Source organism: Actinomadura geliboluensis, from assembly GCF_043197915.1.
GTDB classification, from domain to species: Bacteria; Actinomycetota; Actinomycetes; order Streptosporangiales; family Streptosporangiaceae; genus Spirillospora; species Spirillospora geliboluensis.
Map to the genome: position 1 here is coordinate 436,913 of NZ_JBICUA010000007.1, position 56,205 is coordinate 493,117.

A 56,205-nucleotide genomic window follows, 5' to 3' on the forward strand; every position below is an offset into this window, starting at 1 on the left:
TCCGACCGCGCCTCGGCTATCCTTGCCACCCTCCGCCGCCCCGCCCGCTTCTTTTATTTGTGGTTTCTTCTCCTTTCGGGCGGGGGGGGGGGCCCCCCCCCCCCGCCCGGCCCCCCCGCCCCCCCCCCCCCCCCCCCCCCCCCCCCCCCACGACGGGCAGCACGATGACATGGGGCTCGTGGGCACCGACGTCGTCCTGCTCGACCCCGCGCACCCCACGGATGTCGCCGCACTCGCCACCGACGCCCTGGCCGTCGGCGCCCACCTCCTCGGCGTCGCCGGAGGGGACGGCACGCAGGCACTCGTCGCCGCCGTCGCCGCCCGGCACGATGTGCCGTTCATGGTCGTCCTAGCCGGAACCCGCAACCACTTCGCCCTACACCTCGGCCGCATCGCGGACCGCGCCTTCGTGAACAACGCCTCCTTCGGCGCCTACGCGGCGATCGTGCAGAGCCCGGCGTACCGCGACGGCAAGGTCCGCACCAGCCTCCAACTACTCCCCGAACTGCTGACCCACCACCAGGGTCCCCGCCTGAGCGTCCGCGCCGACAACGTGCTCATCGAGGCTCCGCAGGCCGTCCTCGTCAGCAACAACCCCTACCAGGGCGGCGACCCTACGGGATTCGGACGACGCGAGCGGCTGGACGCGGGCGTCCTCGGCGTCCTGGCCGTCACCGTGGACAGCGCGGCACAGGCCGCCGGCCTACTCCGCGGCCGACGCGGCCGCGGCCTTTCCATGCTGACGGCGAGCGAAGTCGTCATCGACTCCGAGATCGGCGAGATACCGGTCGGTGTCGACGGCGAAGCGCTCACCCTGCCGACACCCGTCATCTGTGGCATCCAACCGGGCGGGCTCCGCGTCCGGGTGCCGCGCGACCACCGCGGCACGCCACCCCCAGACGCCCACTGGACTGGCGGAGCCTCACCCGCCTGGCCTTCACCCGCACAACACGGACCGCCTCCAGCGCCTGACCGACGGCAGTCCGCAGTGCGGAGACAACGACCTTCCCGCCCGACGGCTATTTAAATTTACTCACCCTCGGCGGCGGGATAGAGTCGAAAGTCGATGACGACACAACTCGTTTGCCCGTCTTCGGTGCAGCCAATCCAGACAGGGTAGTATCCGTCGCCCCAGCCGGCGCGGAAGGCGATAAGGTTCGGCTCGGACTCCGGGCCGGTCAACTCCACCGTGAAACGGCTGTCGAGGAGGACGATCAGGTCGTCCTCGAGCTTCTCTCTGCTTACCGTCCGAGTCGCATCGAGGAAGGCGGCTGTGCCGGTATCCACACCGACCCCGTAAAACTGACCCTCGCCGAGCAGTCCCAGGTCCTCTTCGGGCCGGATGGCCATTTCCCACTCGCTGGGCGGGGTGTCCAGAAGGGTCACTTTGGCCGCGGCGACACGCACCTCGTTCGTCGTGCGCATCAGCGACACCGTGACCGGGAACTCGCCCGGTGGCACAGTGATGCGCCGCGACGTTTCGTCGATCAAGCCAGGGTCCGAGACGATCAGCTGCCCGGACGGGACCCGCAGCAGTCCAGCATCGGTGAGCTCGACAACGGCCGGACCATCCGGAGTGTCGCGTGTGCCCGGAGTGAACAGCTGCTCGATTCCGGTCGCGCGCAGCGGTCCCTGCTCATCCTCCATCGAGACCTCGTTCAGGGCCACCGTCGTGGCGGGCTCGTGGCCCTGCTGGGTGAGGAGCCGGACGAAGACCTGCCAGTCGCCGAACTCCGGTGCGGGGAAGAGGAAGTCTTGGATGGGAGCCGAGAATCGGCGCACCGCGACGTTTTCCGGCTCGGCGACCGAGGCCTGTTCCGACCTGCTGAACTCGGACCTGATCTCAACCTCGCCGTTGGCCGATACGGTCGTGGTTTCCTGGACATCCCACTCACCGGACAAGTACTGCCGCTCGCTGGAGAATTGCCAGCGAGTGTTCCGGTGGGCCCACAACACATTCTTGCCGCGGTCGCACTTGAGGTCGATCATCTGCGTGCGATAGGACCTGTCGTCGAACAGATACACACGCCACATTCGGTTCGGCCAGTATTCGAGCAGCGCCAGCGGTCGCTCCCGCGCGGCCAGCAAGACCGCATAGTCCTCCTCAGCAGCATGTCTACGCGCAGCAACCGCACGCGACATCGGATCAGGGTGACTCATGGCATGCCCGGAACCCCACATCTCGCCATACGACACATCAAGACTGTCCAGAATCACAGACCCACATCTCCCTCATCGCAGCAACTGCCCCGAACCGCACTGTGCGCCCACCGATGGTGATGCGGTCTGTCGGGTTGGGGCGGACCGGGGTGCCGGTTCCGCGCCCCCCCGGGGCATCCGCGCCACGCTCACTCGCGCCAAGCAAGAAAACCTGGCGGAACACTAGCGCCCCTGGCCGACATCCCGGCTCGAATGGATTCGGCGCCCAGGCCGTCGGCCAGCGCGTCCCCTGCCAGCACACTTCCAGGCTTGAGCTGCTCAGACGGAGATCCACACACTTCCAGGATCGGACGAGTCCGGGGCGGGGGCGGCGGCGATGTCGGGGCCGACGCGCCGGCCCTGGCCGGTCAGCACGCGGCGCATTCGGCCATCTCCAACTTTGGGTGCTCACTGCCGGAGGAGCAGCGGGGCTAGTCCGTCGGATCAACGCATCGACGCAAGGTCAGTCTCAAGCCCACTCACACCGCCACCGGTGGCCCGACCAAAGGCCGCCGACCGCGCTAATCCCCCACCGGCTTCGCTAACTGGTCACGTTGATCCACGCCGCCGCCCGGCCTAGGGCGGCCCCGACGGATGTCGGGGAGGTGGCCTCACCTGCCGGTGGCGGAGGCAGTTTCGCCGGGCTCGGCGGGTCGGTCGTAGGTGAGGAACGCGGCGCCGCTGCCGAGCACGGTGTGGTCGGTCAGTTCCCAGTTGCGCGGATCGAAGGCGGCCGTGCGCGAGAAGAGCGGGATGCCAGTGCCGATGGTCAGCGGGCCCACCTTGAGAATGAGCCGGTCGATCTCGCCGTATAGGGCGCCGGCGAGTTCGCCACCGCCGACCAGCCAGATGTCCTTGCCGTCCTGACGCTTGAGCTCCCGGACCTTCTCTGCGGGGTCGGTGGCGACGATCTCGACGGCGGGGTCGGGGCTCTCGGCGAGGGTCCGGGAGAAGACCAGGTGCCGCAGGTGCGGATACGCGTCGGCGATCCCGGCCTTCAACCCGATCTCGTAGCTGCGGCGTCCTTCCAGGATGGTGTCGAAGCAGGTGCCCTCGGCGGTGACCGAGAGCGCCGCCCGCGCCGGTCCAGGGAGAGTCTCGGGGTAGTTTGCCACGAGGTGCTCGATGTAGTCGGCGGGGATGGGCCAGAAACCGTCCGGACCGGTGGGGTCGGCGCCGTCCGGTCCGGCGATGAAGCCGTCGAGGGTGGTGGCGATGTAGTAGACGAGCTTTCGCATGGAGACGCCCTTCCGATCACTGCAGTCGTAGTACTGTGCTTGAAGTGCTTTGAACCTTAGTACTGCACTTGCAGTGGTGTCAATCGTCCTTCGTGGAGGCCTCCATGCGGCAGAACCCGACCCGGCGCACCGCGCTCCTCGACGCCGCCATCGACGTCCTGGCCCGGGAAGGCTCCCGCGGTCTGACGCTGCGCGCGATCGACAAGCAGGCGGGCGTGCCCACCGGCACCGCCTCCAACTACTTCGCCAACCGGGACGAGCTGCTCGCCCAGGTGATGCGCCGCACCCGCGAGCGCCTCACCCCCGATCCCGAGGCGCTCGCCGAAACCATGAAGCAAGCGCCGTCGCATGAGTTGGTCGCCGAGCTGATGCGCCAGTTGCTGACCCGAATGCGCGACGACCGCGCCGGCAACCTCGCCATGCTGGAACTGCGCCTGGAGGCCACCCGCCGCGCCGGCCTGAACGCCGAGCTCAGCGGGTTCCTCACTGAAGAGCACCGGGAGGTCATCGACTACCACGTGAACGCGGGCCTGCCGGGCGACCGCACCGGCGTCGCCCTGCTCTACTTCGCCATGTCCGGACTGATCGCGGACGACCTGACCGCCCCCGCCCTCCTGGAGCCCTACTCGACCGACGACCTCATCGAGCAAATGGTGAACCGCCTCCTCCCCTGACCACCGTCCGCTGGCGGACGTCCTCCCGGGCGGCTGGCACACGGCACTTTACGTTTGGGCCGACGCCATGATCGCAGGCGGAGAACCCGATCGCGGCCAAGCCGAAGCAGGCCAGGCCATCGACCGGCTCGGCACCGCTGAGGAGATCACCCAGGCCGTACTGTGGCTGTGCAGCCCCTGCGCCGGCTACGTCACCGGCGTCGCGCTCCCCCTCGACGGCGGATGAAGCGCGGGCCTGGCGGCCGTCCAGACCGGCGGACGGGGCGACGTCACCCAGGGACGCCGAGCGGCGGATGCTCGAGCACGCGGGGCTTGTACTCGACCAGCTGGATGCGGCCGTCGAAGGTGCGGTGCTCGATCATCTCCAGGGCGAGGTCCGGATAGCCGTCGTAGATGCGTTCTTCGCCCGTGGCCCCGGTGATCACCGGGAACATCACGACCCGGAAGCGGTCGACGAGTCCGGCTCGTAGCAGGGACCGGCACAGGCTGAGGCTGCCGATCGTGCTGAGGAGCCCCGAGCCGCTCGACTTCATGGCGCGGACCGCCTCGACGGCGTCGTCGCGGACGAGCGTGGAGTTGGCCCACGTCAGCGGTTCCTCGAGCGAGGAGGAGAACACCACCTTGGAAGCTTGCGTGAGCTCGTCGACGGACGCCTCTTCCTCGGGCCTGAACTCGTCTTGGCCGCTGGGGACCTCACCTTCGGCGAAGCCCGACATCAGGCGGTAGGTGTTCGCTCCCATCAGGTAGGTGGCCTCGGGCTGCTCACCGAGCCATGCGAGGTACTCCGGGCCCTCGAGGCCCCAGAACCCGGGCCATCCCTCTCCCGACGCGTAGCCGTCGAGGGAGGTGATGAAGTCGACGAGAAGCTCCGACATGGCGGTGTCCTTTCCTAGGTGTCACGAGCTTGGACCGGCCGGGAGCCACAAACTCATCGGCCGCGATGTGGAGTAACGAGAAAACCCATGCCGCTGCCGCCGATCAGGTCGGCGGAGCAGCACCGCTTCGGACGGCCCGGACCGCCACCGAAGTAGCGGAAGGCCCCCACGCGCGCGAAGGTCCACGCGTGCTGAACCATGCGCACCACGGGCCGGACGAACCTATGCCGCGAGTCGGGCAGCACCATCACGAACGCCCAGATCCGGTGCCGTTTGCTAGCCGTGGGGTGGAACCACTGCCTCGGGAAGCCGTAGTCGCTCTCGGCCCCCGAGCCCGGCTCGACGTCGTCGCTCAGCACCGTGAGCTTGGACCGGGCAGCCTCGGCGGGCAGGTTGCTCATGCACCCACCGGCGAAACGTCGAGATCAACACCCGGAACTTGCCCTCATCCCGCAGGCATCGGTGGACCGTGGTGAGGGGCCGGGTCGAGAGGGACCCGTGCCCTCATCACCGCGATCAGCGCGCCCATCTCACTCACCATGCTGCGCGGCCGCCGCAGCGGCATCCCGGGCGGCGATACGCCACCGCAGGCGTCACCACGGACGAGCCATGGCAATCGGCGTGGGCGCCGCTGCGATGGCCCAACTCGTGATCGCGTGGGGTTTTGTCGTTGAGGACGATGTCGACCTGCTCGACGTCGCACGCCGGCTGCCGGCACCCACCGCGCCCGGCCAATCGGTGCGCGATGCCCGGGTGGCCGTTGCCTGCTTCGCAGGACTGCGACACCGATGCCCGTTCGGGGTTGTGGCGGCGGTCGGTGGGCGGGAGGATCCTGCCCTGTGACCGCGAGAAGAAGGGCGGCGGTGGGAGACATCGGGTGGTTTGGCCGGACGGTCCTGATCGGGGCGGGCACCCTGGCCGCAGCCGGGGCCATGACGGCACTGTTGCTGGTTTCAACTGATTCGTCCGGGCCGACGGAGGCAGTGGCCGAACGCCGGGCGGGCGCGCTGGTGTTGCCCGGCAACAGCCCTGCACAGCTCGCCCTGGTCCGCGCCTGCATGGTCGGCGATCCTCTCGTCATGGCGCCGGTCGAGGGCGATCCGGTGAACCCTCAGCGGCTGACCGGGCCGGGGACGGCCGTGTCCGACTTCCGGGTCCTGGCCGAGTCCGTTCGCGACGCCCGTGGGCGGACGATCTTGCTCGGCAGTGGGACGGCGTACCGGCTGTGCATGCTCGATCGGTCCGGCAAGCCGACGTCGAATGACCGGGCTCCCAATCAGGCCGCCCGTGTCTGGGGCGTTCCTTTGACGATCGTCCCTGACCACGTGATCTACGACGACACAGGCAGCGGTGATCTGCGCTTCGACGACCCCGCCTCCAGAAAGGGCTGGGAACTGCATGTGGCCGGACGGGTCAGGCCGGGTGGCACGCGCATCACCTTCACGGGCCCGGACGGCAACACAGTGCAGGCCCCAGTGACCGATCGCTTCTTCGTCCTCAGGAGAAGCGGCGGTGGTGCGAACGGTCCCACGCCCGGTGGGGAAATGGTTTCTGTGACCGTCAAGCTCTACAACGGCGACCAGGTTCTGAAGGAGTACTCCACGCAGATCGACGCGGCCATCATGAGGTAGCCGGGCCAGCGCGGAACGTCGGCAGTGGGTAGCGGGGGCACGCCGACCGCGCGCCCGCAATGGCGAATCGGTCCGTCCTCCCCTGGACCCGGGGTGCATGCGTTGGAGATCATTCAGGCGTGCGGGCGGGATGGGAGCGGGGATGCAAGGGCGGACCTTGGCAGGGCGCTATCGCTTGGAGACGCCGCTGGGCCGTGGCGGTATGGGCGAGGTCTGGAGAGCAGCCGATCTGCGCCTGAAACGCACCGTGGCGGTCAAGATCTTGTCGCTGGACGGGATGCCCGGCCAGGCCGTGGCGCGTTTCCGCCGCGAGGCCGAGATCGCCGGCGGCCTGCAGCATCCCGGTATAGCCGTGGTGTTCGACACCGGCATCGACAGCGATGTGCTGTATCTGGTGATGGAACTGCTGGACGGCACCGACCTGGCCGAGGTGATCCGGCGCCATTCCCACGGTCTGCCGGCCGTGCGGGCGGTCACGCTGCTGGCGCAGATCGCCGACGCGCTGGCCGAGGCCCACGCCAAGGGCATCGTCCATCGCGACATCAAACCCGCCAACGTGATGCTGCTCAAGGACGACCGCGTCAAGCTCCTGGACTTCGGCATCGCCCGTTACACCGAGCAGACCACCGACCTGACCGGCAGCGCCCTGATCGGCACCCCCGCGTTCATGGCGCCCGAGCAGTTCGACCGCAACGAGGGCGTCGACCACCGCACCGACCTGTACGCACTGGGCGCCCTGGCCTACGAACTCCTCACCGGTAAACGGCCGTTCACCGCCGACACCGTCCGTCGGCTCCTTCATGACGTCCTGTTCACTCCGGCCCCGGCGGTCCGCGACACGCACCCGCACGTCCCCCCGGCCTTGAACGATCTGATCGCCGAACTGCTGGCCAAAGACCCGGACGACCGGCCCGAAAGCGCCCAGTGCGTCGCCGCACGGCTTCGCGCCGTCGACCGTCGCCCGGCGCCCGCACCCGTGGCCGCCGGGCGGCAATCCGGCGCACCCCCGGCCGGGCCGGTTGTGAAGCCCACGGTGCGGCTCCCCACCTCCGATTCACGGAGCAGGCGCTCGGGCCCGCTGCGGTGGCTCGCCGCGACGCTCCTCTTGGTGCTGGCGTTAGCTCTTGGCGCGTTCTGCCTCAACCCAGGCGGCCCTCTGCAGGACGGCGGCGACTTCCGCGCAGAGCCCGCCTGCGGCGAGTTGCGCCCCGCCGTCTTCTCCAACGCGGCCACTCAGGATGAGGGCGGCATCGACTGCCATTGGTACAAGGAGCAGAAGAAAACGGGCGTCGTGGACGACGGAAGTCACAAGGAATACGAGTACAAGCTCATCTGGGACCTCAGAGTCAGCATGTCCCTGCACTCCCCCAAGCCGTGGCAGTGGCTCTCCGGGCCGGACGTAGCCGCAACCTACCTACAGAAACAGAACATTCACGGCGATGCCATCGGTGAGCCGCGCCTGGGGCCTGGCGCCTATTATTCCCTGGACCACAGTCCGTACGCGGACGACGGGGACTCAACTACAGACTACGAAATAACGGGCAGTCATACATTCGCATTCCGTATCAACAATCTCGTCACGGTGGTCTCCTACGTGGAGGATCGCAGTGACCTCGGAGACATGGACGAGAACAAGGTACGGACCACAGCACGAGAATTGGCCGTCGAGATAGCGGCGAAAATCAAGAAGGAGACGGTCGGCCTCGGACTCACCCGGACCAACGCCACCTGACCCGCGGACCGGGAACGACCGCCCGGACCGCCCGACCCACGCCCGGACCGCCCGCGCACGACTTCTCAGCGGTCTTCCAGGGCTAGGACTGCTGAACTCGGATATCGGCAACTGGACTGAACCGGTCGGCCTGGCACCCCTCGCCGTGGAGGGTGCCCTGCTCCTCCTCGCGTTGGCCGTGCTCGCCGCACACTTCCACGGCCAACGCCACTCTCCCCCGGCGTGACCGGTTTCCCAACATCTGACTGATCGTTGAGGGAGCGCTGGAGGGCCTTGGGGGAGGTAGCTTCCGTGAGTTCTCCGATGTTCACAACGGACTCGGCTGCGGGCGATCTGCGGAACCCGAGCGATACCGTGGAAGATCACCGCCACGACGCAGCACGTCCGGGGCGGGACGCGGTGAGCGGGGTGTGGGCTGTTCCGCCCGGATGACCATCGCGGCCGCGGAGCCGTGCCGGTGCGGCACCGCCCGGCTCGAATGCCGCGCGGCCCTCGTGGCATCGATGGCAGCGGTGTTCGATGAATCTGCCGGCGATCGCGGCCGCCCTGGCCGCAGCGGTGTTCTTCGCGCTCGCAGCGACGCTCCAGCATCACGCCGCGTACCACGAGGTCGTCCACCGGTTGCTGGACGTGCGGTTACTGTGGCGGCTGTTGCATCATCGCCTCTGGGTCGGCGGCCAGTTCATCGACTTGATCGGGCTGGGCCTGCACATCACGGCCCTGCACATCGGCACCCTTGTCCTGGTCCAGCCCGTCATGATCAGCGGGCTCCTGCTGTCGGTGCCGATGGAGGCAGCGCTCGACCGCCGACGTCCCCGCAGGCGGGACCTGACCGGAGTCGCGCTCGCGACCGCGGGGCTGGCCGCCTTCCTGGTGGCCGCCGACCCGAGCGCCGGTACCAGCCGCCCTACCGGCACCGCTTGGTTCGTCAGCGGCGGCGTGGTCGGCCTGGCCGTGGCAGGCTTGCTCGTCCTGTCCCACCGCACACGAAGGGGACCACTATCGGGGGCCTGCGTGGGGTTGGCCACCGGGGCCCTGTACGGCTTCAGTGCGGCACTGCTCAAGACCTGTGCCGACCTGTTGACCACCCACCCCCTCAGTCTTCCGCTGCATTGGCAGATGTACGCGCTGCTCGCCACCAGCGCCATCGGGATGCAACTCAACCAGAGCGCGTTCCAGCACAGTTCCCTGGCCTCACCGCTCACGGCCATGACGCTCGGCGAGCCGCTGGTCTCGGTCATCATTGGCCTCAGCGCCTTCCACGAACTGATCAGGACCTCCCCGCCCCGCCTTGCCGTCATCGTCGGCGGAGCGATCGTCATGTCCTACGGAATCTGGAGGACCAGCACCACGCAACGCCCGCCAGCGGGCGCGTGAACACCTGCCGGATCGGCCGACGGCGCGCCTCCCTGCCCCCTGATGCACGCAGTGGCACCGCCGCGAAAGCCTTCGGAAGCGGCCTGGGTGTCACCGCCATGCGAGCCACGCCGGTTCGCCCGTACCTATCACCGTCTCGGCACCCACCCAGGGTAATCAACGGCTGTAGCCGGTGCCGGTACACCTCTCCTGTGGCCGCCGGGGAGCACTGCCCGCACAGATCGGCGATCGCCTCGATGGGCAGTCCGCTATCCCACCACGCCTCCTCCCCCTTGAGGGACCGGAGTTCCCCGCCGGTGGAGTCATACGGGGAGGGCAGGGCAAGTAACGGAACGTGACCGAGTGGGAGCATGTGTGCGTCGAAGCCGCCGGCCTCGCCGGTGACGGCTCGGGCGGTCCGGACGCATGACGGCCCTCCGGAGGGACGGCTACGTCCGGCTGCGCGACTACGCGGTGATCGGGGACGGGCGGAGCGCCGCGCTGGTCGCCGCCGACGGGTCGGTGGACTGGCTGGGAACGCCGGATCTGGACTCCCCATCGGTGTTCGCCGCCATCCTGGACCCCGCCCGAGGCGGCCGCTTCCTGCTGGAGCCGGCGGAGCCCTTCACGGTCGCGCGCCGGTACCTGCCGGGCACGAACGTGCTGGAGACCACCTTCACCACTGGACGCGGCAGTGTGCGGGTCACCGACTCGCTGACCCTGGAGGGCTGCGGGACGCTGGGGCCGATGCGGGAGCTGCAGCGGCGCCTCGACGGGGTCGCCGGTACCGTGCCGCTGCGCTGGAGCGTGCAGCCGCGTTTCGGTTACGGCGCCCGCCGTCCACGGGTCAGGTGGCGCGCCGGTGTGCCGGTGGTGGCGTCCGGCGCGGACGCGCTGGCGGTCTGCAGCTGGGACGCGGGCGAGCCGGAGTGCGCCGGCGGGGCGATCAGCGGGCGTCTCGAACTCGGGCACGGACGGCGGGCCCTGCTGGCCCTGGCGTTCGCGCACCAGGAACCGCTCGTCCTGCCGACCCGTTCCGAATGCGACGCGCGCATGGAGCACACCGTCGCGGCCTGGCAGGGCTGGTCGCGGGAACGCGCGTACGAGGGCAGGTGGCGGGACGCCGTGCTGCGCAGCGCACTGGCGCTCAAATTGCTGATCTTCGCGCCCTCCGGGGCGATCGCCGCCGCGGCGACGACGTCGCTGCCGGAACATGTCGGGGGCGAACGCAACTGGGACTACCGCTTCTCCTGGGTCCGCGACTCGGTGTTCACCCTCCACGCGCTGCTGCGGCTGGGTTGCTCCGCCGAGGCGCACGCCTACTTCTGGTGGCTCATGCACGCCACCCAGCTCACGCATCCGCGGCTGCGGGTCCTCTACCGGCTGGACGGCGGTGGCCGCGCCCCGGAACGCACCCTGCCCCTGCGCGGGTACCGCGATTCCAGGCCGGCGCGGGTCGGCAACGCGGCGGGCGCCCAGGTCCAGCTGGACACCTACGGTGAGCTGCTGCAGAGCGGCTGGGTCTACGCCGGTGCCGCCGGACGGCTGGACGCCGACCTCGCACGCCGGCTGGCCGAGCTGGCCGACTTCGTCTGCGACGCCTGGCGGTGGACGGATTCGGGCATCTGGGAGGTCCGCAGCGCCCCCCTGCACTTCACGCATTCGAAGATGATGTGCTGGGTGGCGCTCGACCGCGCCATCGACCTGTCCGAGCGCGGGCTGATCCCGGGCCGCGGTTCGGATCGCTGGCGGCGCGGCCGCGCCCGGATACGCGACTTCGTCGAGGCGCGCTGCTTCTCTCCCGACCGCGGCAGCTACACGCGTTCCGCCGGAAGTTCGGAGCTGGACGCCGCCGTCCTGCTCGGCCTTCTGCAGGGCTACGCGCGGCCCGATGATCCCCGCATGCGCGCCACGGTGGACGCCGTGCAGCGGGAGTTGCGGCACGGCCCGTTCGTCGACCGGTACTCCGGCGAGGACGGGCTGGCCGGCACCGAAGGCGCGTTCCTGGCGTGCTCCTTCTGGTTGGCCGAGTGCCTCGCCCGGACCGGGCGCCTCGACCAGGCCGTCGCGTTGATGGACGACCTGGTCGGGCTGGCCAACGATGTCGGCCTGTACGCCGAGGAGATCGACCCGGAAACCGGCGCCTTCCTGGGCAACCTGCCCCAGGGACTGAGCCACCTGGCGTTGATCAATGCCGCGTGCGCCATCGGCTCGGCCGCCGGGGAGGCGGGAGCGTGAACGCCTGGGGGACCGCCGCCGGCGGCTTCGCCGGGACGCTGGTCCTGACCACCGCGCTGCGGGCCGCCGGCGAGTTCAAGCTGACCCGAATGGACCTGCCGTTCCTGCTCGGCACCGCCGTGACCGCGAACCGGGCCCGCGCCAAGGCGATCGGCTACCTCATGCACTTCGCCAACGGCGAGGTGTTCGCGTTCGTCTACTACGCCGTCTTCCTCGCCATCGGCCACGCCGGCTGGTGGCTCGGGGCGCTCTTCGGTCTGGTGCACGGCACGTTCGCCGGCACGGCGCTGGTGAACATCCTGCTGCCGCTGGTCCACCCGCGGATGGGCAGCCCGCTGACCAGCGCTCCCAAGGTCGCCCTGCTGGAACCTCCGGGCTTCCTCATGTTCAACTACGGCCCGAGCACGCCGCTGGTCACCGTCCTCGCCCATGTGGGCTTCGGTGCCATCGTCGGAGGCTTCACCTCGCTCGGGCCCCCAGGCTGACCCGGCTCTTCGCCTCGCCGGAGATCCCCTGGCGGGGCGCTGGCCATCTTCGCCGTCGTCTCCCAGCCTGCTGCCCGAGGCTGCTGGCGCCTGGCAGGATCGCAGCCTGATCGCGGACGGAGTGGACGGTGCCGAACGTCAAGAAAACCCTGGTGTGACGGTTCGTCTCACAACGTCCCGTCCCCATCAAAGGCCTCGCTGCGGTCAGATCTTGAATGCCGCCTCGACCAGGAGCACGGCGGTCAGGGCAAGCGCCGCACCTGCGGCGGTGAACGGCAGCGCCCGGAGGCGCTCCCCCATGGAGCGGCCGAGGATCAGCGGCAGTGCCACCCCGACCGCGATGTAGGACCAACCGGCGATCTCTCCTGGTCCGCTGTTGGAGTTGGCATCGGCCGCCAGCCACAGCGTCCACGCCCCCTCGAAGAGCCAGATCGAGCCGGTGATGCCGACCACCGCCGTCCGCACGAGCCCGCGCGCCGAGCGCAGCAGCGCTCCCGCCGCGCCATGGGCGGGTCCGGCGGCCAGACCCGCCGTGATCCAGATGACCACCGCGTTCATGCCCGCGGCGAACCCGCGCAGTTCAGAGGTGGCGTAGTAACCGACCACCAGCCCGACCTCCGTCACCAGGCCCGCGAGCGCGGCCGATCTCCACCGACCGGGCACCCACAGGCCGATGAGGAAAGCCACCAGGACCCAGGTCGACGCCGAGTTGACCAGGATGTGCCAACCGCCCTCCAGGATCCCCTGCCCGAACGAGGTGAGCGCTCCGCCGAGCAGCCCGATGACCAGAGCGCAGGGATACAGGAGCAATCTCCGTGGACCAGCGGATTCTGGTGTCCGCGCCGGGAGGCGGTGGCCGGTGGTCGACACGCCTGGTCTCCTCCTGAGTCAGAGCCTCGCTCGCGCCCATGTGGGTCGTGATTCCGCGCCCAGCCTTCCCCACCCGTCCTCGCAGGTCATCAGCATCAAGGGGGATGTCGGGTACAACTCCGGGCGGATGGATCCACCTGCAACGCCCGCAGGCCGGCCACCCGATTCCGGCCCCGCTCACACGTCAAAAGAGCTGCCGCTCAGTCCACTTCGACGGCCGCCCCATCTACCGGAGACCTCACTGCGTCCGGCTCACAACACCGCGCACCCATCAGGACTTCGGCCATGGACGGAGGTGGAGGCGATCCGCGCGATGCGAGCGGGACGCCGGGTGCCCGCGACCGCGGCGTCGCCGTCTTCACCGCACTGCGTACCGGTGCGCCGATGCCGTAGGGGTAGAGGCCGTAACCGCGGTGAGGCTCCAGGCCATGGCCCGTATGGCGGCGGAGGCGGAATAGGGTCTGGTTCGTGAAGAGGCCGCGGTGGAGGTCTGCTGTCGCCGAAGTCGCTCACCCGGCGCGGCCGGGCCGGCTCGACCTGCTCCCGGCGGCGGCCGTCGTCGTCGCGCAGTCGCTGGTGTGGGCAGTCCCCGACGTGTCCTCGGCGCTCGTACGCATCCTTGACCCCGGCTCTTCGGGCATCGCCGACGGGGCCGTGGATTCCGTGGTCGCGGCACTCGGCTTGTGCTTCGCCGCCGGAGCGGTCGCCGCACGCCGGATCGCGCCCGTCCGGGCCCTCGGCGGCGCGCTGACCGCGGCATTGCTGGCCGTCAGCACCGGCGCGGCCGCCGTAGCGTGGGCGTTCGCGCTGGTGATCGTGCTGCACTCACTGGCCGTACACCGCACGGCCGGGCTTGCCGCGGCCGGGGCGGCCGCGACCTCGGTGACGGCCGCCGTGGCCGCCGCCGTCGCGGGTGCGTCGCCCAGGACCGCGGTGGGAACGGGGGTGCTGGCGGCGGGCGGCGCAGCGATGCTCTGGGCCCTGGGGAGATCGCGGCGGCGCCGGCGGGCGGACGGCTCGGCGCTCGCGGTCTACCGTGCCGGCGCCTCCGCGGTGCCGCGGTTCGCCGCCGAGGCCGAGCGCGAGCGGCTGACGGCCGAGCTGCACGACGTGGTGGCGCACCGGCTCACCGGCATCGTGGTGTCGGCCGGCACCGCAACTCGTCTCGCCGATCCGGAGCTGGCCGCGGAGGCGACCCGCCACGCCGCGAGCGCGGCACGGCAGGCCGTAGCGGAGCTCGACCGCCTCATCGAAGCCGCCGGGACCGTGGCCTTCGACGACATCGATGCGCTGGTCGCCGAGCACACGGCCGTCGAGTACCTGCGCACGGCCGACGCCGCGCCGCCGGACGTCGTCGCGGCGGCCCATCGGGTGGTGCGCGAGGCGCTGACGAACGCCCTCAGGTACGCCTCGGGCGCTCGCCGCGTCACCGTCGAGGGAACCGCTGCCATGCTCACCGTCACGGTCACCGACGGGGGCGGCCCCGCCTCGGTGCCCGGCCTGGGAACGGGGCACGGCTTGGCCGGACTGCGATCGGCCGCGCAGGCCCTCGGCGGTTCGTTCTCCGCGGGCCCCGACGGCACCGGATGGAAGGTGCGCGCCGAGTTCCCTCTCAGCGCCGCGCCCGCACCCGGGACTGTCCGGCAGCACCGCAACGACCGTCGCCACGACGGGCTCGCGGTTTCCCAGCGGTGGCCCGGACGGTCGCGTGCTGCCGCGCTCGCAGCCTTCCTGACCGGCCCGGGCGGCTGGCGGGGCCCGGCCGCGCTCGATGCGGTGCTGGTCGTGCTGGCAGTCGCGCTGTCCCTGGGGGCGGGGCTGCCACCGGGAGATGATCCCGATCCTTTCGGCTCGCCGTTTGTCGGCACCGCACTGGCAGTGCTGTTCACCGCGCACGCGTTTGCGCTCTGGTGGCGCAGGCGGGCGCCCCGCGGCGCGCTGACCATCGCTCTCGCGGCGCTCCTGGTGTGGCTGGGGCTCGACCTGGCAGGCTGGCCGGGCCCGCCCCTCAGCGACGGGTTCCTGTGGTACTGGTGGGTCGAGCTGGCACTGATCTACGCGGTCGCCGCCTTCCCGCCGGGCGGACGGACCTGGCCGGCGCCTCTGGCCGTCGGGGCCGTGGGCGGCGCAGTCCTCGCCAGCGGGGACGGCATCACCGGGAACCGTGCGTCCGCCTGGGCGGCCCTCACCGCGGCGCTCGCGATCCCATGCCTGGCGGCCTGGGCACTCGGTGTGCACACCGACACGCGCCGGAGACGGCGGAACGCGATCGCCGCTGACGAGCGCGCCCGGCTCGACCGGGAGGTCTCCGCGGCCGTCGCGGCCGAGCGCCGGCGGATCGCCGACGGGCTGCGCCGCACCGCACGCCGACACACCCAGAACGTGGCCGTCGAGGCCGCCGCCGGCCGCCTCGACCGGGTTCTCGTCGAGGCCAAAGCGGGGCTGGCCGCGCTCCGGGAACTGCTCCGGCAGTTGCGGACGCAGGACGACGGAGGCGACCCGCCCCCCACCGTCGACGGCATCGCCGCCCTGGCAGCCCGACGCGGTACCGCCGTCCGGTTCGTCGGCGAGCGCAGGCCGCTGCCGCCGGCCCTGGAGGTCACGACGTACCAGGTGGCGCGGGAGCTGTTCTCCGGCGGAGACGCGATCACGGTCGCGTTCACCGGCCGGGGCGTCCTGGTGTCCGGGCGGGCACCCGGAGGCGCCGCGGCGGAGCGGCGCCTGCGCACGCTGACGGACGCGGGCGGCGGTACGCTGACGATCGCCGGCGACGGCACGGCGCGAGGATGGTTGCCGGAGGTGTTCCGCTCTTGATCGAGACGACCGGTGCGAACTGCCCGGCCGTGGTCGTTGCGATGGCCTCATGATCCGCGTGGTGATCGCCGACGACCAGGCCGTGGTGCGCGCGGGAATCGCCGCCATGGTCGGCGCGGAACCCGACATGAGCGTGGTCGGCCAAGCCGGCGACAGTGACACGGCCGTGGCCCTCGCCGCCTCGCTCCGCCCCGACGTCGTGCTCATGGACGTCCGCATGCCCGGCGCCGGCGGGCTCGCCGCCACCGCGAGGATCACCGCAGACGTCCCCTCGACCCGCGTGGTCGTCCTGACGACGTTCGATCTCGATGAGTATGTGTTCGCCGCGCTGCGCGCGGGCGCGGCGGGCTTCCTGCTGAAGGACGCCGACCCCGAGCGCGTGATCGACGCGGTGCGGTTGGCCGCGCGCGGCGACGCGCTGCTCGATCCGGCGGTGACCGGGCGGCTGATCGGCCGCTTCGCCGACGGCCCCGGCCCGGCCGAGGCCGAACGGCTCGCGGCGCTGACCCCCCGTGAGACGGAGGTGCTCCGCCAGGTGGCGCGCGGCCTGTCCAACGCGGAGGTGGCCGCCGAACTCGGCATCGGCCCGGCGACGGTGAAGGACCACGTCGCGGCGGTGCTGGGGAAACTCGCCGTCCGCGACCGGGTCCAGGCGACGATCTTCGCCTACGAGAGCGGCCTCATCCGTCCCGGCATCCGCTGACGCATGCCGGCGCCGTCGTCCGACCGCCATCTCAAGGCCGCCCTCCCGCCGTACGGCGGGGTGCCGCCCCGCCGTACGGCGGGATGTAGCTTCCTGGAACTGGGTCTGAGGTACCGGGATCGGGGCGTTCGGCGCTTCTAGCGTGACCTGTATGTCACGTACCCTCCTGCGCCGGCTATCCGGCGGACTCCTGCTCTCCGCCACCGTTGTGGCGGCCCCACTGGCGGGTGCCGCCGTTTTCCTCGGCCTCGCCGCCCTCACCGCCGACATCGCGGTGCTCGCGGCCGCCGGACTGCTGGCCGTGGCCGCTGCCGGTGCCCTGCTCGGCCTCCCGGCGTTCGCCCTGCTCAGGGTGCGCCGCAGGCGACGAGCCGCGCTGCTCGTGGGCACCGGTCTCGCGGTCGCCGTGGCCGTGGCCGCCTCGATCACCGTCTTCCGGCCCCTGACCGTCCCCCCGACCGCCGCGCCTCCCGCCGACGTCCGGTTCTGGACCCTGCCGACCGGTTCCCGGATCGCCTACGTCCACACGCCGGCCACCGGCCGGCCCAGGCCGACGCCGGTGGTGTTCCTCCACGGAGGCCCCGGCACTCCCGGTGAGGGGGTACCGCTGGCAGGCGACGCGCTCGCCGCGGACGGCTTCGACGTGTACGCCTACGACCAGGTCGGCGCCGGCCGTTCCACGCGGCTGTCGGACGTCACCGGGTACACGGTGGCGCGCCACGTCGCCGACCTGGACGCGATCCGCGGCGCCATCGGCGCAGACAAGATCATCATCGTCGGGCAGTCCTGGGGCGGCTCCCTTGCCGCCCAGTACCTCGCGGCTCATCCCGATCACGTCGCCAAAGTGGTCTTCACCTCACCGGGTGCTCTGTGGCCGCCCGCCCTGCCCGACGGCGACGCCGACCCCTGGACCCGGCTCACCCCGTCGCAGAAGAGACGCTACGACGAATTGACATCGTCCCCGCGGCTGCTTGCCGCGGCCCTCCTGCTGAGCGTCAACCCCAACGCCGCCCACGCCCTGCTCGGCGATCGCGAGGCCGACGAGCGCTTTCACGAACTGGGCCTCGTGGTGAAGGACGCCTCCTCCTGCCCCGACGCGCCGCACAGGACACCCCATGGGAACCGGCAGGGCTTCTACGTCAACCAGATCACCAGCCAGGACTTCCGCCAGGTGCCGGATCCCCGCCCCGCATTGCGGCGCCTCCGGATCCCGGCACTGATCATGCGCGGCGAGTGCGACTACGTGAAATGGGCGGCGACCTACGACTACCGCCGGACGCTTCCCGCCTCGACACTCGTCATGGTCAAAGGCGCCGGGCACGCCATCGCCGGCGACCGGCCGGCCACGTACACCGATCTCCTCCGCGCCTTCCTTCTCGACCGCCGTCTCCCACTGCCCGCCTACACCTCGGCGAGCCCACCTCACTAGGCAGCGTGAGGGCGGTTGGACTAACCGTTCGTTGGTGTGGGCGTATGCCGGGGCACGGCCCGACTACTCCTGGCAGGCAGGCTCCAGCCCGATCTCCGAGGGTGCGGTGGCCCGTCCTCAGCCGATCGTCAGTCGGTACGAGCCCCGTGCGCAGCCGGTGACCCGCCAGCCGCCGTCGGTCCGCCGCACTTCGATGCGGTCGATGCCGGTGCCCCGGGGAGCGGGACGGGCCTCCCCCGGTACCCAGACGTCCAGGGTGCAGCCGCTCGCGGACGCCTTCCCGGTGAGCGTGAACTCCCGCGGCCCCGCGGCCTTCTCCCCCGGGACGCCGCCGGGAATCGACCGCAGCGAAGTGATGACACCGGGGGCCGCGCGCGGGTAGGCGCGGGAGAGTTCCTGGACGGCCACCGCGTCGCGGGGCAGGTGGCGTCCCGTCGCGCAGTCGACGTTGTTGAGGCCGTTCCCGGTCGCCGCGATGCCGTTCTGCGGGTCGCCGCACGCCTGCTTCCACACCCAGAACGCACCGCCGATCGCATTGGCGTCCTCCTGGCGGGCGTAGCGGCGCAGCCTCTCGGCCACCGAGCCCTCCTCGCCCCAGAATCCCCACTCACCGCTCCAGACCGGCAGGTCGCGGGCGGCCCGCCGGGCGAGCACGAAGCCGTGCTCGACGGACGTCATCACGGGGAGGCCGAGCGAGGCGTCCATGGTGATCGACTCGCCGTACAGGTGGGGCGCGAAGACGACGTCGGGGTCGGTCCGATGGGAGCCGCGAGGGATCGCGTCGAACCCAGTGCCGGACCAGAAGATGCTCGGCTCGACGAACAGGATGTGCGGGCGGGCCTCCGCGGCGCGAACCTCCCGCAGGACGCGGTCGTAGAAGCGGCCGAGCAGCAGCGTCGAGGTCAGCGGCGCCTGCTCGCCGAAGCCCGGCTCGTTGAGCGGGTCGAACCCGGCGACCGCGGGGTCTGTGCCGAAGCGCCCGGCGAGCATGCCCCACACCTTCACCAGGCGGTCCTGGACGCCGTCGCGGTCGTAGTAGAAGTTGGTGAACGCGCGGTCCCCTTCGGGGGAGATGTCGCGTCCGGTGAACTGGCAGCGGGGTGCTCCGTCGCCCTTCGTGGCCCATGCGGGCGCGCCGTCGTAGCCGTCCATCGGTGACGTGCCGAGTGGGCAGGACGCGCCGTCCGGGGTGGGCGCGTTGCTCCAGCCGTCCTGGTGGACGTCGAGCACCGTGTACAGCCCATGTCGTTTCGCCCAGGCCACGGCCTGGTCGATCTGCCGCAGGTAGCCCTCGTCGTACCGGCCGGGGCCCGGTTCGATCCGTGACCAGGACACCCCCAGCCGCACCACGTTCAGGCCGAGCTCCGCCATCTGCGCGAAGTCGTCCTCGGTGAGCGGCACCGTGGCCGGCACGTGGGGGCGCGGCGCGTAGAAGTCCACCAGTTGGTTGACGTTCACCCCTCGCAGGAGAACCTGCCGTCCTTCTGCGTCGACGATGCGGGGCCGTGCCCCCCGGACGACCCGCAGCGGCGACAGTTCCGTTCCCCGGTCGGCAGCGACGGGCTCGGCGGCCGCGGGTACGCGGGCGGCCGGCGCGGACTCCGGCCCGGCGAAGGCCGCGGCCACCGCCACCACGGCCACGACGATCACGGTGAGCAGCGCCGTCGAGGGGACGGCCCGCCGCACCGGCCGGCCGAGCGTGCCGCGGGTGGCGAGAAGGGCGAGCAGCCCGGGCACCCAGCCGACGGCGATGCCGAGGGACGCCCCCTCGCCGAGCCTGACCCACAGCGCGGCGGGCGTCTGAAGGGGAGCCCCCGGACCGTCCATGATCACGAGCCCGGCGGCCTGGACGGCACCGAGGACGATGCCCGCCCACATCGCGGCCAGCCAGCCGCCGAGGAAGGCCCCGGCGGCCGTGCGGGACCTGCGCGCGAAGGTGCGCTGGGTACGGGCGAGCGCGAGGAAGAGCACCGCCAGCCCGGCGAGGAGGCCGGCCGCTCCTCCCCGCGGGGACACGGACGGCAGCCCGTCCGGCAGGTCCTGCGACCAGTGCGACGCCGCCCACGGCGCAGTAGCCGCGACCAGCAGGACGGCGATGGCGGCGATCGGCCAGTGCGCGCGGTGGGCGGGGTCGCCGTCCGCACGCTCCCCCGTCCGCACGGGGAGGGTGACCGCAGCGGGGACCAGGGCGTACAGGGCCGCCTTCGGGACGGTGAAGCTCGTCGCCCACAGCAGGTCGGCGACATTCAGCTCGGGGGCGGTCGCCGCCAGCGACATGACGGCCTTCGCGAATACGGCGGCCAGCACGAACCCCGCCCACACCGTCGCGAACCGCGCCCGCCGCCGCAGATGGCCGAAGCACACCGCGACCCACGCGGTGCCCAGCAGGAGGAGGGGAACGTAGATCACCAGGGGAACGGCCTGCCACCGCGTGGCGGGCATCACCCGTCCAGGCATCCCGAGCAGAGCGAAGAACCCGACCGGGTCTATCAGCGCCCCGGCGAGGAGCAACGCCACGACAGCCCCGATGACCGCCGGTACAAACCACCGTGCACCCATGCAGCCTCCTTAGAGTGAGAGGCAAAATACATGAAATGCCTTCACGTTCACCAGCCGACCGACATCACCTATGTGCGTACCTGGGAAACGGGCCGCTGGCGCGGCTTCATCGGTCTGCTGTTCTTCATGCCGCTGCTCGGACGGCGCTGTCGAACGAGCGAGAGCAGCTCGGCGCGAAGCGATCAAGGCGGCTCCCACCCCGCAGCCGACCCGACCCGACCCGACGCACGGTCCGGCCGCGCCACGCGGCGAAGGCGGTTGGCGATGCTCAACGATCGCGGCGTCCCTCCCGCCGCTCGCTGTAGAGCCGGCCGACCACGGATCCGAGGTGGACGACGACCCCGGCGGCGACCAGCCACGACATGATGACCATGACGACGCCGATCGATCCGTAGGTCTGCTCGTTGGCGATGATCTCGTCGGAGAAGAAGAGGGACGAGAACACTCCCAGACCGACCCAGCAGACCCCGGTGGCCAGCGCGGAAGGGAACAGAGACCGCCGGTCGGCGGCGCCTCCGAGCAAAGTCCTCATCGTCCACCACCAGAACAGCGCCGCCAGCGCCAGCCCGGTCAGCCCTTGGAGGACCGGGCCCCCGAGCGCGCCGGAGACCCGTCCGAGCATGCTCTGGACGACCGCATAACCGAGCAGCCCGGCGAGCCAGAGGAGTTGCGCCAGCGCATCCCGCGCGCCGCGGCTCCGCACGTCGAACACCCGCTGGTACCAGCCCTGCAACGTCCCGGCGACCGCCATCGCGCCGAGTACCAGCAGGCATGCGCCGACCGCGGTGAACGAACCTGCGGCCGGGGCGGCTTCGAAGAGGTTCTCGACGGCGCGCGCCGCATGCTCGTTCAGCCCCAGCCAGCGGACGATCACGGTCGCGGTGTCCTGGCCGACCGCCGTGGTGATCACGATGAGGAACGGGAAGAAGCACAGCATCGCCAGGGCGGCGAGCTGGAAGGAGTGGCCGAAGAAGTCGACCGCTGTCAACCGGGACCACAGCGGACTCTTCCTGATCTCCGCCAGGCGCTGGATGCCGTCCGTATGCCCCAGGCGCACGAGGGCGTTCCGTACGTGCCCCGTACGGCGATCGCCGGGACCGTTGGGAGCTGTCCCGTTCGACTCTCTGTGACACAAAAGGCGGTCCGTGAAATCGGCCTGTCGTCCGACCGGCGGCGGCTCACCGGGCTTCCCGCCGGGCGGATCGGCTTCGGCGGAGCGGCACTCTGCCCGTGGAGGCGGATTTGCCCTGGTAGACGGCACCTCCGGTACTCCAGCTTACGCACCGGCGTGCGCGGCACCGAAATCTCATCCGCAGAAGGATGGATCGCGCGCTTTCTGGCGAGGCGAGCCTTTTCGCGCAGGGCCAACGGTCGGCGGGCAGGATCGGGGACGGCCCACTCCAAGTGCCGGGTGCGCGGCAGGAGCGGGACCTCGATCAGCGACCCGAGGACGGCCGAGTCCCCACCGACTCAATGTGTCGCCATCGGCCACGCCTTGCCGAGGTGGGAGAGCGACCACAGGTGTGCGCTCAGCGCGGATAGGCAAGCCGGAGCACTCATACTCGTGGGCCAGCACTTGACCGTCGGCGAAGACCCCGTGGCATGGGACGAGACGGGACGGGCACGGGTCCTCGATGCGCTACCTGCGGGATCGGTCGACATGACGTCTGAGCGGGATGGCTGGTTGGCGGATCGTCCCAGCTCGGCCATATCCCACCATCACCGCCTATTACCGGCGGATCGTCGCTACAACTGGTGCCTCAACCAGCAACGGGGAGGCGCACATGAAGAAGGTCCTCGCGACGGCGGCGGCCGCGGTCACCGCACTCGGGGTCATGGCGGCGCCGGCGGAGGCGGCGTCGGCGGTGCAGATCTACCGGGTGTACTTCGACTCGCCGGGCAAGGACACCCGGTCGAACACGTCGCTGAACGCCGAATGGGTGCAGCTGTTCAACACCTCCAAGACGTCCCGGCAGCTGAAGGGCATGAAGCTCCGGGACCGGACCGGCTACACCTACACCTTCGGGTCGTTCACGCTGAAGGGCCGCAAGTCGGTGTACGTCCACACCGGGAAGGGCTCGAACACGGCCACGCACCGGTACTGGGGCCGCAAGTCGTACGTGTGGAACAACACCGGTGACACCGCCTACCTGCTGTACTCCAACGGCAAGCGGGCCGACTCGTGCTCCTGGACCAGCAAGGGGTCCTCGAAGTACTGCTGACCGGCAAGGGGATGAGGGGCCCGTGGCATATCGCGGGCCCCTCGGCATTCACTGCAACAGTGCCGCCAGGTCGAGCCCCCTGGCGGCGACGAGGCCACCCGCCGCGCCAGCTGTCGGGAGGCCGGCACCGCGACATCGTCCGCAAGACACGCAAGAGCATCCGTCTCGGCGCTACGCATGCTCTGGCCCGCGGCGCAGGCGGCTCACATGCCCAACGGCGCGTTGCGTCCCGTCCCCCGAACGGCCAGTCCGTCAGCGCCCGGCGCTCCCGCGGCTCGCTGACCTTGGGAGTGACCACCCCCACCACTGGCTAGGGGGACGCGGACCAGGCCGTGGGCACCTGCTGCGCGCCGGCCACCTGCTAGGCCGGCGTCGGGGGCGGGCGGCGCGGGCTGGGGCGGTTCAGCGGAGGGCGCCAGTGATGATCCATAGATGGCCGAAGGGGTCGCGGATGCGGCCTGAGCGCTTCCCGTAGGGCCTGTTCTCGATGGGCACGACCACTTCGGCGCCGTGGGCGACCATGCGTTCGCCGATCGCGTCCGGATCGTCGACCTCGATCTCGAGCAGGACTGCGGAGCCGCCGAGATCTTCCGGCGAAAGCCATCCCCATGCGGACACCGCCGGGGAGAGCTGGAAGGACGAGTCACCGATGCGGTGATCGATCATGGTGGGCCGGCCGTCGTCACCGAGCGGGGCGCGGAAGAGCTGTTCGGCGCCGAGAGCGTCCTGGTAAAACGCCGAAGCGCGGTCTGGGTCGGGCACGATGAGACGCGGAGAGAAGGCGATTTTTGATGCCATGTGTGCATGGTGGGGCGGGATGGCCTGCGGAGTCTTGGACGTTTGGGAGATGGAAGACGTCGGCTACCGCCCGAACGGGCTGCCCGCCGCCTGCCGCGCACCTGAGGGGCCCCACCCCGGTCGCGCGGCGTCGACGGCACTCTGCCGCTGCGCGTTGGGCGTGGCGGACCTGGTGACGCGCTGCAGGCGTACGCGCTGATCCGGCAGATAGGGAATGTTGACGCACGCTGTGCCGCCTTGCCGGACGGTGTCCTGGGCGCGCGGCCCGGATAATCGGGCCATCCGGCGACCGCGTTCAAGGGCACGGCTGACACCACCTGGCCCACCGTCGGCTCGATCGCCGCCTCCAGCCGCCGGGCCGTGATCGGCCGCGTCCGCGCCAACCGCTCCCCTGCCCGCAGCAGCGTCGGCCGCAGGACGGGCACCTTAACGTCCCAGCTCGCGCTGCCGGCCGGTATAAATGATCATTTACCCGGCCGACTGATGGAGTTCCGTTGCTGACCGACTTCTTGCGGGACCAGTGCTTCACGACCGCCTGGTTCGGCCTGATGGCCTTCGCGTGGTTCGGGTGGTCGCAGGAGAACCCGCCTCGCCCCTGGCGGATCTGGCTGGGCGCTGGAGCGGTGCTGGGCATTGGGCTCGCCGTGGTGTTCGGGATGCTGACGGCCGCGAACTGGGACGAGCAGACCGCACTGGAGGGTCGGTACCCCTGGTTCGGTGCCCTGGTCGCCACCGAGGTCGTCGCGGCGGGCACCGGCTGCCTGCGTCTGGCCAGGCGTGCACCGCGGTGGATGGCGTGGTGGGTGGCGGTCGTCGTCGCGGCGCACTTCCTGCCACTGGCGCTGCTGCTGGAAGACGCCGGAGTGGCGGTCGTCGGCGTCGTCCAACTCATCGCCCTCGGATCGGTGGCGCCGCACCTGCACCGCACCACCGCGCCGACCAGCCGATCGGCCGGCCCCATCATGGGCGGAAGCCTGCTGCTGAGCGCCGCGATCAGCGCGGCCCTCTCAGCCGCGAACTGATAACAAGTCCTCTGATGTCGCCTGGACGGCGGGCCATAAGGCGGCGGGCCCCTGACTGTCGGCCTACGCGTATACCGGATATTTCATAGGTACACCAACGACTGCGGGTGCGCTCGCCGAAATCGCCACTGTGGAACGCTGCACCCGCAGACCAAGGACTACCTGACCCGCCGCACTCACGAAGGCAAGACCCGCCGCGAAGCGATCCGCTGCCTCAAGCGTTACCTCGCCCGCAAGATCTACCGCGCTCTCGAGAGCGGCCCCCACCCGCCACTCACACCGCTTGACAAACATGGAAGCATCACACGATCGCCGTCTCGCGTCACGATGCCACGCCCTCTGACCAGGTCAAACTCATACACCACCTCCGCGAAGGCCAGGACATGGCCGCAGGTGCCATGCCCCCTACGATGATCCGATGAGCCAGGCCGCCCTGAAGCCGTACTGGAATACCAACGTCGCGCGTCACCCCGGCATCCTGCGTGCCGTCCCAGAGGGGTGCAGCGATGCGCTGGACGTTGGTTGTGGGGACGGTCTGCTCGCGCGCAAGCTGACCGGGCGGGCAAAACGCGTCACCGGCATCGACAGTTCGCCAAGGATGATCGCCCGCGCTCGCGAACTCGCCGCTGGCGACCCGGATCTCACGTTCATCGAGGGCGACTTCCTCACCGTCGATCTCCCGGTCGAGGGCTACGACTTCATCTGCTCGGTGTCCACGATCCATCACATGGACTTTGAGGCGGCCCTGACCCGCATGCGCGAGTTGCTGCGTCCCGGTGGCACGCTGGTGGTGGTCGGCCTGGCCCGTGAGAGGACTCCGGCGGAATGGGCAGCGATGATCGCGGCCGCCCCGGTCGTACGGATCACCAAGGTGCTGCGCCGTGCGCACGGCCCGGAGGGGATGCCGGTCACCGACCCACAGATGAGCTACGGGCAGGTGCGAGCCGCAGCGCGGCGGCTGCTGCCCGGCGTGCGCTATCGCCGTCACGTGCTCCGCCGATACTCGCTGACCTGGGAAACACCCGACCGCTACACCAGGGTTGTTTAGCCATGGCGATCAGGTGAGTGGACGGGCCCGCTGGTGTGGGCGTATGCCGGTGGCATGGCCGTAGGTCTGCACCATCGCTGCGGGCCATGCCGTTGCACGAAATCCACGGCTCGGGCGACGGCGTCGCGGAAATCCTCCAGGTGGCCGCCGGTGATTCGCATGGACAGTTGAGGCCATCCGGCTCATCCGAGTTTGCCTCCGTGTCCGCTCGGTGTTCGCTCGTCGGTCGCGCCCCGCCCCCAGGCATGCCCCATCTCTCGCTCTCCGGCGGATTGTGTCGGGTCGCCCCGCCACCTGAATCGCTGTCTCGATCCGTGGCGTGAGGAGTTGGGTGAACGGGTTGAGGACGTCGGTAAACCCTTCGACACCAGACGCGGTGATCGGGGATGCTTCGCGTGATGGCCAGAATCGATGACACACCGTCCGCGTGGGACGAGCGCACCCAGCTCACCACGTTTCTCGACTACGCACGTGACACCGCACGCGCCAAATGCGAGGGCGTCTCCGCGGAGAACGCGCGTAAGTCGCTCCTTCCGGGCTCACCGCTGATGACCATGAGCGGGGTGATCAACCACCTCCGCTGGGTCGAGTACTACTGGTTCCAGGTGGTCTTCCTCGGCGAGGAAGACCAGGGTCCCTGGACCGACGAGGACCCCGACCGCGAGATGCGCATCGCCGTGGACTTCCCGCTCACGCAGTTGCTCGACGAATACGCCCGGCAGAGCGCCCGCCACCGCGAACTGGTCGCCGGGACCAGCCTGGACGAGCGCGCACGACGAGCCGTCCGCAACGGCCTCTACGTCGACTTGCGCTGGATCCTCCTCCACCTCACCGAGGAGACGGCCCGCCACAACGGCCATCTGGACATCATGCGCGAGATGCTCGACGGCACGACCGGCGACTAGTGTTCCGAATTGTCAGCGCCGCTGGGGGACCATGCGCACCGCACGCTCATGAAGCTCAAGAGGCTAGGGGACGGACGTGCCATGATTCGATCCTCTCCAGGAAATCGGGCTCCATCTGCCCCGGCGCGGTTCACCCAGGGGATCTACTGGGTGCGTTGGGGTTTGGCGGTCAAAATGCGGGCCGCTTTATGGCGGGAGGCTGGGTCTTGGTGAGAAGCTGAGCGCGATGCCCGGTATGGACGAGGAACTGGCTCGCGACGACAACGGCGACACGTTGACCGCATTCGCCCGGACCGCTGAACAAGCCCGCCCCGCCGACGCCCCGCTCACGGCCGCGTTCGTAGTGCTGTGGCACGACGAGCGGCTGCTGCTGGTGTTCAACCGCCACCGGCAGTGCTGGGAACTGCCCGGCGGGATGATCGACCCGGGCGAGACGCCGCGCCGGGCGGCCGTCCGGGAACTGCATGAGGAGAGCGGCATCCTCCTCGAAGCCCTGGCCTTCGCCGGATGGGCCCGCTTCAGGCTCGGCCCCGAGCAGCGCACCGAATACGCCGCGCTCTACACCGGCGCGGCCGCACCCGGCGACGACGACCACTTCACGCCCAACGACGAGATCGGCGCGATCCGCTGGTGGGACGGGACCAGCCCGCTCCCCGGCCGCCTCAACCCGATCGACGCCCACCTAGGCCGCCTCGCCCGGCGCCTCAGATCACCGCAGCCGGACATCAGCTGAGCCGGCCGGTCTCGAACGCATCACGCAGGGAGCCGGGGCCATGAACACGGTCTTCGACCGGAGCCGGTCGGTGTAGGTCTGGGAGCGGTGGCTCCCCGTTCGGCTCCCGGAAGAGCCTGAAGATCGGAAAAAGTCCCGGAATGATCTCCGAGACCTAGCCTGACCTGCTGAAACGGGGTGGGCGATACCGGGTTCGCACCAGTGGCCTCTTGGGTGTGAACACGACCGATACTGCACCGGCCCGGGCGCTTCCGGCATCAGCGCAGGTCAGGAAGGCAACTTGAGCGCGCCCGAGAGCAGCACCTCAAGGAAGATCAAGTCCGGGCGATCTCCCACGATCGACACCCGTTCCTCTTGGTCGCCGCGCGCTCATTTCGATCCCTTTCGCTTGTTGCGCAGCGCCGAGCCCTTGTGCACGGCCTTCTTGCCGCTCTTCTCGCTGCGCACGGCGTACTGCGGCTCCTCGGGCGAAGCCGCCACGGTGCGGCCGGCCTCCTCCCGGCGGTCGGTGATCTTCTTCTCCACCCGTCCCTCCGCCGTGGAGCCGTGGCTGCGCCACGTGACCTCGTCACCGACGTCGGGATCGTCGTCACGCTTCCTGTTCATGCGGCTGGCCGTACCCGCCCTCTTGACGAGCAGTCCCGATCGCGGCGATGCGTCGCCCCAGGCCACGGCAAAATTCGGTCACCGTGCGCTTGTACGCGCCGGAGGTCGGGTAGGCAGCGTCCGACCGAGGGGCGAGGTGGTGCATCGCCCGTTCGACGCGGCGGCTACGTGATCACCCCTGGGCCGGACGGGTGGAGATCGTCGAGGTCGACGGAACCTACGGACGGCAATGGAGGAGACTGTGCGCCGCGAACCGTTCTCGAGCGCCGCTCGGCCAGAGCGCGGCGGCTCGCCGCGGTCGCGTTGATGGCGGTGACCGGCCCGGTCGTCGTGGTGGGCGCGGGCCTGTCCGGCCTGTCCGCGGCGATCCATCTGGCGGCACGGGGACGTGAGGTGGTGGTGGTCGAGGCCCGGGACGGGCCGGGCGGCTGCTGCGGCTCGGCGAGCCTCGGGCCCTACCGGTTCGACACCGGCCCTTCCGTGCTGACCATGCCGGACGTCCTCGCCGACACGCTCGGCGCCGCCGGTGAGGACATCGAGGACTCGCTGCCGCTCCGCCGTCTGGACCCGTTCTACCGGATGACCTTCCACGACGGCTCGCACCTGGACGTAGTGGCCGGTGAGCAGGAGATGGCCGACAACGTACGGGCCCTGTGCGGACCGCATGAGGCCGCTCGATACGTGCGGTTCCGGCGGCGGCTCGGCGCGATGTTCGACGCGGAGTGGTCGTCGTTCATCGACGCGGACATGACCCGGCTGCGCGCCATGGCCCGTCCCGCCGCGCTGCTGAAGCTGGCGGCGGCAGGGGGATTCCGCCGCATGGACAGGTTCGTGTCCGCGCAGCTGACCGACGAGCGGCTCGTCAGGGCGCACACCTTCCAGGCGCTGTACGTCGGGTTGGCCCCGGACAAGGCACTGGCCATCTACTCCGCCGTTTCCCATATGGACACCGTCGGCGGCGTCTACTTCCCGGTCGAAGGCGGTATGCGCGCCATCCCGGAAGCCCTGGCCTGTGCGGCGGGGAAGGCCGGCGCCCATCTCAGGTTCGGTGCACGCGCGGAGCGCGTCGAGACCGGTCCGTCCGGGGTGTCGGCGGTCCGCCTCGACACCGGGGAGCGCATCACCACCGGCCACGCCGTGATCGCCTGCGATCTCGTGCGCGCCCATACCGGCCTGCTCCCGGAGGCGGCGGGCGACTGGCGGCTGCGGCGGCCGCGCTACTCACCGTCCTGCCTGGTCATGCACTTCGGTCTCGACCACCGGCCGCCGGGTCGGGCCCACCACACGCTGCATTTCGGCCGGGAGTGGGAGGCGACGTTCACCGCGCTGGCGTCCGGACGTCCGCAGGCCGACCCGAGCCTGCTGGTCACCTGCCCCAGCGGCGACGCCACCGCAGCACCTGACGGGCATGCGACGCTGAGCGTGCTGGAGCCCGCTCCCAACCTGGCCTCCGGAGCGGATTGGGAGCATCTCACGCCGAGGCTGGAGCGGCGGATGCTGAGCCGCCTCGCCGATCTGGGCTACGGCGACCTGTCCGCGGCACCGAGGGTCACCTTCGATCCACCGGCCTGGGCACGCCTCGGCCACTCGGCCGGCACTCCGTTCGCCCTGGACCACCGCTTCCGGCAGACGGCGTGGCTGCGGCCCTCGGGCCGCAGCCGCCGCGTTCCCGGCCTGCATTTCGCCGGGATGTACACCGCTCCAGGGGTGGGCATTCCACCTGCCCTGATCTCCGGAAGGCTGGCCGCCGCGCGGATACTGGAGGGCTGCCGGTGACGGAGCCGCGCCCGGGACGTCCCGCACGGGAGAGCAGCCGGACGACGGACTCAACAGCGGCCCCGGTCGCGCAGCGGGTCGCGTCCGTCCCAGGTGCCCTGGCTGCCGTAGGGCGCGAAGCGTGCGAACAGTTCTTCGCCGTACCAGTCCTCGGCGCGGACTCGCGCGATGACGTGACGGTGCGCGCCTTCCCCGTAGGCGAAGCGGGCGATGGCCGCCTCGTCCTCCCACAGCGAGAACGTCGCCTGACGCGCCAGCGGCCACTCCCCCACCCCGATCGAGGCGAAGCAGCCGTCCGCGCGCCGCAGCGCCCGGTCCACGTCGGCGATCGACCGGTAGAACGCCACCAGCCGGGCCGGACGGATCGAGGCCCTGGTCAGGACGGCGACCGGGCCGGGCCCGCGCGGGGCGGCGCCCCGCGGTCGGACCGCCGGCGCCCCGAACGGGTCGCGGCCGCCCCAGCGGCCGCGCGAGGCCAGGGGCGCCAAGCGCACGTGCCACGTCTCCTCGGCCTCCGCGCGCCAGCGCGCGGCGATCGCCGAGCGCTCCAGGAATCCGTCCAGTGCCGGCGCGCCGTCCCAGACCGCGAACAGGGCCCAGCGGCGCAGATCGGCCCCCAGACTCATGGACCGGCCTCGGCCGGTGCCCAGCAACCGCCAGAACCGCAGGCCGCGTGCGGCGCGCAGTTCCGGCCGGTCGAACGCGATGTGCCTCATGGCGTCCACACCCGCGTACCTGATGAGGTGAAACGAGGCGATGACACCGCTTCCCGAGGCGTCCCCGCACGGGACGCCCCCCACTCTGAGATCTCTGCTCGTGCCCGTCATCGGCGGCTACCTGCTCGGCTCGGTGCCGGTCGCGGTCCTCGTCGGGCGCGCGCACGGGTTCGACCCGCGCTCGGTCGGCGACCGCAACCCCGGCTTCTGGAACGTGATGCAACGTGTGGGCGGGCAGTCGGCCGCGCCCGTGTTCGTCGGCGACCTGCTGAAGGGCACGGCGGCCGGCCTGCTGGGGCGCGCGGCCGGCGGAGGCCGGGCGGGCCGCCTCGGGACCGTCACCGGGCCCGGGGTCCTGCCGGTGTACGCGGCGGTGGGCGCCGCGATGGCGGGCCACGCCTGGCCGCTGTTCGCCGGGCGGAAGGGCGGGCGCTGCGTCCTGACCTTCGCCGGCGGTTTCGCGGTCATCTGCCCGCCCGCCTTCGGGCTCGGTCTCGGGCTGCTCGCCGCCACGGGCGTCGGCGGGCGCTCGTTCGCCCTCGGTGCCCGCGTCGCGGTGTTCTCGCTCCCCGCGCTGCAACTGCTGTTCGCTCCGGCGAAGCAGGTGGCCGGCACCGGGGCGCTGATGTCCCTCATCGGACTGCGCTTCGGCCAGGCCGCGCTCGCAGGCCGCGCGGCCCGGCGGGGCCCGGGTCGCCGGGGCGGGCGGCGGGCCCGGCGGGACTGACCGCGTCGCGTCCGTAGGTCCGCCCGCGCCAGGCGCGCCGGGGGCGCGCTGCGGACAGCGCCAGCCGCAGCGCGGCGACCGGGTCCAGCAGCGGTGAGAGCGCCAGGCCGATGCCCGGTTCCCGGTAGCTGCCGCGAAGGGCGGCGGTCAGCAGGAGCCGCTGCCCGAGCAGAGCCAGGTCGAGCCGTGTCGGACGTCCCCCGGCCAGCCGCAGGACCGGCAGCGCCGCCGTCAGCCACACCACCGCCAGGTCACCGGCGAGGCGGACGGGCGCGGTGACGTCCCGCAACGCGATCGAGCGCCCCCACTCCCGCCACACGCCGGCGGCGGAGCCGTGCATGTCGACCTCCAGGAGCGCACCCGCATCGACGAACGCGACGCTCCAGCCGTCCCGGGCGAGCGACCGGCCCAGCGCGGCATCGTCGGTGAGGTGCCGGCGGACGCGGGCGAACGCGTCCGCCCTCACCATCGGCGCCTTGCGGAAGGCCATGCACTGGCCGTTGACCAGGAGGCGGTGCGGCGACTTCGCCTCCGGGCCGAGCGGACCGAACCGGTACACCAGCGTGCTCAGCAACGCGGCGTGCAGCGCCTGCTCGACGGCGCCGCCGGTGATGAACCGGGGACCGGCACTGACCAGATCCCAGGTGTCCAGCAGCTCGGCGAGCCTCGCGCACAACCCGGCCTTGGGACGAGTGTCGGCGTCCAGCAGCACCACCACGGGCCCCGCCGCCGCCTGCACACCCTGGTGCAGCGCCCACTGCTTGCCCACCCACCCGGCCGGCGGCGGAGCGCCCCGGACGACGGTCGCGCCCGCCCGGGCGGCCCGCCGAGCGGTGCCATCAGTGGACCCGTCGTCCACCACGATGACTTCCCGAACCGCCGGATCCGCCAGCAGCGGCGCGAGGCACCCCCCGATCCGCTCCTCCTCGTCCCGGGCGGGGATCACCACCGAGATCGGTTCCGCCGGGACGCCGCCGGAGGGGGTCAGCGGCGGCGGGCGGCGCCGGCCCCGCGCCAGCCGGGCCGCCACCACCAGCGCCGCCACCGACTGGACGGCGGTCAGCGCCCTCACCGCCGGACTCCCGCACGACCGGCCCCCGCCGCGCCGGGGGCGGCGAAGTCACGCTCCAGCAGGGACGCGACGATGCGGCCTCCCATCGCGACCATCGGCAGCCCGCCGCCCGGGTGCGTCGACCCGCCCACCAGGTACAGGCCGCGCCGGGGCCCGCGGTTGCCCGGCCTGCGCAGCGGCGCGGTCCGGCCCCCGTACGCGGTGCCGTAGATCGCACCGCCCGGCGCGCCGTACCGGTCGCGCAGATCCGCGGGGGTGAAGAACTCCACGAACCGCAGCCGCCCCGCCAGGTCGTGCCCGCGCCGCGCCAGCCGCTCCAGCACCAGCTCCCCGTAGGACTCCGGCGCCATCGGCCATCGCCCGGGATCACCGGCCGGGACGTTGACCAGCATCACCTGGTTCTCCGCCCCGGGCGGCGCCTGGGACGGGTCGTCCACCGCCGAGCAGCCGATGTAGACGGTCGGGTCCCGCGGCGGCTCGCGGCGGCGGAAGATGTCGTCGAACTCGCGGCGGTAGTCGGCCGAGAACAACACCGAATGGTGCGGCAGCCCGTCAGTCCGTCCCTCGACGGCAGCCAGGATCAGAAGCGCCGACGAGGACGGCCCCAGCCGGGCCATTCGGCGCATCCTCCCCCGGTCGGGGAGCAGCCGGCCGTACAGCGCGGCGGCGTCGGCGTTGACCACGACCGCGTCCGCCTCCCCCCGCTCACCGGACGCCAGGACCACGCCCTTGACCGACTCGCCGTCCGCCAGGATCCGGGTGACCTCACTGCCGGTGCGGACGTCCGCCCCTGCCGCTGCCAGCAGCTCCGCCAGATCGCCGGCGAGCCGGGCGAGGCCGCCCGGCACGTACCATCCGCCGTCCCCGTGCTCGATCGCCGGGACGCAGCCCAGCGCGGCCGGGGCCCGGTACGGGTTAGACCCGGCGTAGGTGGCGTAGCGCCCGACGTACTGCTGCAACCTCCGGTCGGTGAAGAAGCGCCGCGCCAGGCCGTGCAGTGTTCTTCCAGGGGCGACCGCCAGCAGGTCTCCGAGCCGGGCCCCGTCCGGGGGACGTCCCACTGGGCCGGCGAAGAACGTGCGCTCGGACGCCGCAAGGCAGCCCTTGGCCCAGCCGTGGAAGGCTCGCCAGGCGGCGCCCTGACCGGTGGCGAGCCGGTCCACCTCGTCGGCCATCCGGGCGGGGTCGCGGAAGGCGCGCAGGCATGCGCCATCGGCGAAGCGGTACCGGCAGAGTTCGTCCAGCCGGACGAACTCGCGGTCGACGCCCAGTTCCCTGAACAGGCCCGGCAGGGTGAGCAGCGACGGGCCGAGCGAGAACGTGAAGCCGTCCCGCCGGCGCTCGGCGAGCTTGCCGCCCAGCCGCCCCAGCTTCTCGTGCAGCCGGACCTGATGGCCGCCGCGCGCCAGCAGCAGGGCGGCGACCATCCCGCCGACCCCGCCGCCGACCACGATCACCTCCGCCATCCGCGCCTCCAGGCCGCCCTTCCCGCGCACCGCGGGCTCCGCACCGGCCGGCGCCGGAACGCCGCCACCGCGGCCGGAACCGCGAACATCCCCATCGCCGACCCGCCGGCGAGCGCGACGAGCCGGTCGGGCGGATCGAACACCGCCGCGAACCCCAAGGTCTCCATGCCCGCCATCACCCCGTACAGCGCCACCAGCCATCCGGGGGCGTCGCGCTCCCACCCCGCGATGGGCTCCAGCACGCCCATCAGCAGCGCCGACACGGCGAGCCACCCGGCGTAGTTGCTGACCGGCACGCCCCGGTACGCCCCGCCGTCCGCCCATCTCCACAGGTCCTGGCGCAGCATCTGCGGATCCAGGAACAGATCCCAGGCCGTCAGCGCGGCGGCTCCCACCGCGATGCGCGTGCACGTCCGCTCAGCCGGGACGAGCGTGGCCGCGACCGCGTGCGACGCCGCGCCCATGCCCGCCCACGCCACCGCGACCGCCACCGGGACACCGCCCACCTGCGGACGCAGTACCGGCGTATAGGTGTACCTCCCGAACGGGACGCCCGTTCGCACACCGGCCCACTCCGCCGCGTAACCGATCGCCGCCGCCGCGCCCGCGGCCCCGGCGGCACGCCGAGGCCCCCGCTGCGACGCCACGAAGCACGCGGCTCCCGCGGCCATCAGGCCGACCACCGGACCGGTCAGCCGCACGGGGTCCACGCTCAGCCCCGACGCCACCTGTGCCGCGACCATCCCCGCCAGGCAGCCGACGCCCGCGATCACCGGACCGGTCGAGCCTCGTCCGCCCCGCACGGGCCTCGCGGCCGGAACACCACGCATGGATCCCCACTTCTCCGTCGGGACTCGCCCGACGGTCGGCGCGCTCATGACGACCTCGCCGTCCTCACGCCGCGGCCGCTCACCGGCGGCGCTCCGGCGGCGAGGTCGGACGCCACCACGCACGCCCGCGCGATCGCGGCGGCGCGCGAAGAGCCGTGCGCGACGACGACCGTCCCGTTCAGCCCGAGCAGCGCCGCGCCGCCGTGAGTGTCGGCGGTGTACAGCCGCGCGACCTCGGCCAGCCGCTCCGGCGGCGCGATGCCGGCGCGTGCGACCAGTTCGAAGGTGGTGCGGACGCAGCCCTCGATGTTCTTCAGCACGACGTTGCCGGTGAAACCGTCCGTCACGACGACGTCGACGAACCCGGCGAGCACGTCGTGGCCCTCGACGTTGCCGTGGAACCGGACGGGCAGCTCCGCCAGCAGGCCGGCGGCCTCGCGGACGAGCCGGTTGCCCTTGCCCGGCTCGGTGCCGATGGACAGCAACCCGGCCGACGGGTCGGCCACACCGAGGACGGCTCGCGCGTACGACGCGCCCAGCAGCGCGAACCGCGCCAACATCTCCGGCGTCGGGTCGGTGGTCCCCCCGGCGTCGATCAGCACTGTCGAACCGGTGAGCGTCGGCAACGCCACCGCCAGCGCCGGACGCACCACGCCCTCCCCTCTGCCGAACGCGCGGACCGCGCACGTCACCACCGCACCGCTTGATCCGGCCGAGACGAACGGGCCGCCCGTTCGACGCGCCAGCTCGCATCCGGCCATCAGGCTGGACGTTCGCTGGGCGACCGCTCCCGCACCGCGCTCGGCCATGGGCACGACGCCGTCCGCGTGCACCACGCCGACCTCGCCCAGGCCGCCGTGCCGCCGGAGTTCGCGGTGCAGCTCTTCGGCCCGGCCCACGAGGGTCACCGGCACTCCGTGCTCGCGGCACGCCGACAGTGCTCCGGGCACCGTCTCGGCGGGCCCGTGGTCGCCGCCCATCGCGTCCAGCACCACGGGGGGCGCCCCGCCCGCTCGTTCCCCGGCCATGTCAGGCCGCTCCGGACGGTACGCGGCGCTCGGCGCGGCCGGCGGCGGACGCGGCCAGCAGGTGCCGTGCGAAGATCATCGCTCGCCGGCGGCGCGGTACCCGCGCACGCGCCGCCAGCACGTCATGGCCCGCCTCGGCGATCTGCCGCAGGATGCCGCCGTACAGCTCGCACGCCGCCCGGATGCACGGGCGGGACGACGGCACGAGCAACTCCACACCGTCGAGGGCACGGCGGTAGTGGGCGCGAGCGCGGACCGCCTCGAAGGCCACCAGGTCGCGCAGGGCACGGCCGCTCGAAGCGGCCACGAGGTCCGCCTCGGTGACCCCGAACTCGGCGAGGTCCTCCTTCGGCAGGTAGATCCGGCCGCGGGCCAGGTCCTCGGCGACGTCCCGGAGGAAGTTCGTCAGCTGGAAGGCCCGCCCAAGTTCGCGGGCGGGCTCCCGGGCGGCCCGCTCGGCGCCCGGCACCGTCTCCAGGACGGGAAGCATCATCAGGCCGATGGCGGCCGCCGAGCCCTCCATGTACGTCAGCAGGTCCTGATAGGTGCCGTACCGGGTGACGGTCAGGTCGGTGCGCATCGACCGCAGGAACGCGTCTATATCGGCCCGCTCGACGGCGAACGAGCGCACGGTGTGCGCGAAGGCGGGCAGGACCGGATCCCGGACCGGCTCACCGGCCAGGCAGCCGTCCAGCCTGGCGCTCACCGCGTCGAGCGCCGCGACCCGGCCGGCCGATGCGGTGGTCCCGCACTCGTCGACGATGTCGTCGACGTGGCGGGCGAAACCGTAGAGAGCGTGCACGTGCCTGCGCTTCCACGCGGGCAGCAGCAGAGTGGCGAGGTAGAAGGAGCGCCCGTGGCGGGCGTTGAGGCGGCGGCAGTACTCGTAGCTCGCGGTCAGCGTCATCGACTGGCCTCTGTTCTCCCTCGTCGCCGGTTCGGTCCGTCCATCGGCGCACGACCGTCGATCGGCTGAGAACCTCCGGACGACCACCAGGTGACGCGTTACGGCGACCTCTCCCCTTCCCGTCGGCCGCGTCCTACCCGGCGGCGTGGCGCACAAGCGAGTGTTCAACGGATCTTTGCCCGCCGAGCGCGCGCTGACGGCGGCCCGTCTCGATCAGCCGCATGAGCTGGTCGATGGTGTGTGGTCGGTGAGGTTGGGCAGGGACCGTCTCAGGTCAGACCAGACGCCCTCGACGGGGTTGAGTGAACTAACGCGCCGTCGGCGCGTAGGGAATGGCGGTGTGGAGCGATGCCGATCCGCTCCGTCGCGGCTGCGACCGCGCCTGCCATCCCGCCGGCCCGTGGCACCCGATCTCGGGCAGCGCCGCCGTCATGCCGATCCCTTCCGCGCCTGGGCGCTGTCTGGCGATGAACCGCGTGGTCGTCCTGGTGACGAACGTCGGCGAGAGCCGGCCGACGCGCCACGCGAGCCGCGCGCGGCGCGGCTCCACGACCATCGCCTCGTTCGCCTCGACGGCGGCCAGGACCCGCCGGGCGAGCACGTCCGCGTCGAGCGGGCGCTTGATCCCCTGCCCGTCGAGGTAGAAGTCGCGACCGCGGTAGGGGCCGATCTCGCCCTTGTCGAGGATCGGGGTGTCCACGGCCGCAGGGCAGACGACGGTGACGCCGACGCCGTGCGCGGCGGCCTCGGTCCGCAGCGCGAGGGACAGCCCGACGACGGCGTGCTTGGTGGCGACGTACGACGTCATCAGGCCCGCGGCCATGAGACCGCCCATCGAGGCCGTGTTGACGATGTGCCCGCCGCGCTGGCGGACCATCCGCGGATACGCCGCGTGCACCCCATGCACGACGCCACGGATGTTGACGTCGATGATCGAGTTCCACTGGTCCAGCGTCAGGTCCTCCGTGTCGCCGAAGTAGGTGATCCCCGCGTTGTTGAACATCAGGTCGATCCGTCCGTGCGCCTCCACGACCTCGTCGACGACCTGCCGCACCTGGGCCGCCTGCGTCACGTCGACGGCCGCCGCACGCGCCGATCCCGGTCCGGCGAGGCCGGCGACGGTCTTCTCCGCGGCGCCCAGGTCGAGGTCCGTGCACACCACGTCGGCGCCCGCACCGACGAGTGCCGCGGTGAGCGAGGCTCCGATGCCCGAGCCGCCGCCCGTGACGATCGCGGATCTGCTCGCGAGGCTCATGCGAACGCCTTCTCCACGAGCCCGGCGAGATCCGGGTAGCGCATCAGGTGGGCACCGCCGTTGATGTCCAGGGTCTCGCCGGTGACCCACGCCGCGTCGTCCGACAGCAGGTAGCGCACGGATGCGGCGATCTCCTCCGGGCTTCCCGGTCGGCCGAGCGGCGTGTTGGCGACGTACTCGTCCGTGACCCCGGGGATGTCCATCGCCGGCGCCGTCAGCGGCGTGACGACCAGTCCGGGCGCCACCGCGTTGACGCGCACGCGGCGCGGCGCGAGCTCGAGCGCGGCGACCTCCGTGAGCGCCACGAGGCCGGCCTTCGCGGCGCAGTAGGCGGCCAGGCCGGTGCCGGGCTGGCGGGCGTTGAGGGAGGTCAGCGACACCAGTGCGCCGCCGTCGGCGACCCGGAGTCCGGCGTGCTTGAGCACGAGGAACGCGCCGGTGAGGCAGACGTCGACGATCCGGCGCCACTCCGCGGCGTCGTGGTCGACGACTCGCGAGAGCGTGCTCGTGCCGGCGCAGTTGACCGCGCCGTGGAAGCGCCCGTGCTCGGCGACGACTCCCTCGAAGAGCGCCTCCACTCCTCCCTCGTCGGTCACGTCGACCTCGACGTCGGCGGCCGTGCCGGGGAGGTCGGCGACCACCACGACGTCGCCCCGCGACCGCAGCAGCGCGGCCGTCGCCGCTCCGAGGCCGGACCCGCCCCCGACCACCACGACCGTGCGCTGCTCACTCATCCGCCACCGTCCTGACGCCCGTCGGTATTTGTTGACACATGTCAATTCGCAGTCTTAACGTGACGGGCGCCACGCCAGATTGTCAAGCAGATGCCGGGGAGCAGCCGATGAGTGGTCCGACGGTCGCCGTGATCGGTGCCGGCATCAGCGGGCTGACGATGAGCAAGATGCTGGAGGACTACGGGCTGGAGTACGCCACGTTCGAGTCCTCGGACCGCGTCGGCGGCAACTGGGCCTTCGGCAACCCCAACGGGCACAGCAGCGCCTACCGCTCGCTGCACATCGACACCTCGAAGCACCAGCTGTCCTTCAAGGACTTCCCGATGCCCGAGGAGTATCCCGACTTCCCGCACCACACCCAGATCAAGGACTACCTCGACGGCTACGCCGACGCGTTCGACATCCGGCGCCGGATCGAGTTCGAGAACGGCGTCGTGCACGCCGAGCGGCTCCCCGCCGGCGGCTGGCTGCTGGAGACCGAGCGCACCGGCGTACGCCGCTTCGACGTGCTCCTGGTGGCCAACGGCCACCACTGGGACCCGCGCTTCGCCGACAAGCCGGGAGAGTTCACCGGCCTGACGATGCACTCGCACGCCTACATCGACCCGCGGACGCCGTACGACCTGACGGGCAAGCGGATCCTGATCATCGGGCTGGGCAACAGCGCCGCCGACATCGCGGTCGAGCTCTCCAGCAGGACACTCGACAACGAGGTCGTCCTCTCGACGCGGTCCAGTGCGTGGATCGTGCCGAAGTACTTCGCCGGAACGCCGGCCGACAAGTTCTACAAGACCTCCCCGTACATCCCGTTCGCGTGGCAGCGCAAGTTCATGCAGGTGATGCAGCCGCTGACCGCCGGCCGCCCGACCGACTACGGCCTGCCCGAGCCCAACCACCAGTTCTTCGAGGCGCACCCGACGCAGTCGGTCGAGCTGCCGCTGCGGCTCGGCTCCGGCGACCTGCGGGCCAAGGGCGACATCGAGCGCTGGGACGGTCCCACCGTGCACTTCGCCGACGGCACCGCCGAGGACTTCGACGTCGTCATCCACGCGACCGGCTACAACATCACCTTCCCGTTCTTCGACCCCGACTTCCTCAGCGCGCCCGAGAACCACATCCGCCTCTACAAGCGCATCTTCAAGCCGGGCATGGACGACGTCGCGTTCATCGGGTTCGCCCAGGCGACGCCGACACTGTTCCCGTTCGTCGAGTGCCAGACCCGGCTGGTCGCGGCCTGGCTCGTCGGCCGCTACGCGCCGCCGCCGGTCGCCGAGATGGAGCGGGTGATCGACGAGGACCAGCAGAAGTACACCGCCCACATGGTGCAGCGGCCCCGGCACACCCAGCAGCTCGACTACTTCCTCTACGAGCACGACCTGCGCACCCGCGAGATCCCCGCGGGCATGGAGCGAGCTGGGCGGCAGGCGCGGCGTCCCGTGCGGGGGCGCCGGTGAGCGAGGAGCGCGCCTGGGCGCGGCTGGTCGACCGCCGCAGCGTCAACCGCGGCGACCAGCGCCGCTCGGCCCTGCTCCAGGCCCTCGACGACCTGCTGCGCGAGAAGACCCTCGACCAGGTCAACGTCGCGGAGATCTCGCGGCGGGCCGGCGTCACCCGCTCGGCGTTCTACTTCTACTTCGAGAGCAAGGCCACCGCGGTGCTCGCCCTGATGGCCGACCTGTACGACGCCGCGTCGGACGCGACCGACCTGCTGGTCAAGGCGGAGGGCGATCCCGGCGAGCGGATCCGGCAGGTCCTCGACTCGCTCTTCGACTCCGTCGACGCCTCGCCGCACACCTACCGCGCCCTGCTCGCGGCGAGGGCCGCGAACCCGCAGGTCCGGGAGGGCTGGGACGCGGGCCGCGCCGAATTCGCGGGCATGGTCGCGGAGATGATCGAGCGGGAGCGGGCCGCCGGGCACGCGACCGACGGCCCGGACGCGGCGGGCCTGGCCGCCGTACTCCTCGACCTGAACGACCACGCCCTCGAACGCCATGCGCTCAGCGGTGAGCCGCCGCGCGAGCAGCACGTCGACGCGCTCGCGCACGTCTGGATGACCAGCATCTACGGAGGCATCGCATGACCACCTTCGACTTCACCTCGGCCGGTGTGCGCTGCGCCGCCACGCATCACGCCGGTGCGGACGGCGCGCCCGTCGTCGTGCTCGGCCACGGTCTCGCCGGCACCCAGGACTCCGGCCTCCAGCCGTTCGCCGAGGCGTTCGCGGCGGCGGGCTTCCACGCCGTCACCTTCGACTACCGCGGCTTCGGCGCGAGCGACGCCGGCCACGGCGGTCCGCGCCAGTGCGTGTCCGTCGCCGGCCAGGTCGCCGACTGGCACGCCGCCGTCGAGGCCGCGAAGCGCCTTCCGGGCGTCGACGCCGAACGGGTCGTGCTCTGGGGCATCTCCCTCGCGGGCGGCCACGTCGTCTCCGTCGCCGCCGCGCGTGCCGACGTCGCGGCGGTCGTCTCCGCGGTGCCGCTCGTCGACGGGCTCGCCGCCGCCCGGCTCGCCGCGAAGCACCACCGCCCGGCCCAGTTGCTCACCTCCACCGGCCGCGGCATCGCTTCGGCCGTACGACGCAAGGCCGGCCGCGCGCCGACGATGATCCCGGTCGTGGCCCGTCCCGGGGAGCTCGGCGCGCTGACCCTGCCCGGCGCCTACGAGGACTACCTCGCGCTCGCGGGCCCGACCTGGCGCAACGAGATCGCCGCCGACGTCGTGATGGAGCTGGGCGGCCGGACGCCCGCCAAGGACGCGAAGTCGCTGCGGGTCCCGTGGCTGGTGCAGATCTGCGACTTCGACAGGAGCGCGCCGCCGTACGCCGCGGCGAAGGCGGCCTTCGCCGGCCGCGCGGAGGTGCGGCACTACCCCGGCGACCACTTCGACCTCTTCGCCGGCAAGCCCTTCCACGAGGCCGCCACCCGCCATGTCGTGGCGTTCCTGAACCGCTGCCTGGCCGTCCCCTCCGCCGCCGCCCCACCCACCGCGACCGCGTCGGAGCCGTCCGGCGTCTGACACCGTCCAGGCACTCCCCCTCCGGCATGCCGAGCGGAACGCGCCCTGCCTGAAGACGTTCTCGTCTGCCCGGTACGCGATAGTAAAGCAGTCTCGATGTCGGCTTGCGTTATACAGCACAAGCGGTTTTGGTCCGGCATTCCGCGGAGCCTCTGACCGGCCTCACCGAGGTGAGGTGACCAGTTCAGATCGAGATTAGCAACTATGATGTTCTTACGTTCTCTTTCGGTCTGCTCGGTATTCCAGTACGGCAGGCTCCGACATCGGTCCCCCGGTTTCCGGGGCCGGCTTTCGCGGTGTCTTCCGCGGCGAGGGCGCTGGGGCGGAAGAGCCATCGGGCCTTTGGTTCGATCAGCCAACTGGTGGCCCTGACGACCGGTGAGGTGCACAGCAGCGTGGCCACCACGCTGGCCGCGACCGCGCTGATCAGGACGCCGGGGAGTGTCTGTGCGAAGACGTTGCCGGTCACCCCGGCGTGAACAAGGGCCATGGTGGCGAACCCGTGCAGCAGGTAGGCGTACATGGTCCTTCTGCCGAAGACGGTGAACCAGGTGTGCCGGGCGGGGACGACCGTCAGCACGGCAGCGGCCAGAATGACGGCGAGGAGCAGCACGCCCAAGTGGATGAGGACTCCTGGGAAGAGACCGACGTTCAGCCATGCGTAGCCCCTGTCCCAGTAGGTCCAGTACTCGGGGACGTAGCGACCGCCGGTGTAGTAGAAGATGGCGCCACCCGCGAGGACGAGCGCACCGACGGCGGGCATTCCAGGTTTCTTCAGCATTTTGAGATGCTCGCGCCGCAACTGGACGCCCAGGACGAAGAAGGGGAGCAGGGCGAACAGGCGACGCAGTGTGAGTTCATGGGGCATCGCGTGGGTATAGGAGATGACACTGAGCGTCACGGCGATCGGCAAAGGCCACCGCACCTTGCGCCAGAATGGCACGGTCAGCCGCCAAATGATGACGGACATCAAGAACCACATCAGGTAGGTCGGCAACAGGAACTGCAGGCTGAAAGCGGCCTGGCCGGTGTACCACGCGAAGACGGAGTAGAGCGTCTCAAAAGTCAGGTACGGAAGGGCGAGATGGGTGACCAGGCCGTACACCTTGTCGTCGCTGAAGGTGAAGTTGCGCGCCAGATGGCCCATGATGACGATCAGCAGCGGCATCCGAAAGGTCTGCAGCAGCAGCACCGCGGGCTTCGTCGCCTCCGTGGGCGGGAACAGGGTAACGGTATGCCCGACGACGACCAGGACGACTGCTAGAAATCTGGCGTTGTCAAAGAACGGATCTCGAACCTTGCGGTTCTCGACGGTCTCACCAGCTTCCACGAACAGTCAGCCTCTTTCGTCCTGGTTGGCGTGAACGGCCAGGGCGATTCCGGGGGAATGGCTTCGCCCGCCGCCCCGGCCTGGGGGGTGCGGGATACGCGTGTTCACGCGCTCCCTAAAGTCGTGCGGATAGGGTGCGGATGCGATCACTCTGCTTGCGGGGGTTCGGATTTGCGCTTTCGCAGGACGTCATGCTCATGGCGCCGTCCACGGTCTGCCGTCCTTGCCGACGTATCGAAATCTCGACGGCAGCCTGATCGCGCAGGGTACCCGAAGTGAAGCAGCGGTCAGTTCGCGGAGCTCGCTGGTGCTTCACGGGCCGCTCACGGCGGTATGGCACGCCGTGGCCCAGACGGCAGGCGACTCTGGCATGCAGGACGTCGACGCGGCGTACACCGCCGACGAGGACCCCGACAACGCCGCCGCGTCCGCGCTGTCCGCGCTGGAGATCGCCAAGGCGACCGACTCCGCTCGTACTCATCAGGAGGTGGTGCGCTGTTCGGCATCGATCGCGGTCACTGAAGACGCACGAGTTGACCTCAACTGCAGTTGAGGTTCAACAATCGTCAGCCAGGGGCACTGCCCTTGCCGCTTGACCATCGGGAGGATGTTCGTGGGCACGGATACCGGCTTTTACTCGATCATCGACTACACCGTCGATGGGTTCGACACGCAAAGGGAACTCGTGGCGGCCTTCGCCGAGATTCAGGAGCGGTGGGTGCGCTTCTATCCCGGCTACAGGTCGGCCCGCTTCCACGTGAGCACCGACGGGACGCGTGTATACAACATCGTGCACTGGGCCAGTGAGAGCGACTACCGCAACTTCGTGGATACCTCCGACACCGAAGGCCGGATGGCCGCCATCAGCAAGGCCCTAAAGGCCCTGTCCGGCAAGGCAGAAGCGCGCATGAGCGGTATTCCCACCTACACGGTCGTCCGAGAGATCGGGCCAGGACCACAGCGCCTGGACTCCTGAGCGGAGCGGAGTTCATCAGTTGGCGCGCCCTCGCCGGACCAAGCAGGGCGCGGTTGGGACAGGGGGCACAGCCTCACCCCCAAGCCGCCGATCAGATCGAAGGATCCATGAAAGTCGAAATTTATGCCGATGTGCTGTGCCCGTGGTGCTATATCGGCAAGAGACGCTTGACCGCAGCACTGGAGAGCATCGCCGACCGCTCCAGCGTGGAGATCGCCTGGCGCAGCTACGAACTGGCCCCCGAGGAGGGCCGGGACCCCGGCCCCACGGCCGCCGAGGCCATGGCCGGATGGTGGGGCGCTCAGGCGCCGGATCGGATAGCCCGGATCCAGGCTCTGGGCGCTGCCGAGGGGCTGGAGCTCAACCTGCATCTGGCCCGGCCGGTGAACACCTTCGACGCCCACCGACTCTGCCGTCTGGCCGCCGGCCGAGGCTGGGCCGACCAGATGATGGAGCGCCTGCTCAGCGCCTATCACTCCGAAGGACTGAACGTGGCCGACCCTCAGGTCCTTCAGCGCTTGGGCGAGGAGGTCGGTCTGGACGCCGCCCTGGTGCGCTCCGTTCTCGCCGGTGACGACTACGCAGAACAGGTGCGAGCCGACCGGCGTCGCGCGGCCGAGCACGGTGTCACCAGCGTCCCTTCACTGGTGATCGGCGGCAGGCCACCGGTCCCAGGGGTCCAGCCCGCCACCGAGCTGCGCCGACTTCTGGAGCGCGGCCTCACCGACTGACGAGGACCTGTCGCCACCGTTCACGACATCTCGTCGCATCCACTGACGACTGACGACGATTCCGCGCTCAGCGCCCACCGAAAGTGCACGATCGGTCGAACGAGATCGGGGACGCCGTTCGGCCCCCTCTTCATCCCGCAGAGTAAGGGGCCAGTCGCCCGCAACCTGACGCTACGACCTCCCCGCCGCTGTCCAGTCCTTGCGCGCGGCCGAGTTCGCGAGCGTCAGGCGGAAGCTCCTCCGGATGCCCCGCTGCCCGAAGTCGCTGATGCGCGCCAGAGCCTGGCGGCCGGAGCAGTCGGTGCCCGCCGGCGCCCAGTCGACCAGCGCCGAGGTGACTTTGGCGCAGCTGGACCAGCCGGGCCCGACCGTCGGCGAGATCGAGGAGGCCGAACGCGAGTCGCTGCGTTACGAGTGAATCCGGTCCGCCGCCGCGGCCGCCGAGGGGTGTCGGCCGAGACCTCGCCGTTGGGACCGCACCCTCGTGCTGCCAGCTCTCCTGGCGCAAGGACGGCCGTGCACTTCCGTGGTCGGCACATGTGTGATCTGGGTTACTGCCGTTCATGTTCGGCGGGGACGTCTCGTCTCTGTTGGTAAGCGATGAACGGAGACGCCATGAGAGTCCTGATCGCCGGAGCGTCCGGCGCGATCGGCAGCCGGCTCGTCCCCCGGCTCGTGGAGGCCGGGCACGAGGTCGTCGGCACGACCCGCTCACCGGCCAAGACCGGCATGCTGCACGCGTTGGGCGCCGAGCCGGTCGTCATCGACGCACTCGACCCCGACGCGGTGGCCGACATGGTGGCCAAGGCCGAGCCCGAGGTGATCGTCCATCAGCTCACCGCGCTGGGCGGAGAGACGAGCATGCGGAATGTGAAACGGATGGCGGCCGCCACCAACCGGCTGCGCACCGAGGGCACCGACCACCTGCTGTCCGCGGCGCGCGCGGTGGGCGTCCGGACGTTCGTGGCGCAGAGCAACGCCATGTGGATGGAACGCACCGGCGGACCGGTCGCCGACGAGAGCGGCCGGATCGAGCCGAACCCGCCCGCGGACGCCGCGCCGGCCGTGGCCGCGCTGCGCCATCTGGAGGACGCGGTCACCGGCATCACCTGGGCCGATGGCATCGTGCTTCGCTACGGTGCCTTCTATGGACCCGGGACCGGACTCAGCGCCGCGCCGGACGCGGTCATGACCCGGCAGATCCGCAAGCGGCAGTTCCCGATCGTCGGCGGCGGCGGAGGGGTGTGGTCATTGGTGCACATCGCCGACGCCGCGTCCGCCACCGTCGCGGCCATCGAACGCGGCAGGCCCGGGATCTACCACGTCGCCGACGACGACCCGGTACCGCTGCGCGAATGGCTGCCCCACCTCGCCCGGACGCTCGGCGCCGGACCGCCGCGCCGCGTGCCGGCCTGGCTGGTCCGGCCGCTGGCCGGCGCGGGCGCGGTGGACATGATGACCCGGGCCCGCGGGATCTCCACCGAGAAGACCAAGCGCGAGCTGGGCTGGGAGCCGCGGTACCCGAGCTGGCGCACCGGTTTCACCGACGGATTGGGCTGACCCGGCATGTCCACTTCGCAGTTGTACGGCGAACTGCGGCCGCGGGCCTTCGCCATCGCCTACCAGATGCTCGGCAGCGTCGGCGAAGCCGAGGACGTGGTGCAGGAGGCGTTCCTGCGGCTGCACCAGACCCAGCGGGGAGGCGAGGCGATCGCCTCGCCGCGCGCCTACATCGCCACCTTGGTCACCCGGCTGGCCATCGACCAGCTGCGCTCGGCACGGGCGCGGCGGGAGGCGTATGTCGGCGAGTGGCTGCCGGAACCGCTGGCCGGCGATCCGTCACCGGGCGAGCATGCCGAGACCGCCGACTCGCTGTCGCTGGCCGTCCTGGTGCTGCTGGAGACCCTGACGCCGCAGCAGCGGGCCGCGTTCCTGCTGCGCGAGGTGTTCCAGTACCCGTATCCGGAGGTCGCCGAGATCATCGGCACGGACGTGGACACCACGCGGCACCTGGTCGCGCGGGCCCGCAAACACCTCCAGCAGCGCCGACCGCGCTACCACGCCACCCGACGGCAGCAGCAGCAACTGGCCGGACGCTTCTTCGCCGCCGTCCAACAGGGCGACCTGCACGCGCTCGAGAAGCTCCTGGCGCAGGACGTGGCGATGCACGGCGACGGCGGCGGCAGAGTGCCCGCGCTGGGGCGGCCGCTCAACGGCCGGCAGCCGGTGGCACGCGTCCTGGCGGCGATGGCGCCCCTGCTCGCGCGGGCCGGCGGCGTGCGCTTCGACCTCACCAAGGTCAACGGGCAGCCGGGCGCTCTGGTATTCGACGCGCGCGACCTGCTGGTCGCGGTGATGGGGCTGGACATCGCCGACGGCCACATCCAGACGATCCACTCCGTCGTCAACCCCGACAAGCTGCGGCACTTCGGCCGGGTCGGCAACCTCGGCGACCTGGTCCGGGCCGGCCCCAACCCCGCCAGCGACGCCTGAACCACCCGGCCCCACCGGGCCATCCGCAACCGCCGGAGCGACCTAAAGGCGGCAGCACGCAACCATGAGCGACGGCCTGGCGCACGCGCGCCCGGAAAACGCCGCCCACCCCGATCACCTCGGACGCGACCCGACGGAGCCATGCGGCTCCGGCCAGGGGCCGACAACCGAGAAACCTCCCTTTCCAGACTCCGAGCACGGTCACGACGACCGCGCTCAAATCTCCATTGGAGACATCCCCCATAAACCTCGCACTGTGGATCGGCGCCGGACTTCTGGCCGTGGTGGCCCTGGCCGGCGGCATCATCAAGGCGTCCACGCCCCGGGAGAAGCCGGCCGCCTCCCCCGGCGGCGAATGGACCCGGGACGCCGGCGCCGGCTTCGTCAAGGCCTCGGCACCCTGGAGATCCTGGCCGGCCTGAGCCTGCCGGCCGTGGTCGATATCGCACCGGTTCTGGTGCCGGTGACCGCCCTGTGCTGGATCCTGCTGATGGTCGGCGCGATGATCGTCCACAGCCGCCGCAGCGAGTTCCGGTTCGCCGCACTGAACCTGATCTATCTCGCACTCGCGGCGTTCATCGCCTGGGGCCGCCTCGGTCCCGAGTCCTTCACCGGCTGACCACCTGCAACCGCGCTTCGCACGTGAAATTCGCTGACGCGGATGCAGACGCAGATGGGCTAGGGACATGAGTGCGAGAAGCAGGATGACGGTCGCCGTCCGGAGGTCCCCTCCCCTACTGATCCCCATCCACTACGACACCTTGCGGCGCTGTCATCCGATCCGAGCAAGCAGGAAGCTGCCATCCCGAAAGACTTCGACAGGGATCGCGAAATCGAACGCCATTTCTATGAAGTTGCCCAGGAGCCGTGAGGGCCGGGCTGACCGGGTCCGGCGCCATGTGCCGCGCAGGGGGCAGCAGTTCCCAGTCCGCCACCGCAGGGCTCACCAAGGCACCCAGTCGAAGCGGAAGCCAGCGCTGCCAGTTCCAGCTGCAGATGCCAGTTCCCATGACTCCGCTCCACCGCCAGCCGGGGGGCATCTGCCATCCACCGCCCCGCCCGAACCGGATCCTCACTCCCACACCGGCGATATACGCCACCGGGCCTTCGACCACTTCCGATCCGACCATCGTGCGCTTCACCGGAACACCCCGGGCGAGACAACACCACCTCGTCCAAGCCAGAGGTCACCAACGACACCCGCTACGTCCACTCCTGAACGACAGCCCTGAACCTCGCGTCGCATAAACCGGGACGGCCTCAGGGCAAAACGGCGGCTACCGCTCCGAGCCCGCACAGTTGCGCACCTGGTCGCCGTACTCGCTGCCTGCCCCTGGCGTCCCGGCGACAGCCCCACCCGTGGTCCCGATCAACTCTTTCGGCCACGTCCCCAGGCGTGCGGTCCGTGGTCAGCCGTGATCTGTTCCCGTCCTCTCCCGTCGCGAGGACCTCGAAGTTCATGCCGGTTGTGGGGCCGGAATCGGCGGGCCGTTCCAAGGGACGTCCCGCCGGGATGTCCAGCGCCGCCGGAGAGGCCTGAGGGGACGACTCGGCGGCCCGACAGCCGCCAGACGGGTCGATGGGGCCGTTGACCGGAAATGAGAACGCGTTACAGTTTCTGTCATGAACGCAGTCACTTGGGACGCGCCCGACGGTGACCACCCTGCGCGCCGGGCGGTACGCGCGGCGATGGCCGCGGCCGCCGGCGGGCGCAAGCAGGAGTGGCTCGCGCTGTTCGGCCCGGACGCCGTCATCGAGGACCCCGTCGGCCCCTCGATGCTCGATCCCGAAGGCAAGGGGCACCGGGGGCAGGACGGGATCGAGCGGTTCTGGGACGAGAACATCGCCCGGGTGCGCAAGTTCCGCTTCCGGGTGAGCAACTCGTTCGCCAACGGCCCCGCCTGCGCCAACGTCGTCACCATCACCGCGACGCTGGACGGCGGGACCACCATGACGATCGACTGCCTGACCGTCTACACGGTCGATGACGACGGCCTGATCACCTCGTTCCGCGCCCACTGGGAACCGGATCGAGTGATGGCCACTTTGACCTCGCCATAGGGCTCGGGGGCAATCGGCATCGGGCCGTACGCGCTTCCCCAGGACCGCTGTGGCTCCCCTCACTGGCGGTCGTACTGGACAACGCCGAGCCGACGGTCGTGCTCGCGGTCACGCTCACGACAAATCTTCGCCCCGCGCCCCGCAGGCAACAAGTGCACCTTTCGGCCGCTGCACTGAATGACCGCCCACCCTGAACCGCCCCTTGGTCCGACCACAGCGGCCGAGGCGGCGTCCACAACGAGGCGGTGTGTGGAAGCCGCCGCCCCAAGACACGCTCTCAACTGAATTGTGAGCAGGCGGGGGGCGCACGTGCCTTTCTGTCACGCCAAGTGCCGTAGCGATCCTTGACCACGACGGTTTGTCGCCCTGGCCGCGGAGGCGGCTTTGCGGCCGACGCCGTCGAGGATTGCCACAGTGGTCCAGCCGATGCCTGAAGCCGCGCTGGTTCCGAACGAGACGTTCTGAATTCACCGCGCGCCGGGCGTCACCGACGCCAAGCCGTTGCGGGTGCTGGGGTGCGGGCGGCGGCCGGCGGTAGGAACTCAGCGGTGATCCCAACGGGCCCGGTTCCGAACTTCACACCTGGCTCCCCACTGCGAGCAGGAACTCCGGATCACGATCTTCGCCGGTTCCGGGACCGCGCAGGAGATCGCCGGCACGCTTCGCGCCCGGCGGGATCAGGCGCTCAGCGCAGGTCCGGGAGCCTTGCGAGCTTGTCCGGGTTGCGGATGAGGTCGATCGCGGTGATCCGGCCGGTGTCGACCGTGAACGCCATGACCGACAGGCCGCCGTCGGCGTCCCGGATCACCAGCCCCGGGGCGCCGTTGACCGTGATGGGCAGGATGTCCAGTGGGGGCACGGCGCGGGCACGGGCCAGCATCATGGGGGCCACCCGCGCCGCCGACCGTTCGACGTGCTGGAGTGTGGCGACCTTGCCGCCGCCGTCGCCGCGCAGCACGACGTCCGGGTCGAGCAGCGCGACGAGGCCCGGCAGATCGCCGGTCTGGCAGGCGGCCGTGAACGCCTCGACCAGTTTGCGCTGCTCGGCTTCTGTGGCCGGGGTCCGTGGCCGGCCGTCCTCGACCTGCCGGCGTGCCCGCGAGGCGAGCCGGCGCACCGCCGCCGGCGAGCGGCCGACCACCTCGGCGATCTCGAGGAAGGGGAGGCCGAAGACGTCGTGCAGCACCAACGCGGTGCGCTCGGCGGGGGTGAGCCGCTCCAGGACGACCAGCAGCGCCATGCTCACCGACTCGTCCAGCGTGATGCGGTCGGCCGGGTCGTGGGAGCGGGCCTCGACCAGCGGCTCGGGCAGCCACGTGCCGACGTACTGCTCGCGGCGTGCCCGCGCGCTGGTCAGGGCGTCGAGCGCCAGCCGGCTGACGGTGGTCGTCAACCAGGCGTCGAGGTTCCGGACGACCCCCGGATCGGCGAGCCCGCGCAGCCGCAGCCACGCCTCCTGCACGCAGTCCTCGGCCTCGGCCAGCGAGCCCGTCATCGTGTACGCCACGCGCAGCAGGCGCGGCCGGTTGGCCTCGAAGGACCGCGCCAGCGACTCTTCGTCGTCCCACACGTCCTGCTCTGTCGTCCCCATGCGGTGTTGACGAGGCAGCCGGTCGGGATGTGACACGGCCCCCGGGGCGGCGAGCGTCCCGGGGGCCGGTGTCGGGCGTCGGTGTCACACCTGGGAGGGCTGCGTCGTCAAGCCACGGAATCCCAGTCCGATCCGTGGACGCTCGACACCTTCTAGGGAAAGAGATCATGACGCTTACCGAACTGAACCGAGAACCGACACCCCGATCACCGTCGCGGCAAGGGGTGTTCGTCCGCATCGCGGGCTTCGTCCACCGCCGCAGGTGGCTCGCCCTGTTCCTGTGGGTGGCGATCTTGGGCGGCGTCTGGGCCGTCGCGTCGGTCGCGGGCGACGACTACCGCAACGACTTCTCCCTCCCCGGCACCGAGTCGCAGCAGGCCGCCGACCTGCTGGCCGAGCACGGCGCCGCGCGCGCCGCCGACACCGTCGAGATCGTCCTGCACCACGACGGCGGCCTGCGCGAACCCGCCGTCCAGCGACGCGTGACCGCCATGCTGGACGAGGTCACCGGGCTGCCCAAGGTCGGCCAGGTTCGCAGCCTGTACGACGGCGAGGGCACCATCGCCGGGGACGGCACGATCGGCTACGCCACGGTGGTGCTGGAAGTCCCGTCGGAGGACATGCCCAAAGCCGACACCCAGCGCATCCTCGACACCGCCCAGAAGGCCGCGGGCGGCGGGCTCCAGGTCGAGCTGGGAGGCGACGCGGCCCGGCTGCTGGCCGAGGGCGGAACCGGCGCCGCGGAGGGCGCGGGCCTGCTGGCCGCGCTGGTCATCCTGGTCATGATGTTCGGCACGGTCATCGCCGCCGGGCTGCCCATCATCATCGCCCTGTTCGCCGTCGGGTCCACCGTCGGCGTCATCGTCGTGGCGTCGCACGCCTTCACGATCGCCGGCTGGACCCCGCCGGTGATGATCCTGGTCGGCCTCGGCGTCGGCATCGACTACGCGCTGCTGATCTTCGCCCGCTACCGCGCCGAACTGGTGCGCGGCGAGACGCCGGAGCAGGCCACCGTGAACGCGATGGACGCCGCGGGCCGTTCGGTGTTCTTCGCCGGCTGCACCGTCATCTTGGCGCTGCTCGGCCTCGTCGCCCTCGGCCTCGGCTCGATCCAGGGCATGGCGCTGTCGGTCGCACTGACCGTGCTGGTGACCATGCTCGCCGCCCTGACCCTCCTGCCCGCGCTACTCGGCATCTTCGGCCGCCGCTTCGCCCGCCAGTTCACCCGGCGCGCCAAGCGGCGCCAAGCCAAGGGCCGGGCCGCCGAGGGCACCGCGTGGCGGCGGCTCGCGGCCGTGGTGCAGCGACGACCGCTGGCCGCCCTGCTGACGGCGGCGGTCATCCTCGGCGCGCTCGCCGTGCCGGCTCTGGGCATGCGGCTCGGCTTCTCGGACGCGGGCAGCGACGCGCGCGGCGCCACCAGCCGGGAGGCCTACGACCTGCTCTCCCAGGGCTTCGGCCCCGGATTCAACGGCCCGCTGCTGGTCGTGACCGACGGCGGGACGGGCAGCGCCGAACAGGCCGCCGCGGAGGCGACCCGGGCGCTGAACGGTGTTCCCGCGGTCCAGGCCGCCGCGGCCCCGATACCCACACCGGACGGCAAGGCCGCCACCGTCCTGGTCTTCCCGACCTCCGCCCCGCAGGACGAGAAGACCTCCCAGCTCGTCGGCACCTTGCGCGACGACGTCCTGCCGAAACTGTCCGCGCGGAACGGCGCGCAGTATCTGGTCGGCGGGGCCACGGCCGCGTCCGAGGACTACGCCGCCAAGGTCGCCGACCGGATGCCGCTGTTCATGACCATCGTCGTCGGCCTCTCGGTGCTCCTGCTGATGGCGGTGTTCCGCTCGGTGCTCATCCCGCTGAAGGCCGCGCTGCTGAACCTGCTCAGCATCGGCGCCGCGCTCGGCGCGATGAAGTTGGTGTACCAGGACGGCCTGTTCGGCGTCGAGGGCGGGCCGATCGAGGCGTTCCTGCCCGTAATGATCTTCGCGATCGTCTTCGGGCTCTCCATGGACTACGAGATCTTCCTGATCTCCCGGATCCACGAGGAGTGGACGCGCTCCCCCGGCGACCCGTCCCGCGCCGTCCGAGAGGGACTGGCCCACACCGGCTCAGTGATCACAGCCGCGGGCTCGATCATGATCATGATCTTCGCCGCCTTCATGCTCAGCCCGGAACGAATGCTGCAGCAGGCCGGCTTCGGCATGGCGGTGGCGATCTTCGTGGACGCCGTCATCATCCGCTGCCTGATCGTCCCGGCGGCGATGGAGCTGATGGGCCGCCGCGCCTGGTGGCTGCCCGCACCGCTGGCCCGGCTGCTGCCGAAGGTGGAACTGGAACGGCACTGAGCGCGCACACCATCATGGATGAGACCTGTGCATGAGCCATCAATGACAACAGAGATGGTCTGTCGATGAACGTGCTCTTGTGGATCATGCAAGCGATCTCGCCCATGCTCGCCCTATCCGGCCTGGAGAAAGCCTCCCAGCCGAATGCCAAGCTGGTCGGCAGATATCCGTGGTCGCAGGCAATCCCCCGGCGATCGTGCGGTTCATCGGGGTGATGGAACTGCTCGGCGCCATCGGGCTGATTGCGCCCGGCCGCCACCGGGATCGTCCCCACCCTGACACCAACCGCCGGAACCGGACTGGCGGTCCTGACGGCTCTGGTGGCGGCCATGCACCCGCATCGCAAAGAACCGTCCGCCGCAACGTGTTCCGGCCTATCCCCAGCTTCCGGGCGATCGCCCGGATCGGCATCTGCTCCGACCGGTGCGGCCTACGGGCCTCCGCCCAGTCCTCCACACTCAGCACCCCTTCGCTGCAACGAAACTGGGGACCTCAGCCACGGCATAGTTGATGGCCCCGGCCGGTGGTTTCGCTGCTCGGGTGCTGGGAGGGTGTTCAACTGCGGGGTACGGATGTCGGGTGAGCGCTGCGCCCATCAGTCCGCGAGGTACATCCTGACGTGATCGAGCGCCATGTCGAGCGCGACCTCCATGGGCGTGACGTCATGGGCGGTCTGGGCCAGCAGGTAGCCGCCTTGCAGCGCCGCCATCAGCCCGATCGCGAGCCTTCGGGGGTCCGCGTCGGCAGTGAGAGTCCCGGCGTCCTGCATGCGGCGCAAACCGGCCTCGATGAGGTTCTCCCACTCCTCGAAGGTCTCGGCGAGGGCCGCGCGGGCGACCTCGTCCTGGTCGGAGACCTCTCCGGCGATCGAACCGATGACGCAGCCGTACGCGCCCTTCTTCAGGGCGTTGCGCTGGACGATCGCGTCCCTCCACCGGACCAGCCCGTTGAACGACCTGAGCCGCTGCAGCGCGGCGTGCTCGCGCTCCAGGATCTCTTCCGAACGGAGCAGAACCACGGCGCGGACCAGCTGCTCCTTGTCCGCGAAGTGGTTGTAGAGCTGGGACTTGCTCGTGCCGCTCGCCGCGCGGACATCGTCCAGAGTGGTCGAACTGACCCCCCGCACGTACATGAGCTCGGCCGCGGCCTCGATGATGCGGCGCCTCGTCGCCGCGCCGCGGGGTGTCAGCCTCGGCCCCTGTTCGGCACTCTCCGCCCTGGTCACGAAGGCAAGGCTACCGGGCCATCCCCGGTCGACTTGGGCAAGCGGGGCATGGGACGTTCACAGGCGGTCGACGGAAACGGCATACCCCAGAGCCGAGTTCTCACGGTGGCGGCGCCAACGTGGGCGACTTGCCGCTACTGGACGCCGCCACAGGGGCCGCGGCCGATTCGCCCGCTCCTACGGGCCGGGACACGCGCGCCAGGTCAGCCACCCCGCCCTGACATCGCCGACGTGATCTTGGCGTTGAATGGCGAGGGTGAGGGCATGACTGTCCGCCGTCCACGAGTCCTCAGGGGCGAACGCGAATGATCGTCCTCCCCTTGCGTCGTCCGGTCGGGTTCAAGGCGGCGACGGCATCGTCGAAGGACGCGACGTCGCCGATGTTCGTACGCAGTCGTCCGTCGCGTACCCGCTGCACTATCTCGCCCAGCTGGGCGCGATCGGACTCGACGACGAAGTCGATCGCCAAGCCTTCGGCGGGCCGCGCCTCGGGCGGTCCGACGACGGTGACCAGCGTTCCTCCCGATCGGATCAGGCCGGCGGACCTCCTCTGGACGTCGCCGCCGATGACGTCGAAAACGAGATCGACTTCGCCGACGTCTTCGAGGGCGTCGTTCTCGAGGTCGACGAACTCGTGCGCGCCGAAGTCGAGGGCCTTCTGACGGTCGGCGGAGCGTCCGGTGCCGATGACGTGGCCGCCGGCCTCCCGCGCGAGTTGCGTCACCATCGTCCCGACCGCCCCGGCCGCGCCGTGCGCCAGGACGCTCTGCCCCGCTTTCAGGCGGCCGTGGTCGAACAGCCCCTGCCACGCGGTCAGGCCCGAGATCGGCAGGCTCGCGCCCACCGTGAAATCGACGTCCCCCGGGAGGGGCGCGAGGTTGCGCGCCTCGACGGCCGTGTACTCGGCGAGGGTTCCGTCGCGATGCCAGTCGGTGAGGCCGAACACTCGCTGCCCAACGGTGACCCCCGTCGTGCCGTAACCGAGGGCGGTGACCACTCCGGCCAGTTCGTGGCCGGGGATCGACGGTGTCCGGTCACGGTCGCGTCGGTCGGTCCAGGTCGAAGGCCAGTCCAACTCAGTCGGGACGAAGCCCGACGCGTGAACCCGGACGATGACGTCGTTGATCGCCGCCGGGGGCTCGGGCCGCTCCGCCGGCGTCATCCCGGCGGTTCCCGCAGCCTCGTCCGTCACCACGATCGCTCTCATCGGACGTCCCCTCTCGATCCAGTCCTTACATGCATGACATCTCGTTTCGTCAGCGGTGGTCTCCTCGCGGGTGTGGGACCTCCGCAGCCCGCCAGCGGCGGTTGGTCCATATCGGACTTGGTCGCCGATGGCGGAACGCAGCCGGACGCCCCCGAACCTAGCCATCATGGAACTGGTCGGTCAAGTCCACTTTCGAAGGCCCAACGCAAGCTTGATCCGAGCAGACTCCGGACTTGCCGCGCGAAACACCTGATGAATGGGCCGGGCCCCTTGCTGTGCCTCGATGGCACGCGCGACACCTGCTATGGGTATTGAGCTGCGTGTTTGTCGTGCTCTCTAGGTGCAGTACGGCCACGTCCGGGCAGTGTGACCTGATCCCGAGGGAGCTGTCGACGTCGGGATGCCTCTGCTTGGCCTTGACGCGGTCCGGCTTTGACTAGGACTAGATAGTCCACTCATCCGCCGAACGGCGAAGGCAGGGCCCGAACCTGGCCGGGACGGTCCGGCGCCTCTCGGCTCCAGGGCGCAATCGCTCATCGACCACCAGATGGCCGAACTCCTGCACTCCGGGCGGCGCGCG

Annotated in this window: 52 protein-coding genes; 31 read left to right on the forward strand and 21 right to left on the reverse strand. The window is 70.9% G+C overall.

The genetic code is table 11. The annotated features are described in order from the left end of the window. The first annotated feature begins 169 nt into the window (after positions 1–169). Positions 170–1,027: a diacylglycerol/lipid kinase family protein gene (locus ACGFI1_RS24425; RefSeq protein WP_392788131.1), complete on the forward strand. Its 858-nt coding sequence runs from the start codon at positions 170–172 to the stop codon at positions 1,025–1,027. Positions 1,028–1,029: 2 nt separating this feature from the next. Here the strand turns inward: ACGFI1_RS24425 and ACGFI1_RS24430 are convergent, their stop codons facing one another. Beyond that, positions 1,030–2,217: a DUF4241 domain-containing protein gene (locus ACGFI1_RS24430; RefSeq protein ID WP_392788132.1), complete on the reverse strand. Its 1,188-nt coding sequence runs from the start codon at positions 2,215–2,217 to the stop codon at positions 1,030–1,032. Between the two features lie 593 nt (positions 2,218–2,810). Beyond that, positions 2,811–3,437, reverse strand: a complete 627-nt coding sequence (locus tag ACGFI1_RS24435; protein WP_392788134.1) for a dihydrofolate reductase family protein — start codon at positions 3,435–3,437, stop codon at positions 2,811–2,813. A 104-nt stretch (positions 3,438–3,541) separates the two neighbouring features. Here ACGFI1_RS24435 and ACGFI1_RS24440 point away from each other — a divergent pair, with 104 nt between their 5' ends. Then, entirely contained in the window at positions 3,542–4,111 is a 570-nt protein-coding gene (locus tag ACGFI1_RS24440) for a TetR/AcrR family transcriptional regulator (protein ID WP_392736390.1), read from the forward strand. A 67-nt stretch (positions 4,112–4,178) separates the two neighbouring features. Continuing rightward, positions 4,179–4,337 (forward strand): SDR family oxidoreductase, encoded by a 159-nt coding sequence (locus tag ACGFI1_RS24445; RefSeq protein WP_392788137.1) that lies wholly within the window; start codon positions 4,179–4,181, stop codon positions 4,335–4,337. 43 nt (positions 4,338–4,380) lie between these two features. On the opposite strand, the gene ACGFI1_RS24450 is transcribed toward ACGFI1_RS24445, so the two are convergent. After that, positions 4,381–4,986: a dihydrofolate reductase family protein gene (locus ACGFI1_RS24450; protein WP_392788139.1), complete on the reverse strand. Its 606-nt coding sequence runs from the start codon at positions 4,984–4,986 to the stop codon at positions 4,381–4,383. Positions 4,987–5,039: 53 nt separating this feature from the next. After that, positions 5,040–5,387, reverse strand: a complete 348-nt coding sequence (locus tag ACGFI1_RS24455; protein WP_392788141.1) for a hypothetical protein — start codon at positions 5,385–5,387, stop codon at positions 5,040–5,042. Between the two features lie 208 nt (positions 5,388–5,595). Here ACGFI1_RS24455 and ACGFI1_RS24460 point away from each other — a divergent pair, with 208 nt between their 5' ends. The 6 genes from ACGFI1_RS24460 (at position 5,596) to ACGFI1_RS24485 (ending at position 12,428) form a co-directional block, all read left to right on the forward strand. Further along, positions 5,596–5,829 carry a hypothetical protein gene (locus ACGFI1_RS24460; RefSeq protein WP_392788143.1) on the forward strand — a complete coding sequence of 78 codons (234 nt, stop codon included), beginning with the start codon at positions 5,596–5,598 and terminating at the stop codon, positions 5,827–5,829. Positions 5,830–5,849: 20 nt separating this feature from the next. Beyond that, positions 5,850–6,617, forward strand: a complete 768-nt coding sequence (locus tag ACGFI1_RS24465) for a hypothetical protein (RefSeq protein ID WP_392788145.1) — start codon at positions 5,850–5,852, stop codon at positions 6,615–6,617. Between the two features lie 175 nt (positions 6,618–6,792). Beyond that, positions 6,793–8,349, forward strand: coding sequence for a serine/threonine-protein kinase (locus ACGFI1_RS24470; protein WP_392788148.1), 1,557 nt, complete (start codon positions 6,793–6,795; stop codon positions 8,347–8,349). A 519-nt stretch (positions 8,350–8,868) separates the two neighbouring features. After that, the gene (locus tag ACGFI1_RS24475) at positions 8,869–9,726 is read left to right on the forward strand and encodes a DMT family transporter (protein WP_392788151.1); all 858 of its coding nucleotides are present in this window, start codon (positions 8,869–8,871) and stop codon (positions 9,724–9,726) included. Between the two features lie 405 nt (positions 9,727–10,131). Next, positions 10,132–11,943, forward strand: a complete 1,812-nt coding sequence (locus tag ACGFI1_RS24480; protein WP_392788153.1) for a glycoside hydrolase family 15 protein — start codon at positions 10,132–10,134, stop codon at positions 11,941–11,943. Continuing rightward, positions 11,940–12,428 carry a hypothetical protein gene (locus ACGFI1_RS24485; RefSeq protein ID WP_138632149.1) on the forward strand — a complete coding sequence of 163 codons (489 nt, stop codon included), beginning with the start codon at positions 11,940–11,942 and terminating at the stop codon, positions 12,426–12,428. Before ACGFI1_RS24480 ends, ACGFI1_RS24485 begins: the two co-directional genes overlap by 4 nt. A gap of 204 nt (positions 12,429–12,632) precedes the next feature. Here ACGFI1_RS24485 and ACGFI1_RS24490 read toward each other — a convergent pair whose 3' ends face one another. Further along, positions 12,633–13,238 (reverse strand): DUF6518 family protein, encoded by a 606-nt coding sequence (locus tag ACGFI1_RS24490; RefSeq protein ID WP_386873071.1) that lies wholly within the window; start codon positions 13,236–13,238, stop codon positions 12,633–12,635. Positions 13,239–13,766: 528 nt separating this feature from the next. Here ACGFI1_RS24490 and ACGFI1_RS24495 point away from each other — a divergent pair. From ACGFI1_RS24495 to ACGFI1_RS24505, 3 genes are all read left to right on the forward strand, one after another. Further along, positions 13,767–16,112: a DUF7134 domain-containing protein gene (locus tag ACGFI1_RS24495; RefSeq protein ID WP_392788155.1), complete on the forward strand. Its 2,346-nt coding sequence runs from the start codon at positions 13,767–13,769 to the stop codon at positions 16,110–16,112. Between the two features lie 49 nt (positions 16,113–16,161). Beyond that, the gene (locus ACGFI1_RS24500; RefSeq protein ID WP_392736412.1) at positions 16,162–16,815 is read left to right on the forward strand and encodes a response regulator; all 654 of its coding nucleotides are present in this window, start codon (positions 16,162–16,164) and stop codon (positions 16,813–16,815) included. A gap of 151 nt (positions 16,816–16,966) precedes the next feature. After that, a complete protein-coding gene (locus tag ACGFI1_RS24505; RefSeq protein WP_392788158.1) occupies positions 16,967–18,244 on the forward strand; it encodes an alpha/beta hydrolase in 1,278 nt (425 codons plus the stop codon). Between the two features lie 117 nt (positions 18,245–18,361). On the opposite strand, the gene ACGFI1_RS24510 is transcribed toward ACGFI1_RS24505, so the two are convergent. Both ACGFI1_RS24510 and ACGFI1_RS24515 read right to left on the reverse strand, forming a co-directional pair. Further along, complete coding sequence (locus ACGFI1_RS24510; RefSeq protein ID WP_392788161.1) at positions 18,362–20,803, reverse strand: glycoside hydrolase family 5 protein; 2,442 nt, start codon at positions 20,801–20,803, stop codon at positions 18,362–18,364. A 268-nt stretch (positions 20,804–21,071) separates the two neighbouring features. Further along, positions 21,072–21,860 carry a YhjD/YihY/BrkB family envelope integrity protein gene (locus tag ACGFI1_RS24515; RefSeq protein WP_392788164.1) on the reverse strand — a complete coding sequence of 263 codons (789 nt, stop codon included), beginning with the start codon at positions 21,858–21,860 and terminating at the stop codon, positions 21,072–21,074. A 727-nt stretch (positions 21,861–22,587) separates the two neighbouring features. Here ACGFI1_RS24515 and ACGFI1_RS24520 point away from each other — a divergent pair. Further along, positions 22,588–23,025: a lamin tail domain-containing protein gene (locus ACGFI1_RS24520; protein ID WP_386873058.1), complete on the forward strand. Its 438-nt coding sequence runs from the start codon at positions 22,588–22,590 to the stop codon at positions 23,023–23,025. Positions 23,026–23,427: 402 nt separating this feature from the next. Here the strand turns inward: ACGFI1_RS24520 and ACGFI1_RS24525 are convergent, their stop codons facing one another. Next, positions 23,428–23,823 carry a VOC family protein gene (locus ACGFI1_RS24525; RefSeq protein ID WP_392788168.1) on the reverse strand — a complete coding sequence of 132 codons (396 nt, stop codon included), beginning with the start codon at positions 23,821–23,823 and terminating at the stop codon, positions 23,428–23,430. 494 nt (positions 23,824–24,317) lie between these two features. Between ACGFI1_RS24525 and ACGFI1_RS24530 the strand changes: the two genes are divergently transcribed. From ACGFI1_RS24530 to ACGFI1_RS24545, 4 genes are all read left to right on the forward strand, one after another. Beyond that, a complete protein-coding gene (locus ACGFI1_RS24530; protein WP_392743606.1) occupies positions 24,318–24,845 on the forward strand; it encodes a hypothetical protein in 528 nt (175 codons plus the stop codon). Between the two features lie 418 nt (positions 24,846–25,263). Further along, positions 25,264–25,893, forward strand: a complete 630-nt coding sequence (locus ACGFI1_RS24535) for a class I SAM-dependent methyltransferase (protein ID WP_387076841.1) — start codon at positions 25,264–25,266, stop codon at positions 25,891–25,893. 398 nt (positions 25,894–26,291) lie between these two features. Beyond that, positions 26,292–26,798 carry a DinB family protein gene (locus ACGFI1_RS24540; protein WP_392743517.1) on the forward strand — a complete coding sequence of 169 codons (507 nt, stop codon included), beginning with the start codon at positions 26,292–26,294 and terminating at the stop codon, positions 26,796–26,798. Between the two features lie 226 nt (positions 26,799–27,024). Continuing rightward, positions 27,025–27,531, forward strand: a complete 507-nt coding sequence (locus ACGFI1_RS24545) for an NUDIX hydrolase (RefSeq protein WP_392788171.1) — start codon at positions 27,025–27,027, stop codon at positions 27,529–27,531. Between the two features lie 369 nt (positions 27,532–27,900). Here the strand turns inward: ACGFI1_RS24545 and ACGFI1_RS24550 are convergent, their stop codons facing one another. Beyond that, positions 27,901–28,137 carry a hypervirulence associated TUDOR domain-containing protein gene (locus ACGFI1_RS24550; protein ID WP_386873050.1) on the reverse strand — a complete coding sequence of 79 codons (237 nt, stop codon included), beginning with the start codon at positions 28,135–28,137 and terminating at the stop codon, positions 27,901–27,903. Positions 28,138–28,443: 306 nt separating this feature from the next. On the opposite strand from ACGFI1_RS24550, the gene ACGFI1_RS24555 reads away from it, so the two are divergent. Beyond that, positions 28,444–29,913 carry a phytoene desaturase family protein gene (locus ACGFI1_RS24555; protein ID WP_392788174.1) on the forward strand — a complete coding sequence of 490 codons (1,470 nt, stop codon included), beginning with the start codon at positions 28,444–28,446 and terminating at the stop codon, positions 29,911–29,913. A gap of 50 nt (positions 29,914–29,963) precedes the next feature. Here ACGFI1_RS24555 and ACGFI1_RS24560 read toward each other — a convergent pair whose 3' ends face one another. Next, positions 29,964–30,629, reverse strand: a complete 666-nt coding sequence (locus ACGFI1_RS24560) for a spheroidene monooxygenase (protein WP_392788177.1) — start codon at positions 30,627–30,629, stop codon at positions 29,964–29,966. A gap of 40 nt (positions 30,630–30,669) precedes the next feature. Here ACGFI1_RS24560 and ACGFI1_RS24565 point away from each other — a divergent pair, with 40 nt between their 5' ends. After that, positions 30,670–31,356: a glycerol-3-phosphate acyltransferase gene (locus tag ACGFI1_RS24565; RefSeq protein ID WP_392788179.1), complete on the forward strand. Its 687-nt coding sequence runs from the start codon at positions 30,670–30,672 to the stop codon at positions 31,354–31,356. Here ACGFI1_RS24565 and ACGFI1_RS24570 read toward each other — a convergent pair. The 7 genes from ACGFI1_RS24570 to ACGFI1_RS24600 all read right to left on the reverse strand — a co-directional run bounded on the left by ACGFI1_RS24570 (position 31,262) and on the right by ACGFI1_RS24600 (position 38,648). Further along, positions 31,262–32,428 carry a glycosyltransferase gene (locus ACGFI1_RS24570; RefSeq protein ID WP_392788182.1) on the reverse strand — a complete coding sequence of 389 codons (1,167 nt, stop codon included), beginning with the start codon at positions 32,426–32,428 and terminating at the stop codon, positions 31,262–31,264. The genes ACGFI1_RS24565 and ACGFI1_RS24570 overlap by 95 nt on opposite strands. Beyond that, positions 32,425–33,924: a phytoene desaturase family protein gene (locus ACGFI1_RS24575; RefSeq protein ID WP_392788184.1), complete on the reverse strand. Its 1,500-nt coding sequence runs from the start codon at positions 33,922–33,924 to the stop codon at positions 32,425–32,427. The genes ACGFI1_RS24570 and ACGFI1_RS24575 overlap by 4 nt, the downstream gene beginning before the upstream one ends. Next, on the reverse strand, positions 33,882–34,724 hold the full coding sequence (locus ACGFI1_RS24580; RefSeq protein ID WP_392788188.1) for a carotenoid biosynthesis protein: 843 nt from the start codon (positions 34,722–34,724) through the stop codon (positions 33,882–33,884). Before ACGFI1_RS24580 ends, ACGFI1_RS24575 begins: the two co-directional genes overlap by 43 nt. A gap of 44 nt (positions 34,725–34,768) precedes the next feature. Further along, a complete protein-coding gene (locus ACGFI1_RS24585) occupies positions 34,769–35,752 on the reverse strand; it encodes a phosphate acyltransferase (protein ID WP_392788191.1) in 984 nt (327 codons plus the stop codon). Position 35,753: 1 nt separating this feature from the next. After that, entirely contained in the window at positions 35,754–36,659 is a 906-nt protein-coding gene (locus ACGFI1_RS24590; RefSeq protein ID WP_386873038.1) for a phytoene/squalene synthase family protein, read from the reverse strand. Positions 36,660–36,966: 307 nt separating this feature from the next. Beyond that, on the reverse strand, positions 36,967–37,914 hold the full coding sequence (locus ACGFI1_RS24595) for an SDR family NAD(P)-dependent oxidoreductase (RefSeq protein WP_392788194.1): 948 nt from the start codon (positions 37,912–37,914) through the stop codon (positions 36,967–36,969). Then, the gene (locus ACGFI1_RS24600) at positions 37,911–38,648 is read right to left on the reverse strand and encodes an SDR family oxidoreductase (protein WP_386873036.1); all 738 of its coding nucleotides are present in this window, start codon (positions 38,646–38,648) and stop codon (positions 37,911–37,913) included. Before ACGFI1_RS24600 ends, ACGFI1_RS24595 begins: the two co-directional genes overlap by 4 nt. A 107-nt stretch (positions 38,649–38,755) precedes the next feature. On the opposite strand from ACGFI1_RS24600, the gene ACGFI1_RS24605 reads away from it, so the two are divergent. Genes ACGFI1_RS24605 through ACGFI1_RS24615 form a run of 3 tightly spaced genes read left to right on the forward strand, consistent with a single transcriptional unit; the run spans position 38,756 to position 41,663 of the window. Further along, the gene (locus tag ACGFI1_RS24605; protein WP_392788196.1) at positions 38,756–40,102 is read left to right on the forward strand and encodes a flavin-containing monooxygenase; all 1,347 of its coding nucleotides are present in this window, start codon (positions 38,756–38,758) and stop codon (positions 40,100–40,102) included. After that, positions 40,099–40,728, forward strand: coding sequence for a TetR/AcrR family transcriptional regulator (locus ACGFI1_RS24610; RefSeq protein WP_386873032.1), 630 nt, complete (start codon positions 40,099–40,101; stop codon positions 40,726–40,728). Before ACGFI1_RS24605 ends, ACGFI1_RS24610 begins: the two co-directional genes overlap by 4 nt. Continuing rightward, a complete protein-coding gene (locus ACGFI1_RS24615) occupies positions 40,725–41,663 on the forward strand; it encodes an alpha/beta fold hydrolase (protein WP_392788199.1) in 939 nt (312 codons plus the stop codon). Before ACGFI1_RS24610 ends, ACGFI1_RS24615 begins: the two co-directional genes overlap by 4 nt. A 202-nt stretch (positions 41,664–41,865) precedes the next feature. On the opposite strand, the gene ACGFI1_RS24620 is transcribed toward ACGFI1_RS24615, so the two are convergent. Next, positions 41,866–42,993, reverse strand: a complete 1,128-nt coding sequence (locus tag ACGFI1_RS24620; RefSeq protein WP_392788201.1) for an acyltransferase family protein — start codon at positions 42,991–42,993, stop codon at positions 41,866–41,868. 370 nt (positions 42,994–43,363) lie between these two features. Here ACGFI1_RS24620 and ACGFI1_RS24625 point away from each other — a divergent pair, with 370 nt between their 5' ends. From ACGFI1_RS24625 to ACGFI1_RS24660, 8 genes are all read left to right on the forward strand, one after another. After that, positions 43,364–43,546 carry a hypothetical protein gene (locus ACGFI1_RS24625; RefSeq protein WP_392788204.1) on the forward strand — a complete coding sequence of 61 codons (183 nt, stop codon included), beginning with the start codon at positions 43,364–43,366 and terminating at the stop codon, positions 43,544–43,546. Between the two features lie 54 nt (positions 43,547–43,600). Beyond that, complete coding sequence (locus tag ACGFI1_RS24630; protein ID WP_387076879.1) at positions 43,601–43,969, forward strand: antibiotic biosynthesis monooxygenase; 369 nt, start codon at positions 43,601–43,603, stop codon at positions 43,967–43,969. 107 nt (positions 43,970–44,076) lie between these two features. After that, a complete protein-coding gene (locus ACGFI1_RS24635) occupies positions 44,077–44,700 on the forward strand; it encodes a DsbA family oxidoreductase (protein WP_392788209.1) in 624 nt (207 codons plus the stop codon). 244 nt (positions 44,701–44,944) lie between these two features. Continuing rightward, entirely contained in the window at positions 44,945–45,118 is a 174-nt protein-coding gene (locus ACGFI1_RS24640) for a hypothetical protein (protein ID WP_392788212.1), read from the forward strand. Positions 45,119–45,315: 197 nt separating this feature from the next. After that, a complete protein-coding gene (locus ACGFI1_RS24645) occupies positions 45,316–46,260 on the forward strand; it encodes an NAD-dependent epimerase/dehydratase family protein (RefSeq protein ID WP_392788214.1) in 945 nt (314 codons plus the stop codon). A 6-nt stretch (positions 46,261–46,266) separates the two neighbouring features. Further along, positions 46,267–47,193, forward strand: a complete 927-nt coding sequence (locus tag ACGFI1_RS24650; RefSeq protein ID WP_392788216.1) for an RNA polymerase sigma-70 factor — start codon at positions 46,267–46,269, stop codon at positions 47,191–47,193. A 355-nt stretch (positions 47,194–47,548) separates the two neighbouring features. Next, on the forward strand, positions 47,549–47,812 hold the full coding sequence (locus ACGFI1_RS24655; RefSeq protein WP_392788219.1) for a DoxX family protein: 264 nt from the start codon (positions 47,549–47,551) through the stop codon (positions 47,810–47,812). A 1,004-nt stretch (positions 47,813–48,816) separates the two neighbouring features. Further along, a complete protein-coding gene (locus tag ACGFI1_RS24660; RefSeq protein WP_392788222.1) occupies positions 48,817–49,254 on the forward strand; it encodes a nuclear transport factor 2 family protein in 438 nt (145 codons plus the stop codon). A 685-nt stretch (positions 49,255–49,939) separates the two neighbouring features. On the opposite strand, the gene sigJ is transcribed toward ACGFI1_RS24660, so the two are convergent. Next, positions 49,940–50,845 carry an RNA polymerase sigma factor SigJ gene (gene sigJ, locus ACGFI1_RS24665; RefSeq protein WP_386873014.1) on the reverse strand — a complete coding sequence of 302 codons (906 nt, stop codon included), beginning with the start codon at positions 50,843–50,845 and terminating at the stop codon, positions 49,940–49,942. A gap of 167 nt (positions 50,846–51,012) precedes the next feature. Between sigJ and ACGFI1_RS24670 the strand changes: the two genes are divergently transcribed. Then, a complete protein-coding gene (locus ACGFI1_RS24670) occupies positions 51,013–53,193 on the forward strand; it encodes an MMPL family transporter (protein ID WP_392788225.1) in 2,181 nt (726 codons plus the stop codon). Positions 53,194–53,788: 595 nt separating this feature from the next. Here the strand turns inward: ACGFI1_RS24670 and ACGFI1_RS24675 are convergent. Then, positions 53,789–54,418: a TetR/AcrR family transcriptional regulator gene (locus ACGFI1_RS24675; RefSeq protein ID WP_386873010.1), complete on the reverse strand. Its 630-nt coding sequence runs from the start codon at positions 54,416–54,418 to the stop codon at positions 53,789–53,791. Positions 54,419–54,707: 289 nt separating this feature from the next. Then, on the reverse strand, positions 54,708–55,625 hold the full coding sequence (locus ACGFI1_RS24680; RefSeq protein ID WP_392788227.1) for an NADP-dependent oxidoreductase: 918 nt from the start codon (positions 55,623–55,625) through the stop codon (positions 54,708–54,710). Positions 55,626–56,205: the final 580 nt, after the last annotated feature.

Excerpts from the sequence above, each read along its gene's own strand:
- ACGFI1_RS24425 (WP_392788131.1), top strand. The coding sequence starts at position 170 with ATGGGGCTCGTGGGCACCGACGTCGTCCTGCTCGACCCCGCGCACCCC.
- ACGFI1_RS24435 (WP_392788134.1), bottom strand. The coding sequence starts at position 3,437 with ATGCGAAAGCTCGTCTACTACATCGCCACCACCCTCGACGGCTTCATC.
- ACGFI1_RS24440 (WP_392736390.1), top strand. The coding sequence starts at position 3,542 with ATGCGGCAGAACCCGACCCGGCGCACCGCGCTCCTCGACGCCGCCATC.
- ACGFI1_RS24445 (WP_392788137.1), top strand. The coding sequence starts at position 4,179 with ATGATCGCAGGCGGAGAACCCGATCGCGGCCAAGCCGAAGCAGGCCAG.
- ACGFI1_RS24450 (WP_392788139.1), bottom strand. The coding sequence starts at position 4,986 with ATGTCGGAGCTTCTCGTCGACTTCATCACCTCCCTCGACGGCTACGCG.
- ACGFI1_RS24455 (WP_392788141.1), bottom strand. The coding sequence starts at position 5,387 with ATGAGCAACCTGCCCGCCGAGGCTGCCCGGTCCAAGCTCACGGTGCTG.
- ACGFI1_RS24460 (WP_392788143.1), top strand. The coding sequence starts at position 5,596 with ATGGCAATCGGCGTGGGCGCCGCTGCGATGGCCCAACTCGTGATCGCG.
- ACGFI1_RS24475 (WP_392788151.1), top strand. The coding sequence starts at position 8,869 with ATGAATCTGCCGGCGATCGCGGCCGCCCTGGCCGCAGCGGTGTTCTTC.
- ACGFI1_RS24480 (WP_392788153.1), top strand. The coding sequence starts at position 10,132 with ATGACGGCCCTCCGGAGGGACGGCTACGTCCGGCTGCGCGACTACGCG.
- ACGFI1_RS24500 (WP_392736412.1), top strand. The coding sequence starts at position 16,162 with ATGATCCGCGTGGTGATCGCCGACGACCAGGCCGTGGTGCGCGCGGGA.
- ACGFI1_RS24505 (WP_392788158.1), top strand. The coding sequence starts at position 16,967 with ATGTCACGTACCCTCCTGCGCCGGCTATCCGGCGGACTCCTGCTCTCC.
- ACGFI1_RS24510 (WP_392788161.1), bottom strand. The coding sequence starts at position 20,803 with ATGGGTGCACGGTGGTTTGTACCGGCGGTCATCGGGGCTGTCGTGGCG.
- ACGFI1_RS24520 (WP_386873058.1), top strand. The coding sequence starts at position 22,588 with ATGAAGAAGGTCCTCGCGACGGCGGCGGCCGCGGTCACCGCACTCGGG.
- ACGFI1_RS24525 (WP_392788168.1), bottom strand. The coding sequence starts at position 23,823 with ATGGCATCAAAAATCGCCTTCTCTCCGCGTCTCATCGTGCCCGACCCA.
- ACGFI1_RS24535 (WP_387076841.1), top strand. The coding sequence starts at position 25,264 with ATGAGCCAGGCCGCCCTGAAGCCGTACTGGAATACCAACGTCGCGCGT.
- ACGFI1_RS24540 (WP_392743517.1), top strand. The coding sequence starts at position 26,292 with ATGGCCAGAATCGATGACACACCGTCCGCGTGGGACGAGCGCACCCAG.
- ACGFI1_RS24545 (WP_392788171.1), top strand. The coding sequence starts at position 27,025 with ATGCCCGGTATGGACGAGGAACTGGCTCGCGACGACAACGGCGACACG.
- ACGFI1_RS24550 (WP_386873050.1), bottom strand. The coding sequence starts at position 28,137 with ATGAACAGGAAGCGTGACGACGATCCCGACGTCGGTGACGAGGTCACG.
- ACGFI1_RS24555 (WP_392788174.1), top strand. The coding sequence starts at position 28,444 with ATGGCGGTGACCGGCCCGGTCGTCGTGGTGGGCGCGGGCCTGTCCGGC.
- ACGFI1_RS24560 (WP_392788177.1), bottom strand. The coding sequence starts at position 30,629 with ATGAGGCACATCGCGTTCGACCGGCCGGAACTGCGCGCCGCACGCGGC.
- ACGFI1_RS24565 (WP_392788179.1), top strand. The coding sequence starts at position 30,670 with ATGACACCGCTTCCCGAGGCGTCCCCGCACGGGACGCCCCCCACTCTG.
- ACGFI1_RS24580 (WP_392788188.1), bottom strand. The coding sequence starts at position 34,724 with ATGCGTGGTGTTCCGGCCGCGAGGCCCGTGCGGGGCGGACGAGGCTCG.
- ACGFI1_RS24585 (WP_392788191.1), bottom strand. The coding sequence starts at position 35,752 with ATGGCCGGGGAACGAGCGGGCGGGGCGCCCCCCGTGGTGCTGGACGCG.
- ACGFI1_RS24590 (WP_386873038.1), bottom strand. The coding sequence starts at position 36,659 with ATGACGCTGACCGCGAGCTACGAGTACTGCCGCCGCCTCAACGCCCGC.
- ACGFI1_RS24595 (WP_392788194.1), bottom strand. The coding sequence starts at position 37,914 with ATGAGCCTCGCGAGCAGATCCGCGATCGTCACGGGCGGCGGCTCGGGC.
- ACGFI1_RS24600 (WP_386873036.1), bottom strand. The coding sequence starts at position 38,648 with ATGAGTGAGCAGCGCACGGTCGTGGTGGTCGGGGGCGGGTCCGGCCTC.
- ACGFI1_RS24605 (WP_392788196.1), top strand. The coding sequence starts at position 38,756 with ATGAGTGGTCCGACGGTCGCCGTGATCGGTGCCGGCATCAGCGGGCTG.
- ACGFI1_RS24615 (WP_392788199.1), top strand. The coding sequence starts at position 40,725 with ATGACCACCTTCGACTTCACCTCGGCCGGTGTGCGCTGCGCCGCCACG.
- ACGFI1_RS24625 (WP_392788204.1), top strand. The coding sequence starts at position 43,364 with ATGCAGGACGTCGACGCGGCGTACACCGCCGACGAGGACCCCGACAAC.
- ACGFI1_RS24630 (WP_387076879.1), top strand. The coding sequence starts at position 43,601 with ATGTTCGTGGGCACGGATACCGGCTTTTACTCGATCATCGACTACACC.
- ACGFI1_RS24635 (WP_392788209.1), top strand. The coding sequence starts at position 44,077 with ATGAAAGTCGAAATTTATGCCGATGTGCTGTGCCCGTGGTGCTATATC.
- ACGFI1_RS24640 (WP_392788212.1), top strand. The coding sequence starts at position 44,945 with ATGCCCCGCTGCCCGAAGTCGCTGATGCGCGCCAGAGCCTGGCGGCCG.
- ACGFI1_RS24645 (WP_392788214.1), top strand. The coding sequence starts at position 45,316 with ATGAGAGTCCTGATCGCCGGAGCGTCCGGCGCGATCGGCAGCCGGCTC.
- ACGFI1_RS24650 (WP_392788216.1), top strand. The coding sequence starts at position 46,267 with ATGTCCACTTCGCAGTTGTACGGCGAACTGCGGCCGCGGGCCTTCGCC.
- ACGFI1_RS24655 (WP_392788219.1), top strand. The coding sequence starts at position 47,549 with ATGGACCCGGGACGCCGGCGCCGGCTTCGTCAAGGCCTCGGCACCCTG.
- ACGFI1_RS24660 (WP_392788222.1), top strand. The coding sequence starts at position 48,817 with ATGAACGCAGTCACTTGGGACGCGCCCGACGGTGACCACCCTGCGCGC.
- sigJ (WP_386873014.1), bottom strand. The coding sequence starts at position 50,845 with ATGGGGACGACAGAGCAGGACGTGTGGGACGACGAAGAGTCGCTGGCG.
- ACGFI1_RS24670 (WP_392788225.1), top strand. The coding sequence starts at position 51,013 with ATGACGCTTACCGAACTGAACCGAGAACCGACACCCCGATCACCGTCG.
- ACGFI1_RS24680 (WP_392788227.1), bottom strand. The coding sequence starts at position 55,625 with ATGAGAGCGATCGTGGTGACGGACGAGGCTGCGGGAACCGCCGGGATG.